At 70.7% G+C, this 56,341-nt stretch carries 55 protein-coding genes (1 of these 55 cut by a window edge); 29 read left to right on the top strand and 26 right to left on the bottom strand.

What is annotated here, in order from left to right:
- On the top strand, window positions 1-693 hold the 3' portion of the coding sequence (thrS, locus tag NIE111_RS11805) for a threonine--tRNA ligase (RefSeq protein WP_238684450.1). Its footprint begins 525 nt before the window's first position; the window shows 693 of its 1,218 coding nt (coding positions 526-1,218); its start codon lies off the left edge, out of view; it ends in the stop codon at window positions 691-693.
- 39 nt (window positions 694-732) lie between these two features.
- Here the strand turns inward: thrS and NIE111_RS11800 are convergent, their stop codons facing one another.
- Genes NIE111_RS11800 through NIE111_RS11785 form a run of 4 tightly spaced genes read right to left on the bottom strand, consistent with a single transcriptional unit; the run spans window position 733 to window position 5,516 of the window.
- Window positions 733-2,838: an ABC transporter ATP-binding protein gene (locus NIE111_RS11800; protein ID WP_372488314.1), complete on the bottom strand. Its 2,106-nt coding sequence runs from the start codon at window positions 2,836-2,838 to the stop codon at window positions 733-735.
- On the bottom strand, window positions 2,835-4,568 hold the full coding sequence (locus tag NIE111_RS11795; protein WP_210784443.1) for an ABC transporter ATP-binding protein: 1,734 nt from the start codon (window positions 4,566-4,568) through the stop codon (window positions 2,835-2,837). The genes NIE111_RS11800 and NIE111_RS11795 overlap by 4 nt, the downstream gene beginning before the upstream one ends.
- Window positions 4,562-5,044, bottom strand: a complete 483-nt coding sequence (locus NIE111_RS11790; RefSeq protein WP_238684449.1) for a MarR family winged helix-turn-helix transcriptional regulator — start codon at window positions 5,042-5,044, stop codon at window positions 4,562-4,564. The genes NIE111_RS11795 and NIE111_RS11790 overlap by 7 nt, the downstream gene beginning before the upstream one ends.
- A gap of 25 nt (window positions 5,045-5,069) precedes the next feature.
- Complete coding sequence (locus NIE111_RS11785; protein WP_238684448.1) at window positions 5,070-5,516, bottom strand: DoxX family protein; 447 nt, start codon at window positions 5,514-5,516, stop codon at window positions 5,070-5,072.
- A gap of 83 nt (window positions 5,517-5,599) precedes the next feature.
- Here NIE111_RS11785 and NIE111_RS11780 point away from each other — a divergent pair, with 83 nt between their 5' ends.
- Window positions 5,600-6,160, top strand: coding sequence for a TetR/AcrR family transcriptional regulator (locus NIE111_RS11780; RefSeq protein WP_238684447.1), 561 nt, complete (start codon window positions 5,600-5,602; stop codon window positions 6,158-6,160).
- A gap of 123 nt (window positions 6,161-6,283) precedes the next feature.
- On the opposite strand, the gene NIE111_RS11775 is transcribed toward NIE111_RS11780, so the two are convergent.
- Both NIE111_RS11775 and NIE111_RS11770 read right to left on the bottom strand, forming a co-directional pair.
- Window positions 6,284-7,723, bottom strand: coding sequence for a GuaB1 family IMP dehydrogenase-related protein (locus NIE111_RS11775; protein ID WP_238684446.1), 1,440 nt, complete (start codon window positions 7,721-7,723; stop codon window positions 6,284-6,286).
- A gap of 160 nt (window positions 7,724-7,883) precedes the next feature.
- Complete coding sequence (locus NIE111_RS11770) at window positions 7,884-8,480, bottom strand: LysE/ArgO family amino acid transporter (protein ID WP_238684445.1); 597 nt, start codon at window positions 8,478-8,480, stop codon at window positions 7,884-7,886.
- Window positions 8,481-8,550: 70 nt separating this feature from the next.
- On the opposite strand from NIE111_RS11770, the gene NIE111_RS11765 reads away from it, so the two are divergent.
- Window positions 8,551-9,444 (top strand): LysR family transcriptional regulator ArgP, encoded by an 894-nt coding sequence (locus NIE111_RS11765; protein ID WP_238684444.1) that lies wholly within the window; start codon window positions 8,551-8,553, stop codon window positions 9,442-9,444.
- 43 nt (window positions 9,445-9,487) lie between these two features.
- Here NIE111_RS11765 and NIE111_RS11760 read toward each other — a convergent pair whose 3' ends face one another.
- Window positions 9,488-11,239 carry an acetyl/propionyl/methylcrotonyl-CoA carboxylase subunit alpha gene (locus NIE111_RS11760; RefSeq protein ID WP_238684443.1) on the bottom strand — a complete coding sequence of 584 codons (1,752 nt, stop codon included), beginning with the start codon at window positions 11,237-11,239 and terminating at the stop codon, window positions 9,488-9,490.
- Between the two features lie 151 nt (window positions 11,240-11,390).
- Between NIE111_RS11760 and NIE111_RS11755 the strand changes: the two genes are divergently transcribed.
- The 3 genes from NIE111_RS11755 to NIE111_RS11745 all read left to right on the top strand — a co-directional run bounded on the left by NIE111_RS11755 (window position 11,391) and on the right by NIE111_RS11745 (window position 13,857).
- A complete protein-coding gene (locus tag NIE111_RS11755; RefSeq protein ID WP_238684478.1) occupies window positions 11,391-12,002 on the top strand; it encodes a PadR family transcriptional regulator in 612 nt (203 codons plus the stop codon).
- A gap of 121 nt (window positions 12,003-12,123) precedes the next feature.
- The gene (locus tag NIE111_RS11750; RefSeq protein ID WP_238684442.1) at window positions 12,124-13,083 is read left to right on the top strand and encodes an ATP-binding cassette domain-containing protein; all 960 of its coding nucleotides are present in this window, start codon (window positions 12,124-12,126) and stop codon (window positions 13,081-13,083) included.
- Between the two features lie 18 nt (window positions 13,084-13,101).
- Complete coding sequence (locus tag NIE111_RS11745; RefSeq protein WP_238684441.1) at window positions 13,102-13,857, top strand: ABC transporter permease; 756 nt, start codon at window positions 13,102-13,104, stop codon at window positions 13,855-13,857.
- A 71-nt stretch (window positions 13,858-13,928) separates the two neighbouring features.
- On the opposite strand, the gene NIE111_RS11740 is transcribed toward NIE111_RS11745, so the two are convergent.
- The 5 genes from NIE111_RS11740 to NIE111_RS11715 form a co-directional block, all read right to left on the bottom strand.
- Entirely contained in the window at window positions 13,929-14,582 is a 654-nt protein-coding gene (locus NIE111_RS11740) for an O-methyltransferase (RefSeq protein WP_238684440.1), read from the bottom strand.
- Window positions 14,579-15,247: a Maf family protein gene (locus NIE111_RS11735; protein WP_238684439.1), complete on the bottom strand. Its 669-nt coding sequence runs from the start codon at window positions 15,245-15,247 to the stop codon at window positions 14,579-14,581. Before NIE111_RS11735 ends, NIE111_RS11740 begins: the two co-directional genes overlap by 4 nt.
- Before the next feature lie 208 nt (window positions 15,248-15,455).
- The gene (gene mycP, locus NIE111_RS11730) at window positions 15,456-16,595 is read right to left on the bottom strand and encodes a type VII secretion-associated serine protease mycosin (protein ID WP_372488316.1); all 1,140 of its coding nucleotides are present in this window, start codon (window positions 16,593-16,595) and stop codon (window positions 15,456-15,458) included.
- 1,372 nt (window positions 16,596-17,967) lie between these two features.
- Window positions 17,968-18,426 carry a hypothetical protein gene (locus NIE111_RS11720; protein ID WP_238684438.1) on the bottom strand — a complete coding sequence of 153 codons (459 nt, stop codon included), beginning with the start codon at window positions 18,424-18,426 and terminating at the stop codon, window positions 17,968-17,970.
- Between the two features lie 91 nt (window positions 18,427-18,517).
- Complete coding sequence (locus NIE111_RS11715; protein WP_238684437.1) at window positions 18,518-18,712, bottom strand: acyl-CoA carboxylase subunit epsilon; 195 nt, start codon at window positions 18,710-18,712, stop codon at window positions 18,518-18,520.
- A 90-nt stretch (window positions 18,713-18,802) separates the two neighbouring features.
- On the opposite strand from NIE111_RS11715, the gene NIE111_RS11710 reads away from it, so the two are divergent.
- Together NIE111_RS11710 and NIE111_RS11705 are read left to right on the top strand one after the other, a co-directional pair.
- Window positions 18,803-20,824: a serine/threonine-protein kinase gene (locus tag NIE111_RS11710; protein WP_238684436.1), complete on the top strand. Its 2,022-nt coding sequence runs from the start codon at window positions 18,803-18,805 to the stop codon at window positions 20,822-20,824.
- 65 nt (window positions 20,825-20,889) lie between these two features.
- A complete protein-coding gene (locus NIE111_RS11705; RefSeq protein WP_238684435.1) occupies window positions 20,890-21,117 on the top strand; it encodes a hypothetical protein in 228 nt (75 codons plus the stop codon).
- An 83-nt stretch (window positions 21,118-21,200) separates the two neighbouring features.
- On the opposite strand, the gene NIE111_RS11700 is transcribed toward NIE111_RS11705, so the two are convergent.
- Window positions 21,201-21,953 (bottom strand): GH25 family lysozyme, encoded by a 753-nt coding sequence (locus NIE111_RS11700; RefSeq protein ID WP_091394392.1) that lies wholly within the window; start codon window positions 21,951-21,953, stop codon window positions 21,201-21,203.
- 172 nt (window positions 21,954-22,125) lie between these two features.
- On the opposite strand from NIE111_RS11700, the gene NIE111_RS11695 reads away from it, so the two are divergent.
- The 4 genes from NIE111_RS11695 (at window position 22,126) to NIE111_RS11680 (ending at window position 25,316) form a co-directional block, all read left to right on the top strand.
- A complete protein-coding gene (locus NIE111_RS11695; protein WP_238684434.1) occupies window positions 22,126-22,869 on the top strand; it encodes a M50 family metallopeptidase in 744 nt (247 codons plus the stop codon).
- Window positions 22,870-22,923: 54 nt separating this feature from the next.
- Window positions 22,924-23,907 carry a ketopantoate reductase family protein gene (locus tag NIE111_RS11690; RefSeq protein WP_238684433.1) on the top strand — a complete coding sequence of 328 codons (984 nt, stop codon included), beginning with the start codon at window positions 22,924-22,926 and terminating at the stop codon, window positions 23,905-23,907.
- Window positions 23,908-23,968: 61 nt separating this feature from the next.
- A complete protein-coding gene (locus NIE111_RS11685; RefSeq protein WP_238666717.1) occupies window positions 23,969-24,469 on the top strand; it encodes a SigE family RNA polymerase sigma factor in 501 nt (166 codons plus the stop codon).
- Window positions 24,462-25,316 carry a hypothetical protein gene (locus tag NIE111_RS11680; protein WP_238684432.1) on the top strand — a complete coding sequence of 285 codons (855 nt, stop codon included), beginning with the start codon at window positions 24,462-24,464 and terminating at the stop codon, window positions 25,314-25,316. Before NIE111_RS11685 ends, NIE111_RS11680 begins: the two co-directional genes overlap by 8 nt.
- A 28-nt stretch (window positions 25,317-25,344) precedes the next feature.
- On the opposite strand, the gene NIE111_RS11675 is transcribed toward NIE111_RS11680, so the two are convergent.
- Window positions 25,345-26,928: an acyl-CoA carboxylase subunit beta gene (locus NIE111_RS11675; protein WP_238684431.1), complete on the bottom strand. Its 1,584-nt coding sequence runs from the start codon at window positions 26,926-26,928 to the stop codon at window positions 25,345-25,347.
- Window positions 26,929-27,012: 84 nt separating this feature from the next.
- Between NIE111_RS11675 and NIE111_RS11670 the strand changes: the two genes are divergently transcribed.
- Entirely contained in the window at window positions 27,013-27,888 is an 876-nt protein-coding gene (locus NIE111_RS11670) for a biotin--[acetyl-CoA-carboxylase] ligase (RefSeq protein ID WP_238684430.1), read from the top strand.
- A 108-nt stretch (window positions 27,889-27,996) separates the two neighbouring features.
- Window positions 27,997-28,569: a PH domain-containing protein gene (locus NIE111_RS11665; RefSeq protein ID WP_238684429.1), complete on the top strand. Its 573-nt coding sequence runs from the start codon at window positions 27,997-27,999 to the stop codon at window positions 28,567-28,569.
- Between the two features lie 43 nt (window positions 28,570-28,612).
- On the opposite strand, the gene NIE111_RS11660 is transcribed toward NIE111_RS11665, so the two are convergent.
- The 3 genes from NIE111_RS11660 to NIE111_RS11650 form a co-directional block, all read right to left on the bottom strand.
- Window positions 28,613-29,305, bottom strand: a complete 693-nt coding sequence (locus NIE111_RS11660; RefSeq protein ID WP_238684428.1) for a MaoC/PaaZ C-terminal domain-containing protein — start codon at window positions 29,303-29,305, stop codon at window positions 28,613-28,615.
- Window positions 29,302-30,009, bottom strand: coding sequence for a GtrA family protein (locus NIE111_RS11655; RefSeq protein WP_238684427.1), 708 nt, complete (start codon window positions 30,007-30,009; stop codon window positions 29,302-29,304). Before NIE111_RS11655 ends, NIE111_RS11660 begins: the two co-directional genes overlap by 4 nt.
- Window positions 30,010-30,072: 63 nt before the next feature.
- Window positions 30,073-30,609 carry a GtrA family protein gene (locus tag NIE111_RS11650; protein ID WP_274525128.1) on the bottom strand — a complete coding sequence of 179 codons (537 nt, stop codon included), beginning with the start codon at window positions 30,607-30,609 and terminating at the stop codon, window positions 30,073-30,075.
- Window positions 30,610-31,048: 439 nt separating this feature from the next.
- On the opposite strand from NIE111_RS11650, the gene NIE111_RS11645 reads away from it, so the two are divergent.
- The 4 genes from NIE111_RS11645 to NIE111_RS11630 all read left to right on the top strand — a co-directional run bounded on the left by NIE111_RS11645 (window position 31,049) and on the right by NIE111_RS11630 (window position 36,082).
- A complete protein-coding gene (locus tag NIE111_RS11645; RefSeq protein WP_238684425.1) occupies window positions 31,049-32,893 on the top strand; it encodes a phosphoenolpyruvate carboxykinase (GTP) in 1,845 nt (614 codons plus the stop codon).
- A gap of 37 nt (window positions 32,894-32,930) precedes the next feature.
- A complete protein-coding gene (locus tag NIE111_RS11640) occupies window positions 32,931-33,800 on the top strand; it encodes a hypothetical protein (RefSeq protein WP_238684424.1) in 870 nt (289 codons plus the stop codon).
- Window positions 33,801-34,137: 337 nt separating this feature from the next.
- Window positions 34,138-35,289: a geranylgeranyl reductase family protein gene (locus NIE111_RS11635; RefSeq protein ID WP_238684423.1), complete on the top strand. Its 1,152-nt coding sequence runs from the start codon at window positions 34,138-34,140 to the stop codon at window positions 35,287-35,289.
- 22 nt (window positions 35,290-35,311) lie between these two features.
- Window positions 35,312-36,082, top strand: a complete 771-nt coding sequence (locus NIE111_RS11630) for an isoprenyl transferase (protein WP_091394347.1) — start codon at window positions 35,312-35,314, stop codon at window positions 36,080-36,082.
- 44 nt (window positions 36,083-36,126) lie between these two features.
- Here the strand turns inward: NIE111_RS11630 and otsB are convergent, their stop codons facing one another.
- From otsB to NIE111_RS11615, 3 genes are all read right to left on the bottom strand, one after another.
- Window positions 36,127-36,951: a trehalose-phosphatase gene (gene otsB / locus NIE111_RS11625; RefSeq protein WP_238684422.1), complete on the bottom strand. Its 825-nt coding sequence runs from the start codon at window positions 36,949-36,951 to the stop codon at window positions 36,127-36,129.
- Between the two features lie 67 nt (window positions 36,952-37,018).
- Complete coding sequence (locus tag NIE111_RS11620; RefSeq protein WP_210784414.1) at window positions 37,019-37,372, bottom strand: hypothetical protein; 354 nt, start codon at window positions 37,370-37,372, stop codon at window positions 37,019-37,021.
- A gap of 162 nt (window positions 37,373-37,534) precedes the next feature.
- Window positions 37,535-37,978: an XRE family transcriptional regulator gene (locus NIE111_RS11615; RefSeq protein ID WP_091394342.1), complete on the bottom strand. Its 444-nt coding sequence runs from the start codon at window positions 37,976-37,978 to the stop codon at window positions 37,535-37,537.
- A gap of 262 nt (window positions 37,979-38,240) precedes the next feature.
- Here NIE111_RS11615 and NIE111_RS11610 point away from each other — a divergent pair, with 262 nt between their 5' ends.
- The 6 genes from NIE111_RS11610 to NIE111_RS11585 all read left to right on the top strand — a co-directional run bounded on the left by NIE111_RS11610 (window position 38,241) and on the right by NIE111_RS11585 (window position 43,572).
- Entirely contained in the window at window positions 38,241-38,585 is a 345-nt protein-coding gene (locus NIE111_RS11610; RefSeq protein WP_030328857.1) for a hypothetical protein, read from the top strand.
- Window positions 38,586-38,616: 31 nt separating this feature from the next.
- Entirely contained in the window at window positions 38,617-38,952 is a 336-nt protein-coding gene (locus NIE111_RS11605) for a hypothetical protein (protein ID WP_124854368.1), read from the top strand.
- Between the two features lie 414 nt (window positions 38,953-39,366).
- A complete protein-coding gene (gene phoH2 / locus NIE111_RS11600) occupies window positions 39,367-40,782 on the top strand; it encodes an RNA 5'-3' helicase PhoH2 (protein WP_238684421.1) in 1,416 nt (471 codons plus the stop codon).
- A gap of 277 nt (window positions 40,783-41,059) precedes the next feature.
- Entirely contained in the window at window positions 41,060-41,737 is a 678-nt protein-coding gene (locus NIE111_RS11595) for an aggregation-promoting factor C-terminal-like domain-containing protein (protein ID WP_238684420.1), read from the top strand.
- Between the two features lie 106 nt (window positions 41,738-41,843).
- Complete coding sequence (locus NIE111_RS11590) at window positions 41,844-42,497, top strand: rhomboid family intramembrane serine protease (RefSeq protein WP_238684419.1); 654 nt, start codon at window positions 41,844-41,846, stop codon at window positions 42,495-42,497.
- A 106-nt stretch (window positions 42,498-42,603) separates the two neighbouring features.
- Window positions 42,604-43,572: an NAD(P)/FAD-dependent oxidoreductase gene (locus NIE111_RS11585; protein WP_238684475.1), complete on the top strand. Its 969-nt coding sequence runs from the start codon at window positions 42,604-42,606 to the stop codon at window positions 43,570-43,572.
- A 53-nt stretch (window positions 43,573-43,625) separates the two neighbouring features.
- Here the strand turns inward: NIE111_RS11585 and NIE111_RS11580 are convergent, their stop codons facing one another.
- Entirely contained in the window at window positions 43,626-44,612 is a 987-nt protein-coding gene (locus NIE111_RS11580) for a DMT family transporter (RefSeq protein ID WP_238684418.1), read from the bottom strand.
- A complete protein-coding gene (gene glpX, locus NIE111_RS11575; protein WP_091394313.1) occupies window positions 44,609-45,640 on the bottom strand; it encodes a class II fructose-bisphosphatase in 1,032 nt (343 codons plus the stop codon). The genes NIE111_RS11580 and glpX overlap by 4 nt, the downstream gene beginning before the upstream one ends.
- A gap of 159 nt (window positions 45,641-45,799) precedes the next feature.
- On the opposite strand from glpX, the gene NIE111_RS11570 reads away from it, so the two are divergent.
- Together NIE111_RS11570 and NIE111_RS11565 are read left to right on the top strand one after the other, a co-directional pair.
- Window positions 45,800-46,447 carry a DUF4245 domain-containing protein gene (locus NIE111_RS11570; RefSeq protein WP_238684417.1) on the top strand — a complete coding sequence of 216 codons (648 nt, stop codon included), beginning with the start codon at window positions 45,800-45,802 and terminating at the stop codon, window positions 46,445-46,447.
- 205 nt (window positions 46,448-46,652) lie between these two features.
- Window positions 46,653-47,498 carry a hypothetical protein gene (locus NIE111_RS11565; RefSeq protein ID WP_238684416.1) on the top strand — a complete coding sequence of 282 codons (846 nt, stop codon included), beginning with the start codon at window positions 46,653-46,655 and terminating at the stop codon, window positions 47,496-47,498.
- Between the two features lie 43 nt (window positions 47,499-47,541).
- Here NIE111_RS11565 and NIE111_RS11560 read toward each other — a convergent pair whose 3' ends face one another.
- On the bottom strand, window positions 47,542-47,763 hold the full coding sequence (locus tag NIE111_RS11560) for an exodeoxyribonuclease VII small subunit (protein ID WP_030328827.1): 222 nt from the start codon (window positions 47,761-47,763) through the stop codon (window positions 47,542-47,544).
- Window positions 47,764-47,808: 45 nt separating this feature from the next.
- On the bottom strand, window positions 47,809-49,053 hold the full coding sequence (gene xseA, locus NIE111_RS11555; RefSeq protein ID WP_372488312.1) for an exodeoxyribonuclease VII large subunit: 1,245 nt from the start codon (window positions 49,051-49,053) through the stop codon (window positions 47,809-47,811).
- A gap of 145 nt (window positions 49,054-49,198) precedes the next feature.
- On the opposite strand from xseA, the gene NIE111_RS11550 reads away from it, so the two are divergent.
- Together NIE111_RS11550 and NIE111_RS11545 are read left to right on the top strand one after the other, a co-directional pair.
- Window positions 49,199-50,185: a 4-hydroxy-3-methylbut-2-enyl diphosphate reductase gene (locus tag NIE111_RS11550; RefSeq protein ID WP_238684415.1), complete on the top strand. Its 987-nt coding sequence runs from the start codon at window positions 49,199-49,201 to the stop codon at window positions 50,183-50,185.
- Between the two features lie 41 nt (window positions 50,186-50,226).
- Window positions 50,227-50,661 (top strand): hypothetical protein, encoded by a 435-nt coding sequence (locus NIE111_RS11545; RefSeq protein WP_238684414.1) that lies wholly within the window; start codon window positions 50,227-50,229, stop codon window positions 50,659-50,661.
- 74 nt (window positions 50,662-50,735) lie between these two features.
- Here NIE111_RS11545 and NIE111_RS11540 read toward each other — a convergent pair whose 3' ends face one another.
- Both NIE111_RS11540 and NIE111_RS11535 read right to left on the bottom strand, forming a co-directional pair.
- Window positions 50,736-54,032: a S8 family serine peptidase gene (locus NIE111_RS11540; RefSeq protein ID WP_238684413.1), complete on the bottom strand. Its 3,297-nt coding sequence runs from the start codon at window positions 54,030-54,032 to the stop codon at window positions 50,736-50,738.
- A gap of 149 nt (window positions 54,033-54,181) precedes the next feature.
- Window positions 54,182-55,342 (bottom strand): DNA recombination protein RmuC, encoded by a 1,161-nt coding sequence (locus NIE111_RS11535; RefSeq protein WP_238684412.1) that lies wholly within the window; start codon window positions 55,340-55,342, stop codon window positions 54,182-54,184.
- A 54-nt stretch (window positions 55,343-55,396) separates the two neighbouring features.
- Here NIE111_RS11535 and NIE111_RS11530 point away from each other — a divergent pair, with 54 nt between their 5' ends.
- The gene (locus tag NIE111_RS11530; RefSeq protein ID WP_238684411.1) at window positions 55,397-56,242 is read left to right on the top strand and encodes a hypothetical protein; all 846 of its coding nucleotides are present in this window, start codon (window positions 55,397-55,399) and stop codon (window positions 56,240-56,242) included.
- Window positions 56,243-56,341: the final 99 nt, after the last annotated feature.

Here is a 56,341-nt window from a genome sequence, read left to right as displayed (position 1 = left end):
GTCCGGCCGGCCGGGTTCCGGCTGTCGCTGCGCGGGCCGGGCGAGAAGTACGTCGGCGACGACGCCCAGTGGGCCCGCGCCGAGGAGTTGCTCCGGGAGGCGCTGGCCGGGGTGGAGTACGTCGAGGCACCGGGGGAGGCCGCCTTCTACGGTCCGAAGATCGACATTCAGATCGTCGACGCCGCCGGCCGGGAGTCGACCATCTCCACCATCCAACTGGACTTCGACAAGCCGGAACGGTTCGACCTGTCGTACACCGACTCGGACGGCAGCCGGCGTCGGCCGATCATGGTGCACCGCAGCCTGGTCGGCAGCATGGAGCGGCTGTTCGCGTACCTCATCGAGGTGCACGAGGGGGCGTTCCCGGCCTGGTACGCGCCCGTCCAGTTGGTGCTGCTGCCGGTCGACGACGGTCAGGCCGACGCGGCGACCGACCTGGCCCGACGGGCGGGCGACGCCGGCCTGCGGGTCGAGGTCGACGCCGCCGGCTCGCTGGGCGCCCGGGTCCGGGACGCGGCCCGCCGCCGCGTCCCGTACCTCGGGGTGGTGGGTGCCCGGGAGGTGGCCGACGGGCACCTCGCGCTGCGCCTGCGCGGCGGCCGTGCCCTGGCGCCGATGCCCGCCGACGCGGCTCTCGCCCTGATCGGCGGGCAGGTCGCCGCCCGCGCGGCCGACCTGCTGCCGTCGGACTGACCCGCCCACCGATCGTCTCGCGCGCACGGCCGCCCGACCTCAGACCGACGCCGGTTGGGCGGCCGGTTCCTCGTCGACCACCGCGCCGGTGAACTGTGAGCGGTAGAGCCGGTGGTACGCGCCCTGGGCGGCGAGCAACTGCTCGTGGGTGCCCTGCTCGACGATCCGACCGTCCTCCATCATCAGGATCAGGTCGGCGTCGCGGATGGTGGAGAGCCGGTGCGCGATCACGAAGCTGGTCCGGTCCGAGCGCAGCGCGGCCATCGCTCGTTGCAGCAGCACCTCGGTGCGGGTGTCCACCGAGCTGGTGGCCTCGTCGAGGATCAGCAGTGACGGCTCGGCGAGGAACGCCCGCGCGATGGTGATGAGCTGCTTCTCGCCGGCGCTGACGTTGCTGCCCTCCTCGTCGATGACGGTGTCGTAACCGTCGGGCAGGCTGCGCACGAACCGGTCCACGAAGGTGGCCCGGGCGGCGGCGAGGATCTCCTCCTCGGTGGCGTCCGGCCGCCCGTAGGCGATGTTGTCCCGGATGGTGCCGCCGAACAGCCAGGTGTCCTGGAGCACCATGCCGATCCGGCCGCGCAGGTCGTCGCGGCGCATCGTCGTGATGTCCACCCCGTCGAGGGTGATCCGGCCGGCGTCCAGCTCGTAGAACCGCATCACCAGGTTGACCAGGGTGGTCTTGCCGGCGCCGGTCGGGCCGACGATGGCCACCGTGTGTCCGGGCTCGGCGACCAGCGACAGGTCGTCGATCAGCGGCTTGTCCGGCTCGTAGCGGAACGAGACGTGCTCGAACTCGACCCGACCGTGCGGGTCGGTGATCCGGGCCGGCGCGACCGGGTCGGGGGTCTGCTCGTCGGCGTCGAGCACCGCGAAGACCCGCTCGGCCGAGGCCACCCCGGACTGCAGCAGGTTGGCCATCGAGGCGAGTTGGGTGAGCGGCTGGGTGAACTGGCGGGAGTACTGGATGAACGCCTGCACGTCGCCGAGGCTCATCGTGCCGGAGGCGACCCGCAGCCCGCCGACCACGGCGATCGCCACGTAGCTCAGGTTCCCGATGAACATCATCGACGGCATGATGATCCCGGAGATGAACTGCGCCCCGAAGCTGGCCCGGAACAACTCCTCGTTCTTCGCGTGGAACGCGGCCTCGACCTCACGCTGCCGGCCAAAGACCTTCACCAGCTCATGACCGGTGTACGCCTCCTCGATCTGGCCGTTCAACTCGCCGGTGTGCGTCCACTGGGCGATGAACTGCTTCTGCGAGCGCTTGGCGATGCGCTGGGTGACCAGTACCGACAACGGCACCGCGACCAGGGCCACCAGGGCCAGCACCGGCGAGATCCAGAACATCACGGCCAGCACGCCGACGACGGTCAGCAGTGAGGTGAGCAGCTGGCTGAGGGTCTGCTGGAGGCTGGTGGAGATGTTGTCGATGTCGTTGGTGACCCGGCTGAGCAGCTCACCGCGCGGCTGCCTGTCGAAGTAGGGCAGCGGCAGCCGGTTGAGCTTCTCCTCCACCTCGGCGCGCAGCCGCAGCACGGTGCGCTGGACCACCCCGTTGAGCAGCCAACCCTGCCACCAGGACAGCAGGCTCGCCGCCAGGTAGAGCCCGAGCGCCAGCAGCAGCACCCGCTTCAGGGCGCTGAAGTCGATGCCCACCCCGGGCACCACGTCCATCCGGGCCAGCATGTCGGCGAAGCTGTCGTTGCCGCTGGCCCGGGCCGCCGCGACGGCCTGTTCGGCTGTGGTGCCGGCCGGCAGTTGCCGGCCGATCACCCCGGTGAAGATCAGGTCGGTGGCGTGGCCGAGGATCTTCGGCCCGGCCACGCTGAACCCGACGCTCACCACTGCCAACGTGATGATCGCGGCCAGGTGCAGTCGGTGCGCGCGCAGCCGGCCGAGCAGCCGTCGGGCCGACGGCCCGAAGTTCATCGACTTCTCGGCGGGCATTCCGGCGCTCATCCATCCCGGGCCGCCGCCCTGACGGCCGGGCGGCAGCCGCTTCGGCGTCGCCGCGCCGCTGCCGGTCTCGGACGCGGTTTCCCCGCCGGGTCGCCGCGCGGTCTCATCGGGCGTCCGTCCGTCGCCGGCCGGCTTCTGACTGGGTACGGCCGCGGCGCGCGACTCGTCACGCTCGCTCATGCCGCCACCTCCGAGGTCTGCTGCGAGGCCACGATCTCGGCGTACGTCGGGCAGGTGTCCAACAACTCCGCATGTCGTCCCACTCCGACGACCCCTCCGTTCTCCAGGACGATGATCTGATCGGCGTCGATGATCGTGGAGACCCGCTGGGCCACGATCACCACCGCCGCCTGCGCGGTGACCGGCCGCAGGGCCGCTCGCAGCCGCGCGTCGGTGCCCAGGTCGAGCGCGGAGAACGAGTCGTCGAAGAGGTAGATCTCCGGTTGCCGGACCAGGGCCCGGGCGATGGCCAGGCGCTGCCGCTGCCCACCGGAGACGGTGGTGCCGCCCTGCGCGATCGGGGCGTCCAGCCCACCAGGCATCTGGGCCACGAAGTCGCGGGCCTGGGCGATCTCCAGCGCCGTCCACAGCTCCTCGTCGGTGGCGTCCGGGTTGCCGTAGCGCAGGTTGCTGGCGACCGTCCCGGTGAACAGGTACGGCCGTTGCGGCACCAGGCCGATGCGTCGCCACAGCTCGTCCGGCGCCAGCTCCCGCACGTCCACCCCGTCGACCAGCACCGCGCCGTCGGTGACGTCGACCAGGCGGGGGATCAGCGACAGCAGCGTCGTCTTGCCCGCGCCGGTGCTGCCGATGATCGCCGTGGTGGTGCCCGGGGTCGCCCGGAAGGAGATGTCGCGCAGCACCGGCTCCACAGCGCCCGGGTACTGGAAGCGCACCCCGCGCAGCTCCAGCTCGGCTCGGGTGGGCAGTTCGGTGACCGGCGCGGCGGCCGGGACCACCGAGGAGTCGGTGTCCAGCACCTCGACGATCCGCTCGGCGCAGACCGCCGCCCTCGGCACCATCATCAGCATGAAGGTGGCCATCATGACCGCCATCAGAATCTGCATCAGGTACTGCAGGAACGCGGTGAGCGCGCCGACCTGGATCGCGCCGGCGTCCACCCGCTGCGCGCCGAACCAGAGCACCGCCACGCTGGAGACGTTCAGCACCAGCATGACCACCGGGAAGATCAACGCCAGCAACCGACCGGTACGCAGAGCGGTGGCGGTCAGGTCGGCGTTGGCGACGCCGAAGCGGTCCGTCTCGTACGGCTCGCGGACGAACGCGCGGACCACCCGGATGCCGGTGATCTGCTCCCGCAGCACCCGGTTCACAGTGTCGATGCGGGTCTGCATCAGCCGGAAGCCCGGCACCATCCGACGGATGATCGCGCCGAGGGCAATGGCCAGCACCGGCACGCTGACCAGCATCAGCCAGGAGAGCCCGACGTCCTCGCGCAACGCCATGAACACGCCGCCGACGCTCATGATCGGTGCGGCGACGAGCATCGTGCAGCTCATCAGCACCAGCATCTGCACCTGCTGCACGTCGTTGGTGTTGCGGGTGATCAGCGACGGCGCCCCGAACCGGGCCACCTCGCGGGCGGAGAAGCGGTTGACGTGCCCGAACAGTTCGGCGCGTACGTCGCGGCCGAAGCCCATCGCGACCCGGGCCCCCAGGTAGACGGCGGCGATCGAGCAGACGATCTGGATCAGGCTGACCAGCAGCATCCAGCCGCCGGTGCGCACGATGTAATCGGTGTCGCCCCGGGCCACACCCTGATCGATGATGTCCGCGTTGAGGCTGGGCAGGTAGAGCGAGGCCATGGTGCCCACGAACTGGAGCAGCACGACCGCCAGCAACGGTCTCTGATAGGTGCGCAGTTGGCCGCGCAGGAGTCTGATCAGCACGCCGGGTCCTTCGTTTCGGTAGGGCGTCCGGTAATCCGCGGGTCGTCTCCGCTGCCGATGACCTCAAGCAGGAACTCCCGGATCACCTGGGCCTTCGCCGGGTCGGCATCGACCGAGGTGAGGGGCCGTCCGGAGTGCATGAGCGCGCCGAGCGCGGCCACCCGTTCCCGCCCGGCCGGGGTGATGGCGAGCCGGATGCTGCGTCGGTCGTTGTCGTCGCGCTGCCGCTCGACCAGGCCGTCGCGCTCGAGTGTGTCGACGATGCCGGTCAGGGTTGCCGGGCGGACGAACCCCTTCTCGGCGACCGCCCGGTGCGGCAACTCGCCGTGTCGGGCGAGCGTCATCAGGGTGATCATGCCGGCCTGGGTGAGACCGTGCTCCTCGGCGAGGTAGCGGTTCCACCGCTGCCCGACCAGGTGCCCGGCCACCACCAGCAGCCGGCCGAGCGGCACGTCCTGGAGGGTCACGAGTTCCACGACAGGCAGGTTAGCTCCCTGATAGTCAGGGGCCAAACGAAATAACCGCAGCGGTGGCCACGAACACGATCTGCAGAACCGTTCGCTGTGCGAGCGGGGTGACGGGGCGGCCGGCGAGGGTCAGTTCGCGGCGGGCGGCCGAGACGTTGGCCGGGAACATGGCGAGCATGAGCAGGCCGAGTCCGGCCGCCGCGGCACGGGCGGTCGCTGGCACCAGGAGGCCGACCGCGCCGATCAGCTCCAGCACGCCGGTCACGGTGACCAGCAGGTCCGGCCGGGGCAGTCGAGGCGGGACCATCGCGATCAGGTCGGCGCGGCGCTGGCCGACGAAGTGCGCGGCGGCGGTGAGAGTGAACATCACGGCCAGCCCGACGCGCAGCGCGGGATGCCAGCCGTCCAGTGCGGAGATGCCGGCCAGGCCGGCGGTCCGGGCCAGTGCGGTGCCGACGATCAAGGCGATCAGGGGTGCCATCGGAATCCTCCTCTGTGAAACTTGCCAGTGACAAGATTGCGCGTCAGGCGGTCATCTTGTCAATGGCAAGATAGGATTCGAGCATGACTGGCACCCGCGCCTACCACCACGGCGATCTGCGCCGGGCCCTGCTCGCCGCGGCGCTGGAGGCCGTAGGGGAGGTCGGACCCGCCGCGCTGAGCCTGCGCGACCTGGCCCGCCGGGCCGGTGTCTCGCACGCCGCGCCCGCCCATCACTTCGGCGACAAGGCGGGCCTGCTCACCGCGATCGCCGCGCAGGGCTTCGACCTACTGGCCCAGACGTTGACCGAGGCGGACGACGACCTGTTGGAGGCCGGCGTCGCGTACGTCGACTTCGCCGTCACGCACCGGGCGTACTTCGAGGTGATGTTCCGCCCGGAGCTCTACCGGGCCGACGACGCCGAGCTGAACGCGGCGCGGGGACGGGCCGGCGCCGCGCTCCGCTCCGGGGTGGCGGCGCTGTCCAGCGGCGGCGCGCCCGCCGACACCGACCGGGACTCGCTCGCGGCCTGGTCGATCGCGCACGGCTTCGCCACCCTCTGGCTGGCCGGCGCACTGCCCGACCGGGTGGGCGACGACCCCCGCGAGGCAGCCCGCGCAGTCCTCCGCCGACTCTCGACCTAACCCGCCCGCCCCGGCCTTCCCCGGCCCCCGCCCTTCCCCGGTTGATCATGAAGTTATTGCCAAGACACGCCGATGCGGGAGGCAATAACTTCATGATCAACTAGGGTGGGCGGTGCGGTGGGGTTACCAGCTGGTGGGGAGAGGCATTCCCTCGGTGAAGCCGGCGGCGCTCTGCACGCCGACGATGGCCCGCTCGTGGAACTGGGTCAGGTCCCGTGCGCCGGCGTAGGTGAAGGCGCTGCGTACGCCCGCGATGATCTCGTCGATCAGGTCCTCGACACCGGGGCGGGCCGGGTCCAGGTGCATCCGGGCCGAGGAGATGCCCTCCTCGAACACCGCCTTGCGGGCCCGGTCGTACGGGCTGTCGTCGGCGGTTCGGGCGCTGACCGCCCGAGCCGAGGCCATTCCGAAGCTCTCCTTGTACCGCCGGCCGTCCGCGTCGGTGTAGAGGTCACCGGGGGACTCGTAGGTGCCGGCGAACCAGGAGCCGATCATCACGTTCGACGCGCCGGCGGCGAGCGCGAGCGCCACGTCCCGGGGGTGCCGCACCCCGCCGTCGGCCCACACGTGCCGGCCCAGTTGGCGGGCGGCGGCCGCGCAGTCGAGCACTGCGGAGAACTGCGGTCGACCCACGCCGGTCATCATCCGGGTGGTGCACATCGCCCCCGGGCCGACGCCGACCTTGATGATGTCCGCCCCCGCCTCCACCAGGTCGCGTACGCCCTCGGCGGTGACCACGTTGCCGGCCGCCACCGGCACCCCCGGGTCCAGTTTCCGGACCGCCTGAAGTGCGGAGAGCATCCGTGCCTGGTGGCCGTGCGCGGTGTCCACTACCAACGTGTCCACCCCCGCCTCCAGCAGCGCCGCGGCCTTGCCGGTCACGTCCCCGTTGATCCCGACGGCCGCCGCGATCCGCAGCCGACCCCTGTCGTCCACTGCCGGCGTGTAGAGGGTGGCGCGCAGCGCGCCCTGCCGGGTCAGCACCCCGACCAGCCGACCCTCGGCGTCCACCACCGGGGCGAGTCGGCGACGGCCCGCCGACAGCAGATCGAAGCCGGTACGAGGATCCGCGTCCGCCGGGACGGTGTGCAGCTCGGTGGACATCACGTGACGCAGTTGCGCGAAGCGGTCCACGCCCGTGGTGTCCGCCTCGGTGACCACGCCCATCGGCCGGCCGGCGTCGTCGACCACTATCACCGCACCGTGCGAGCGCTTGGGCAGCAGGTGGATGGCATCGCCAACGGTCTCGGTCGGGCCGAGCGTGATGGGCGTGTCGTAGACCAGGTGGCGCTGCTTGACCCAGGCGACGACGTTCGCCACCACCTCGATCGGAATGTCCTGCGGGATCACCGTGATGGCACCCCGGCGGGCGACCGTCTCCGCCATCCGCCGGCCGGCGACAGCGGTCATGTTCGACACCACCAACGGAATGGTGGTGCCGGTGCCGTCGCCGGTGGAGAGGTCGACGTCGAGCCGGGAGCCCAGATCGGAGCGGGCCGGCGCCATGAAGACGTCGGTATAGGTCAGGTCGTGCGCGGGAGCCGCGCCGTGAAGGAACCGCACCCGGCAATCATTCCCGCTCGCGGTCCGTTCCACCGCCGGTGGTCGCGGAAAACACTCGCATCGTCGTTGGTAGTGGTGCCGGCGGCCTCGTCGGTGCTCGCCGGATGAGCCGGGCAGCCCGGCGGAAGTGCCACGCCGAGCCCGGCCGGGTACGAATCGGTCAGCCCAGCAGGAGTGCCACGGCGAGCCCGGCCATCACGACGGCGATGACCGCGTCCAGCACCCGCCAGGCGACGGCGCGGGCGAGCAGCGGCGCGAGGCGCTGCGCCCCGACGCCGAGCGCGGTGAACCAGACCACGCTGGCCAGTGCGGCGCCGGCACCGAAGACCCACCGGTGCGGGTGTTGTTGGGCCACGCTGCCCAGGAGCAGCACGGTGTCCAGGTAGACGTGCGGGTTCAGGTAGGTGAAGGCGACGCAGGCGAGCAGGGTCGCCCCCAACGTGGCCGGCGGCCGATCGGTGGGCAGTAGGGCGCCGGGACGCAGAGCGCGGCGGGCGGCGAGCACCGCGTAGCAGAGCAGGAAGGCCGCACCGCCCCAGCGGATCGCCATCAGCAGGCCAGGTCGGCCGGTCACCAGCGAACCGACCCCGGCCACTCCCGCCATGATCAGCAACGCGTCCGACGCGGCGCAGGTCAGCACCACGGGCACGACGTGCTCGCGTCGCAGGCCCTGGCGCAGGACGAAGGCGTTCTGGGCGCCGATGGCGACGATGAGCGCGATGGAGACCGAGAAGCCGGCGACGGCGGAGGTGAGCACGATGTCGACGCTAGGACCGTCGGCAGCCACCAGTCCAACTAAAGATTCTGAAGCAACTTAAGCTCAGCTAATGGAAGGTCTCGACTCGGCGCAGCTACGGACACTCGCGGCGGTGGTGGCGGAGGGCAGCTTCGACGCGGCGGCCCGGCTGCTGCACGTCACGCCGTCGGCGGTGAGCCAACGGATCAAGGCGCTGGAGGAGACCGTCGGTCAGGTGCTGGTCCGCCGCGCCCGTCCGTGCGTGGCAACCGACGCCGGCCGCCCGCTGCTGCGCCTGGCCGGTCAGCTCGCGCTGCTCGAACGGGAGGCGCTGACCGATGCCCGCGGCCCGCTGGCCGGCGGCGGCCGGATCCGGGTCGCCGTGGTGGTCAACGCGGACTCGCTGGCCACCTGGTTTCCCGCCGCGCTGGCCCGGTTGCCGCAGCGGGCCGGGCTCTCGTTCGACCTGCGGCAGGACGATCAGGACCACACCACCGAGTTGCTCCGCGACGGTTCGATGACGGCGGCGGTCACCGCTCAGCGGGAGGCCGTGCAGGGCTGCCGGGTGCTGCGGCTCGGGGCCATGCGCTACCGCGCGTTGGCCGCCCCGGAATTCGCGGCGTCCCACTTCGCCGAAGGATTCACCGCGTCCGCGCTGGCGAGCACCCCGCTGGCGGTCTTCGACCGGAAGGACCGGGTGCAACACCGGTTCATCCGGGCGGTGGTCGGTCGGCCGCTCGACCCGCCCGTGCACTACGTACCGTCGGTGCCGGCGTTCAGTGCGGCGATCCGGCTCGGGTTGGGCTGGGGCCTGGTGCCGGAACAGATCGCCGAGGCCGACCTGGCCGCCGGTCACTGTGTCGACCTCGCACCGGGTCGACACCTGGACGTCCCGCTGTACTGGCAGCACTGGCGGCTGGAGTCGGACGTGCTGAACGCCCTGACCGTGGCCGTGCGCGCGGTCGCCGCCGAAACCCTGCGCTGACCGCCCGCCGGGCGGCTCAGGCGATGGTGCGGGGTCGGGCCGCTCAGGCGATGGTGCAGATGGGGGCACCGGCGGTGATCACGGCGCCGACCTCGGCGCTGAGACCGCTGACCGTACCCGCCTTGTGGGCGTGCAGCGGCTGCTCCATCTTCATCGCCTCCAGCACCACGACCAGGTCACCCTCGGCCACTGTGTCGCCGTCCGCCACCGCGATCTTGACGATGGTGCCCTGCATCGGCGAGGTGAGCGCGTCGCCGCCGACCGGGGCGCCGGCCTTGGTGCCGCCGCCGCGCCGGGTCGGCTTGCGGGCGGCGGGTGGCGCGGTGGTCGTACTCCCGCCGAAGCCGGCGGGGAGGCTGACCTCGAGGCGCTTGCCACCCACCTCGACCACGACGGTGTCGCGTTCGGCCGGCGCCTCGGCGGTGCCGGCGGCGGCGGTGAACGGCGGCACGGTGTTGTGGAACTCGGTCTCGATCCACCGGGTGTGCACTGTGAACGGCTCGGCGGTGAACGCCTCGTCCCGCACGACGAGCCGGTGGAACGGCAGCGCGGTGGCCATGCCGTCCAGGACCATCTCGTCCAGCGCGCGGCGGGCGCGCTCCAGCGCCTCGGTCCGCGTCTCGCCCGTGATGATCACCTTGGCGAGCAGTGAGTCGAAGTTGCCGCCGATCACGTCACCGGCCGAGATGCCGGTGTCGACCCGCACACCCGGCCCGCTGGGCAGGCGAAGCGCTGTGACAGTGCCGGGGGCGGGCAGGAAGTTGCGGCCCGGGTCCTCGCCGTTGATCCGGAACTCGATCGCGTGCCCCCGCGGCGTCGGGTCCTCGGTGATCCGCAGCTTCTCGCCGTCGGCGATCCGGAACTGCTCGCGGACCAGGTCGATGCCGGCGGTCTCCTCGGTGACCGGGTGCTCGACCTGGAGTCGGGTGTTGACCTCCAGGAAGGAGATGGTGCCGTCGACGCCCACCAGGTATTCCACGGTGCCGGCGCCGTGGTAGCCGGCTTCGCGGCAGATCGCCTTGGCGCTCTCGTGGATCTGCGCGCGCTGGGCGTCGGTGAGGAACGGCGCGGGCGCCTCCTCGACGAGCTTCTGGTGACGTCGCTGCAACGAGCAGTCCCGGGTGCCCACCACGATCACGTTGCCGTGCTGATCGGCGAGGACCTGCGCCTCGACGTGCCGGGGCTGGTCGAGGTACCGCTCGACGAAGCACTCGCCCCGACCGAACGCCGCGACCGCCTCCCGGGTGGCCGACTCGAACAGCTGGGGGATCTCCTCCATCGTGCGGGCGACCTTGAGGCCGCGCCCCCCGCCACCGAAGGCGGCCTTGATGGCGACCGGCAGGCCGTGGTCGACGGCGAAGGCCATCACCTCGTCCGGGCTGGCCACCGGGTCCGGGGTGCCGGGGACCAGCGGTGCGCCGGCCCGCTGGGCGATGTGCCGGGCGGTGACCTTGTCGCCCAGGTCGCGGATCGCCTGCGGGGTGGGGCCGATCCAGGTCAGCCCGGCGTCGATGACGGCCTGGGCGAAGTCGGCGTTCTCACTGAGGAAGCCGTAACCCGGGTGTACGGCGTCGGCGCCGGCCCGAGCGGCGACGTCGAGCAACTTGTCGATGCGCAGATAGGTCTCGGTCGCGCTGTCCCCGCCGAGCGCGTACGCCTCGTCCGCGAGGGTGGCGTGCAGGGCGTCGCGGTCGGAGTCCGCGTACACGGCGACGCTGCCCAGGCCGGCGTCGCGGCACGCGCGGATCACCCGGACGGCGATCTCGCCGCGGTTGGCGATGAGTACCTTGCGCACCTTCGTGGCTCCTCCCGGGCAGGTTACTGACGGGGAGTGTATCGGCCGCCCACCGGCGGCCCTAACGATCGCTCAGTGTGGGATGCCGCACTGCACCCGCCACGGTTTAGTCAAACTTGGCTATTACGCTTATCGGGTGTCTTCGACTCGGATGATGATTCTCGGTCTGGTGCGGTGGATGCAGCCAGTGCACGGCTACGACGTGCGCCGTGAGCTGCTGAGCTGGAGCGCCGACAAGTGGGCGAACGTACAGCCCGGATCGATCTATCACGCCCTGCGCAAGCTCACCGAGGAAGGGCTGCTCCGCGCCGTCGCGACCGAGCAGGTGGGGGCCCGTCCGGCGCGGACCACGTACGAGGTGACTGTCAAGGGGGAGGACGAGTTCGAGACGCTGCTGCGCAACTCCTGGTGGACCATCAGCGAGCCCGCCGACCCGTTCGTGGCGGCCTTCTCCTTCCTGCCGGCGATGCCGCGCGCCGAGGCGGCCGCGGCCCTGCGTAACCGGGCCAACCTGCTGCGCGCCGGCGTCGAGTCCATGCGCGCCTCGCTGGAGTCGGACTGGGTGCGCAATCGCAAGCCGGCGCACGTGGGCTGGATGTTCGAGCTGTGGTCGGCGCGAGCGGAGGCGGAGATGACCTGGTGCGAGCGGATTGCCGAGCGGATCGATTCCGGTGTGTCGTACCTGCCTGCTGAGCTGGATGAAGCGCAGGGTTGGTCGGGGTGGAGGGACGGTGTGGAGCCGTCCGACACCGACGCGGAATAATCAACGTTGACTAAAAAAGCTATATCGCGTTAGCCTGCTGGCGGCACAGCGGGGGAGTGCGCCGTCCGGCGTCCGCCCACTCGACGGCCGGCCCGACCGGCCCGAACGACCAGGAGCAGAAATGATCGAGACCAGGGGGCTGCGGAAGTCGTTCCGCTCCCGCGCGGGTCGAGAGACGAAGACGGTGGACGCCGTGCGGGGCGTCGACCTTGACGTTGCCAAGGGCGAGATCTTCGGCTTCCTCGGCCCGAACGGCGCCGGCAAGACCACCACGCTGCGGATGCTCGCCACGCTGATCGAGCCGGACGGCGGCGAGGCCACCATCGCGGGCGCCGACCTGCGCACGGACCCGGCCGAGGTGCGCCGCCGCATCGGATACGTCCCGCAGGGCGGCAGCACCTGGGACGAGTCCACCGCCCGCGAGGAGCTGGTGCTGCACGCCCGGATGTACGGCATCAGCAAGGCCGACGCGCAACGGCGCGCCGCCCGCGCCCTGGACGCCTTCCAGCTCACCGAGTACGCCGACCGCAAGTGCAAGACCTACTCCGGCGGCCAGCGTCGCCGGGTGGAGATCGCCCTCGGCATCATCCACGAGCCGAAGATCGTCTTCCTGGACGAGCCGACCACCGGCCTCGACCCGCAGAGCCGCGCCCACATGTGGGACGAGATCCGGCGGCTGCGCGCCGACGGGATGACCGTCTTCATCACCACGCACTACCTGGACGAGGCCGACGCGCTCTGCGACCGGATCGCGATCATGGACAACGGCGAGGTCGTTGCCGAGGGCACGCCAACCGAGCTCAAGCGGGAGATCTCCGGCGACGTGGTGCTGGTCGGTCTCGACCTGGCCGCCACCCCACAGGCCGCCCAGACGCTCGACGGCGAGCCGTACGTCAACAAGCTGGAGACGGTCGACGAGGGTGGTCTGCGCCTCTACGTCGACGAGGGCGCCACCGCCATCCCGCAGGTGCTGCGCCGACTCGACCACGCCGGGCTTGAGCTGCGCTCGATCGAGCTGCACCGACCCAGCCTGGACGACGTCTTCCTCACCAAGACCGGCCGCTCGCTGCGCGAGTCCTGACCACCGGAGACGACTCTCATGAAATTCGCCCGTGACACGTGGCTGATCTTCCAACGCCAGATTCAACTCCTGCTACGCAACCCGGTCTGGGTCTTCGTCGGCGTGTTCCAGCCGGTCATGTACCTGCTGCTCTTCGCCCCGCTGCTCAAGCCCGCACTGAACGCGCCCACCCAGGCCGCCGCCTACAAGATCTTCGTACCGGGTCTGCTGGTGCTGCTGGCCATCTTCGGTGGCCTGTTCCAGGGCTTCGGCCTGATCGCCGAGCTGCGAGCCGGTGTGATTGAACGCTCCCGGGTCACCCCGATCAGCCGGCTCGCCCTGCTGCTCGGCCGATCGCTGCGCGACGTGGTCTCGCTCCTGGTGCAGGCCGTCATCATCACGCTCTTGGCGCTCATCTTCGACCTGCGGGTGTTCATCGGGGACCTGCTGCTGGCGTACCTGATGCTCGCCCTGATCGCCCTCATGACCTCGGCCGTCTCCTACGGCGTCGCCCTCAAGGTCAAGAGCGAGGACGCGCTGGCCCCGCTGATGAACACCGTGGCGCAGCCGGTGCTGCTGCTCTCCGGCATCCTGCTGCCGCTGACCTTCGCACCCGGCTGGTTGCAGGGCGTCGCCAACTGGAACCCGTTCTCCTGGGCGGTCGACGGCACCCGGGCACTGTTCGCCGGTGACCTGGGCAGCGACAAGGTCTGGCAGGGCCTCAGCATCACAGCGGTCCTCGCCGTGCTGGGCGTCTACTGGGCCGCCCGCCAGTTCGCCCGCAGCGTCCGCTGACGCTGCCTTTGAGATTTGGGGTGTCCCCTGGTGGGGACACCCCAACATCAGTGTCAGGCGGTTGCTGACGGTCAGTGGACCCGGGCGAGGGTGAGGCCGTCCGCGATCGGCAGCATCACCGGGTCCACCCGTACGTCCGCGAGAACCTCGTCGTTGAACGCGGCGATGGCCCGGTCATTGGCGTCCTGCGGGGCGATGACCCGCCCGCCCCGCAACACGTTGTCGACGGCGATCACCCCACCCGGACGCATCCGGGGCACCAGCTCCGCCCAGTAGATCGGGTAGCCGGTCTTGTCCGCGTCGATGAACGCGAAGTCCAGGTGCCGCTCGTGCGGCAACTCCCGCAGTCCGTCCGCGGCCGGGCCGATGCGCAGGTCGATCGAATCCTGCACGCCGGCCCGTGCCCAGTAGCGCCGGGCGATGCCGGTGAACTCCTCGGAGATGTCGAAGCACGTCAGTCGCCCACCCTCGGGCAACCCGCGGGCGATCGCCAGCGACGAGAGCCCGGTGAACGTGCCGACCTCGACGGCCTGCCGCACGCCGAGCAGCCGGGTGAGGAACGTCAGGAACGCGGCCTGCTCCGGAGCCACCTGCATGGTGGCGTGCTCCGGCAGCACCGACCGGGTCTCCTCGGCCAGGTCCTGGATGATCTCGTCCGGCGGGGAGCCGTGTGCGACCAGATAGGCGTGCAGCTCGTTGGTGAGCGGGATCGACTTGGTGGTCATGACCGGACGTTACCGAGCGGCTCGACCGTTTGGCCGCCCGGCGCGACAGTCGTCCACAGGTCGGTGATCCGCAGATCCAGCTCGGCGAGGAGCCGGCGCAGCAGCGGCGTCGACAATCCGACCACCGTCCCCGGGTCACCCTCGATCCGCTCCACGAACGGCCCACCCAGCCCGTCGATCGTGAACGCACCGGCCACCGCCAGCGGCTCACCAGTGGCCACGTACGCGGCGATCTCGTCATCGCTGATGTCAGCGAAGTGGACAGTGGTCGATGCGACCGCCTCCGCGCGCCGGCCCGCAGTAACGTCGACCAGGCAGTGCCCGCTGTGGAGAACGCCGCTGAGCCCCCGCATCCGCAGCCACCGCCGGGTCGCGTCAGCCGCATCCGCCGGCTTGCCGAGGATCTCCCCGTCGAAGGCGAGCACCGAGTCGCAGCCGATCACCAACGTGCGCTGACCGGCGGTCGCGTTCAGCCGGGTCAACACCGCCTGCGCCTTCAGGCGAGCCAACTCCAGGCACAACTCCTCGGCCCGCTCGGTCACCACCAGGGACTCGTCCACCCCACTGACCAGCACCTCGGGCTCGACGCCGGCAGCCTGGAGCAACTTACGACGGGCAGGGCTCGCCGATGCGAGCACGAGGCGGAGCGGCAAAGTCTCAGACACCACCCCGACGTTACCGCCCAACTCCCCACCAAGACCGACACCCCGCCCAGCACGGTCGGCGGTCGGCGGTCGGGGTGGTCGGGCGGCCGGGTGGCCCGGTGGGTCCGGGCGCCCTTGATCCACTCGACTTTCAGGAAAACGCGCTATCCGGTCGCCTCGGACACCGCGATTTCCTGAAAGTCGAGTGGATCAGCGCTTCGTTGATCGATCAGCGACTGATTCTGGGCGGCGGATCATCACCATGCCGACGTCGCCGCGCTATCACGGCCCACCCGACCCCGGCGGCCACGAGCACCCCGAGAGTGGCTAGGCCGCGCGCGGTCGCGCTATCGCTCTCGTCACCCGGCTGAGCACCAGCCGTCGTGGTCGGGCCAGCACCGGCCGGAGCGCTCACCGATTCAAACCCCAGCGGCGGTACGTCTGCCGTCAGCGCCGCCACAAGATCGATCACCCCGTAGCCGTACTCGTCGTCACGCCCAGGAGGGCCCTTGTCGACGGCGGTGGCCGTGAGCCGGTGCGCCACCTCTCGGGCCGGTAGGTATGGGTACTTGGACCTGATCAACGCAGCCGCACCCGCCACGATCGCCGTCGCGCTCGAGGTGCCGGTCCCCTTCGAGTATTTCCCGCCGTAGCTGGTGCTATAGATGTCAACCGCAGGAGCGACCACATCGATATTCGGTCCGGTGACCGAGATGGCAGCATGTTGTCCAGCGCGATCGACACCCCCAACCGCGATAACACCCTCTTCGCTGGCCGGATAGCGCACGTCCGTGTCGGAAGGTGCATTACCTGCTGCGGCAACCACTACGATGTCAGCATCCTGGGCCGCCCTGATCGCTCGCTGAAGTCGTATGCTGGCACCGGCGACCGCTGAGATATTGATAATGTCGGCACCGCCAGCGATGGCGAATTCAATGCCGGAAGCTAATGCGTCGGGATTACCCACGCCATTGGGTGGGGTATCCAGGATGGGAAGGACCTTTGCTTTCGGGGCAATACCGAGGGCGCCTTGGTCGTTCGTCGTTCCGTGCGCGACGATCAAGCCGGCCATTGCTGTCCCGTGACTATCCTGGTCCCGGTGCCCGTCACCACCCCCTCCAGGAATGACGTCGGTCCCTGGAAGCAAATTCTCGCGCAGGTCGGGGTGGGGGTCGACTCCAGTGTCTGGCACTGCCACGATCACGCCGGATCCTTGACTGAATTTATGTACTTGCTCGATTCGCAGAAACGGCAGGTGCCATTGATCACCTCGTATTAGGTCCGCATCTTGAGGCGGAGCGGCAAGGCTAGCGGGTAGCAGGGCTCCGACTAGAGCTAGTCTGGAAAATCCCACTAGGGTTGACTCAATCACCCGCCGAAACCAATTGCCGGACCTGGGTCGATCGGATTGTCCCTGTCCGGTGGACGAACCACCGGTGGGACGCCCTGGTCGGTTTCCCATGGGTTATCCGGGTCCCAGTAGCGAGACCTCTCCTCGCCTTCTCCTCCAAGCCTTTGGCGGCCCCCATTTCCATTCAAGCCGGGCGCGCCGCCAATCGGGAAACCGTTCACACCTCCGTTAAGGCTCCGTCCCCCGCCCGGCCGACTTCCAGCCGAACCGGTGGGTGCTGTCCCAGCGCCGCCGCCGCCGATTACCCCGCCTACCGGATTGACCCTTCTAGGGGCGCCAGAGTTGTTGATGGGCTGGCCTAGGGCTGATCCTGGGACGCCTCCGATCAATCCTCCCGTGGAAGGGGCCGGGCGGGCGGGCGTTGCGGGATGTGCGGTGCTCCCCTCGGGCCCCCCGCTGACTGGTTTGGACAGGTTCCCAGGTTGGGGTGTTCGCGTGGGGAGTGTTGGAGGTGAGCCAATGGAAGCAGGGGGCATCCTTGGCGTAATGCCAGGACCAATGGCAGTTGGTGGGCCTCCCGCTCCCGGTGTTTGGACGCTTGGCGGCGTCGTCCCAGTGGGCGGCGATGAGACTCCAGCGGCCGCACCCCCGAGGACTGGACCGATCCCCGACATGGCGGGGGCGGCGGCACTCACCCGCTCAACACGTGCGCCACGAGGGTGAGTGGTGGAGGTGGGCATGGGTACTGGAACTATCGGCGGAATAGCAGGTGCCAGATAATCGCCATACACATCGGGGTTGTCCGGCTGCCGCACATTCCTGGGCGCCACGGGCGGCTTTTGGAGGGTCGCTTGGGCTTGTTGGAGTTCGCCGCTTAGGTTGAACATCATGGATCGGGCCTGCACGTTCAGTCGTTCCAAGTCCCCATCAGCAACAGGCGGCGTGGCAGCTCGGTTGCCCATCACCGCTTTCGGGTCGGCGACCATCGACTCGTACGCCTGCTTCTGCTGGAACTTGGTCGCGTACTCCTCGTAGATCTTGCGGAGTGCGGCGCGGGTGGTGCCGATGGCCTGGGTTGCGGCGGAGAGCGCGGTGTAGTTCGCGGCTGCGGCGTCGTGGGTGCGCTGCACCTTGTCGACGAGTTCGTCGAGTTCGGCGAGGTAGGTGCGGGAGGCGGCGCTGGTTTCGGGGGGCCATGCCTCGGCGAGTCCGCGTCGGTACTGCTGGAGGCGGCCGAGGTGGATTTGCGCCAGGTCGCAGACCTTGCGCCAACCGGCGACCTGTTTCCAGTGGTTGGCGGTGTCGTGGTCCTGGAGGCAGGCCCACATGCTGTTGACGTCCATGAGGTGCCAGTCGGTGAGGCCGGAGGTGCGGCCGGTGCCCCGTTCGATCACGGCAGCACCACCGGCCCTGCGGCGTCGGGGCTGGTCGGGTCGGTCAGGGTTGGCGTCGGGCCGCCGGGGAGAACGCTGGCCGGGTTGGCGAGGGCACGTTGCACGTCGACCACTCGGGCGGCGGTGAAGGCGTCGCTGTCGGCGTAGTGGGTGGCGACCTGATCGGCGGCGGCGGCCAGGTGGCCGGTGGCGCCTCGGACGGCGTACACCATGTCGGCGGTGGCCTGCTGCGTCTCGTGGTGTGCGTGCAGGAACGTGACCAGCTCGATGAAAGCGTCGCACGGGTTGGGCAGCTTCGCGGACATGTCTTCGGCGATGTACGACAGGTGCGGCGCGTAGTTGCTCTCGACCTCGGCGGCGAGCCGTTCGGCGAACTCTCTGAGCTGGCTGATGTCGGCTTCGATGCCGCCGTAACCGCGTAGCCAGGGTGCTGGCCGGTCCTCTTCGGGGATCATGGATCCTCCCTACCCGTAACGGCACCGTTTCCCTGAGTGAGGTTAACGGCTCAACGCCACCCTGACAGCCCCCGTACCGGTAGGTCTCGGGTTAGCGGGGCAGGCCGACGGCGCGCCACCCGCTGGAGCCGCCGGGTCGACCGCTGCGCGCCCAGGCGGATTCCGTCGCCGGCGTGGGAGCGGCGGCTGGACGGGTTCGGACGATGATCGCCCCCACCAGAGCGGCCAACTCCTCGGCGGTGGGCACGCCGCGGACGACCCGGAACAGCGGCTCTTCGGCAGACATGCCGCCAGGGTACGCGGCGCGAAGTTACCCGAAGCGCACAGTGGCGTGCCGGCGGTGTGAGCGTCGGCGGGTCCGGGTACCGTCTCACCGATGTCGAACGCGCTTCCCCAACTCGTCGCTGACCGATACCGGCTCCTGTCGCCGCTCGGCCAGGGCGGCATGGGCCGGGTGTGGAAGGCGCGCGACGAGGTGCTGCATCGGGACGTCGCCATCAAGGAGTTGGTGCCGCCGCCCGGCCTCACCGATGAGGAGCGCCGCGAGATGCGCGAGCGCTCGTTGCGGGAGGCGCGGGCCATCGCCCGGCTCAACCACGCCAACGTCGTCCGCATCTTCGACGTGCTGCGCACCGATGGCGATCCGTGGATCGTCATGGAGTACGTGGCGTCGAAGTCGTTGCAGGACACTCTCGCCGAGGACGGCCCGGTGTCGGTGGCCCGCACTGTGGAGATCGGCCTCGGCGTGCTGGGTGCGCTGAGCGCCGCGCACAAGGCGGGTGTCATGCACCGCGACGTGAAGCCCGGCAACGTGTTGCTCGGCGACGACGGTCGGGTGGTGCTGACCGATTTCGGTCTCGCCACGATCCCCGGCGACCCCAACGTGACTCGCACCGGCATGGTGCTCGGCTCGCCCGCGTACATCTCGCCGGAGCGGGCTCGGGACGGCACTGCCGGGCCGGAGGCCGACCTGTGGTCGCTGGGCGCGACGCTCTACGCGGCGGTCGAGGGCAAGTCGCCGTACGCCCGGCCGTCGGCGATCGGCACCCTGGCCGCGTTGGCCACCGAGCCGATTCCGCCGCCGAAGAACGCTGGTCCGCTCAAGGCCGTCCTCAACGGGCTGCTGCGCAAGGACCCGAACGAGCGCATCACGGCCGAGGTGGCGGAGCGGTTGCTGCGCCGCGCCGGGGGTAAGCGGTCGCGCGGCATCTCACTGCTTGATGGCGTACGCCGGCCTGGGCCGAACGGTCCGCGCGAGCCGCGCCCGCCGCACGTGCCGGCGCCGCGACCGGCCGAGAGTGTCGACCGGCCGGTGTCACCTCCGCCGGCCGCCGCCGCGACCACCTCAGCCGCCACCTCTGCCGCCGCCGCGACCCCTGCCGCCGATGCCACTCCGACGGCCGTCGTCTCCTCCGACGCGGCCGCCGACCCGACCGCGCTGGTGCCCACCGAGCCGGCCGCAGCCGCACCGGCGGAGCCGACCGCCACGATCGACCGCCCGTCCGAGGTCGAGCCGGTAGATGCCGAGCCGACCGCGAAGGTCACGGCCGCGCCCGACACGAGCGGCGACGGTACGACGAACGTCGACGACGAGCCGACTGTTGTCGACGGTCCGCCGGTGGCTCCGGAGCAGCGCAAGCCGACCACCCCGACGTCGCTCATGCCGCCGGTGAGTCCGGCCGGGCGCGCGGCGGTGCCGCTGTCGGATGGCACGAAGCCGAACAACACCCGACGCAACCTGCTGATCGGTGCAGTGGTGGCGCTGCTGCTGATCGGTCTCGTGGTGGTCGTGCCGTTGCTGACGAAGGACGACGACAAGACCCCGCAGGCCAATCCGACCAGCGCTGCCGCGACCTCCGCGCCCGCGCCGACCTCCGCTGCGGCGCCTCCGCCGCCCACCAGCGGTGCCCCGAGTCCGTCCGCCTCGGCCACTCCCTCGGTCGACCCGAACGCGTTGCCTGCGGGTTGGAAGCTGCACCGGGACCCGTTCGGCTTCGCCCTGCCGATCCCCGATGGTTGGGTGCGTAGCACGCCCCCCGACAAAACTGTCGTCTTCGAGGATCCCAACGGACCGGGCGAACTGCTGGTGCAGTGGACTGACAGACCGGCGAAGGATGCAGTCGCGGACTGGCGGGAGCAGGAGCCGCGGCGCGCTAGCCGCGTCAACAACTACCAAAAGCTCAGCATCGTGGGCTGCGACTTCTGGAAGACCTGCGGCGACTGGGAGTGGCTGGAAACCCGGGACGGGCAGCGGATCCACGTCCGCAACCGGGGGTTCGTGACGGCCAAGAACCGCGGTTACGCCCTGCGGTGGGAGATCGCGGAGAAGGACTGGCAGGCCAACCTGCCGAACTTCGACCGGATCGCCAAGGGTTTCGTGCCCGACCGTCAGGACTGAAACTCATTCGCATGACCTTGCGTCGTCGTGGGTACTTGACCTTCGACGACGGAAGGAGGCACGACATGGGTTACCGACGGAGGGACGCTCGGCCCCGGCTGGCACTGTGGATGCTCGTGGCGCTCGGCGACGCGATCCTGCTGCTGGTCAGCGCAGGGGTTTCGGTGCTCATCGCACTGCTCGGCGTCGCGATCGTTGCTGGCTTTGGCGTGGCTGCCTGGCGGTTGACCCGCAGGGGCGCGCTGGCTCGTGAGGATGCTGTGGTGCCGGCCCTGAGCCGGCGGCGGGCTTGACCCGTACCCGGTGGTGTGGCGGCAGCCGGACCGATTGTCGACCGTGCTGGTGACCGTCGATCCCGCTGCCGCCAACGGCCCGGTCAGGTGTTGTTGGCCAACGCGATCAGGCGGCTCCGGTCACCGTTCCAGTAGTTGCGGTCCACATTGCCGCTGATCCCGGAGACCGCGCCGGTGCTGGTGTACTGCCAGAAGCTCCACACCGACGCGCCGGCCGGCAGGGCGCCGGGGGTGCTCGACCAGCGGGCCAGCCAGAGCGGGTGGTTCGCCCACGGGCCGGTCCAGCTGCCGGTGCACTGGTTCCACCAGCTCGTGGTGGTGTAGATGACCGCGTACCGGCCGGTGCGGGAGCGGTAGGTGTTCAGGAAGTCCTGCACCCAGTTGCGCATTCCGGTCGTGCTGAGCCCGTAGCAGTAGCCACCGGCGTACGGGTTGCCCTCGATGTCCAGCGCGGCCGGCAGGGTGCGGCTGTCCGCGGACCAGGCGCCGCCGTTGGAGGCCAGGTAGTTGGCCTGGGTCGAGCCGGCGGAGATGTTCGGGCGGGCGAAGTGGTACGCCCCGCGGATCACCCCGGCGTTGTACGAGTTGACGTAGTTGGCGTTGAAGTTCGGGTCCTTGTAGCTGGTGCCCTCGGTCGCCTTGATGAACGCGAACTGGATGCCCGCGTTGCGGACGCTGGTCCAGTTGATGGTGCCCTGGTAGCGGGAGACGTCGACACCGGGTGTGGTGGCGGCGGCCGCCGGTCCGGCGGTCGCGACCAGGGCCGCCGCCGCGGTGGCGAGGACGGTGAGGCCGGCCGCGAGCGCGCGGCGCAGCGATGATCGGGTACGGGCCATGAATGCCTCCAAGGACGTCGCTCTATCGACATTCATCTTTGGAGGTAAGTGCCCTAGATCACAAGTGCAGCCGGAAAAAAGCTTCATCGGCGGGCGTCAGTAGCCCCAGTGACCGATGTATGAACCGGTGCCTCGGGAGCGACACGGAACGCCGCCGGTAGGCTCGCGCCCCATGATGTCGATCGACGGGCTGAGCGACCTGTGGGACACGCTGTTCGGCGCGCAGCCGGACCCGCCCGCACTGCTGGTGTTGATCACCGGGGCCGTGGCGCTGGTGGTGGTCTCCACCCGGCTGCCGTGGCGGATCGCCCGTAACGCCGTCACCATCGCGCACGAGGGCGGGCACGCCCTGGTCGCCCTGCTCACCGGCCGCAAGCTGCACGGCATCCGGCTGCACTCGGACACGTCCGGTCTGACGCTCTCCGCCGGCCGCCCCACCGGGCCGGGCATGATCCTCACTCTGCTCGCCGGATACGTCGCGCCGCCGCTGGTGGGGCTGGCCGGCGCCTGGCTCCTCGGCGGTAACCGGATCACCCTGCTGCTCTGGGTCGCAGTGGCGCTGCTGCTGGCCATGCTCGTCATGATCCGCAACGTCTTCGGCGTGGTGTCGTTGCTGATCACCGGCGCGCTGGTGTTCGCCGTCTCGTGGTACGCGACGCCGCAGGTCCAGGCCGCGTTCGCGTACACCGGGGTGTGGTTTCTGCTGCTCGGTGGGGTGCGTCCGGTGGTCGAGCTGCAACGGATGCGCTCGCGGGGTCGGATGCCCGCCTCCGACGCCGACCAACTCGCCGGGCTCACCCCGTTTCCGCCGCTCTTCTGGGTTGGCGTCTTCGCCCTGGTGAACCTGGCCGCCCTGCTAGCCGGTGCGCTCCTGCTCGCCGGCCCGATCCTCACCGACGCCGGCCTGACCGGCTGACCGACGGGCGGAAGCCGCACGGGTGGGAGGGGCGCGGGCGGGCAGAATGAGGCCATGCGATACGTGATCATCGGGGCGGGTGCGGTCGGCGGGACCATCGGCGTACGGCTGGCCCAGGCCGACCGGGACGTGACACTCGTGGCCCGCGGCGCCCACCTGGACGCGATCCGCGCACGGGGTCTGACAGTGCGACAGCCCGACGGTGAGGTCACCGCCCGGCTCGCGGCGGTGGACCGGCCCACCGACCAGCCGCTGCCGGCGGACACCGTGCTGATCCTCACCGTGAAGTCGCAGGACACCGCCGACGCGTTGGCCGCCTGGGTGGACGCGCCGGTGGTCGGCGGCGGCACGGCGGGCGAACGTCTGCCGCTGGTGACAGCGCAGAACGGGGTGGCCAACGAGCGGGCCGCGCTGCGCCTCTTCGCCGACGTGCACCCGGTCTGCGTCTGGCTGCCGGCCACCCACCTGGAACCGGGTGTGGTGGTCGCCAACGGGTACCCGCATCCCGGGATGCTCCACATCGGGCGGTACCCCGGGGGCGCCGACGACACCGACCGGGCGATCGCCGCCGACCTGACCGCCGCCGGCTTCGTCGCTCCGGTCCGCGCCGACGTGCTGCGCTGGAAGTACGGCAAGCTGCTCAGCAACCTCGGTAACGGCCTACAGGCGTTGCTCGGCGGGGACATCCCGGACGCGCTGGTCGAGCGGGTACGCGCCGAGGGCGTCGCCGCGCTCGCCGCCGCCGGCATCGCGCACACCTCGCCCGAGGAGGAGAAGGCCGAACGCGGCGACCTGGTCGGGCAGCGCCCGGTCGACGGCGAGGCCCGCTCCGGCGGCTCCACCTGGCAGAGCCTGGCCCGGGGCACCGGCTCGACCGAGGTCGACCACCTCAACGGCGAGATCGCGCTGCTCGGCCGGTTGCACGGCGTACCGACGCCGGTCAACGTCGCCGTGCAGCGGGCCGTACGCCGGGCGGTCCGGGAGCGGATCGGGGCCGGCGCGTTCCCGCTCAGCGAGTTGGAAAAGTCGATCGCCTGACCGGGCAACCAACGGCCCTTGCCGGTGCGTGTTCCCAGCGACCGACACGGGGAGGTAGCGGGTGCCGGACGTCGACGGGTTCGACGAGTTCTACCGGGGGAGTCGGCAACGACTCCTCGGGTTCGTCTACGCCCTCACCGGCGATCGGGGCGAGGCGCAGGACGCCGTGCAGGAGGCGTACGTCCGGGCGTGGCAGCGTTGGTCGACAATCAGCGCGTACGACGACCCGGAGGCGTGGGTGCGGGTCGTGGCCAGCCGGATCGCCGTCAGCCGGTGGCGCAGCCTGCGGAGCCGCGCCCGCGCCTACCTGCGACACGGGGCCACCGAGACCGTTCCCGGGCCGGGCACCGACACCGTCGCGGTGGTCGCCGCCCTGCGTCGACTGCCCGAGGAGCAACGCGTCGCCATCGCCCTGTACTACCTGGTGGGCATGCCGGTCGCCGAGGTCGCGCGGGAGACCGCGGCCCCGGTGGGCACCGTCAAGGCCCGTCTCTCCCGGGGGCGTACCGCGCTCGCCGGCCTGCTCGCCGTCTCTGATCTGGAGGAGGCCACCGATGCGTGACGACCCGACGTTCGTCGAACAGATCCAGCGGGACCTGCAGGACGTGCGGTGGCTCGGCCCGGAGGAGATCCGCTCCCGGGGCCGCCGCCGCAGCCAGCGCAAGATCGTGGTGGCCACCGTCGTGCTGGCCCTCGCCGGGGTCTCCGCCGTGGCGGTCGCCGCCCCGAGGAAGTCCCCACCACCGGCCCAGCCAGCCGCCTCGGCCTCGCCGACCCGACACGAGATCGCCACCGACGCCCTGTTGCAGCCAGCCGACCTGTCGCAACAGGTCGATGTGCAGCTCAGCCAATCGGGGCTGGGCGAGCCGGTCCTGCTGGACCACCTGCTCGGCTACTGCCGGACGAGCCAGGGACGGTCGAACGGTTGGCAGATGTCGATCCTGTCCCGTTCACAGACGTTTGTGCCGAAAGACGCTGCGCCGATCCGCACCCGGTCGGCTGGTCTGGTGACGCAGGATCTCTTCCGGTTGGTACCCGAGGCGGCCCGACAGCTCTTCACCGACTTGGACGACCTGGTCGCCCCGTGTGCCGCGTGGCTGAGCGTGGGGCCGGTCATGACGGCGGGAGGGACCCGCACGGGGGAAGCACTGCACCGGTGGTCGGTGGTGCGGCGGGGCTTCGCCGGGGACGACGCCGCCATCCTGCGGGACTCGCTCACCGTCACCCGGGACCTGGAGACCGGCCAGCCGCTCGGCGACGCGCCGTCGCCGATCCTGCTGGCGGTCGTCCGGGTCGGCGACACCGTCTCGGTGCTCCGCCTCGGTGACGACGGCACCGAGGCCGAACTCGTGCGGCTCGCAGTGGCGGCGGCAGCGCGGATGTGTGCAGCCGCCAACCCGCCCTGCTAACGCGGCCGGGGCGATCAGGGCGGCGAGATCAGAGCGGGATGTTGCCGTGCTTCTTCGGCGGCAGGGTTTCCCGCTTGGTCCGCAGGACGCGCAGCGCCCGGACGATCTGGGTGCGCGTCTCGTGCGGAGCGATCACCGAGTCGATGTACCCACGCTCGGCGGCCACGTACGGGTTGGCCAGGGTGTCCTCGTACTCGGCGATCTTCTCGGCCCGGACCGCCGCCGGGTCCTCGGCGGCGGCCAGCTCGGAGCGGTAGAGGATGTTCACAGCGCCCTGCGCGCCCATCACCGCGATCTGCGCGGTCGGCCAGGCGAAGTTCAGGTCCGCGCCGAGGTGCTTGGAGCCCATCACGTCGTACGCCCCGCCGTACGCCTTGCGGGTGATCACGGTGACCTTCGGGACGGTCGCCTCGGCGTACGCGTAGATGAGCTTCGCGCCCCGGCGGATGATGCCGTCCCACTCCTGACCGGTGCCGGGCAGGAAGCCGGGCACGTCCACGAAGGTCAGTACCGGGATGTTGAACGCGTCGCAGGTGCGAACGAAGCGGGCGGCCTTCTCCGAGGCGGCGATGTCCAGGGTGCCGGCGAAGTGCATCGGCTGGTTGGCCACCACACCGACCGGTCGCCCCTCGACCCGGCCGTACCCGACCACGATGTTCTGCGCGTAGAGCGGCTGGACCTCGAGGAACTCCCCGTCGTCGAGGACGTGCTCGATCACCGTGTGGATGTCGTACGGCTGGTTGGCCGAGTCCGGGATCAGGGTGTCCAACTCCCGGTCCTCGTCCGTGACCTCAAGCGAAGCGGGGGCGTCGACGACGACCGGCTCGTCGAGGTTGTTCGACGGCAGGTACGACAGCAGCGCCTTGACGTAGTCGACGGCGTCCTCCTCGTCGCTGGCGAGGTAGTGCGCGTTGCCGCTGCGAGTGTTGTGCGTACGCGCGCCGCCCAACTCCTCCATGCCGACGTCCTCGCCCGTCACCGTCTTGATCACGTCGGGGCCGGTGATGAACATGTGCGAGGTCTGGTCGACCATCACAGTGAAGTCGGTGACCGCCGGGGAGTAGACCGCGCCGCCGGCACAGGGGCCCATCACCAGTGAGATCTGCGGGATGACGCCGGAGGCCCGCACGTTGCGGAAGAAGATCTCGCCGTAGAGGCCGAGCGAGACGACGCCCTCCTGGATGCGCGCGCCGCCGGAGTCGTTGATGCCGACCACCGGGCAGCCGATCTTCATGGCCAGGTCCATCACCTTGACGATCTTCTCGCCGAAGACCTCGCCGAGCGAGCCGCCGAAGACAGTGAAGTCCTGAGCGAAGACGCACACCTGCCGGCCGTCCACCGTGCCGTAGCCGGTGACCACACCGTCGCCGTACGGGCGGTTCCGCTCCAGCCCGAAGGCCGTGGACCGGTGCCGGGCCAACTCGTCGAGTTCGACGAAGGAGCCCTCGTCGAGCAGCATCTCGATCCGCTCGCGGGCGGTCTTCTTGCCGCGCGCGTGCTGCTTCTCCACGGCGCGGGCCGACCCGGCGTGCACCGCCTCGTCGACCCGGCGCTCCAGGTCCGCCAGCTTGCCCGCGGTGCTGTGCATGTTGGTCCCGGTCTCGGTAGTCACCCAGGGAATATAACGATGGTTCAGGTGGGTGCCGCTGTGCAGTACGCCTCAGTGTCGACCGGAGCACCGCCGTAGGCTGGCGGAATGTCGGGCTCCCCGTACACCGATCTGGACCGGCCGCCGCTGTCGGCGGCCCGGCTGCGCCGCGCGTTGACAGCGCCGAACGGGCCGTGGGCCCGGCTGGAGCTGCGTGCCGAGACCGGCTCCACGAACGCCGACGTGGCCGAGGCCGCCCGGGCCGGCGAGCCCGAGGGCCTGGTAGTGGTCGCCGAGCGGCAGACCGAAGGGCGCGGCCGACGCGGTCGGGTCTGGCAGTCGCCGGCGCGGGCCGGCATCGCGACGAGCGTCCTGCTGCGGCCCGGCGAGGCCGTGCCGGACCGCGGCTGGCTGCCGGCGACACCCACTGGGTACGGGTGGCTGCCGTTGCTGGCCGGCGTGGCGCTGGTCGAGGCGGTGGCCCGGCTGGCCGAGCTGGAAGCCAGCCTCAAATGGCCGAACGACCTGCTGATCGACGACGCGAAGTGCGCGGGCGTGCTGGCCGAGGCGGTGCCCGGACGGGCGCCGGACCAACCGCCGGCCATCGTGCTGGGCATCGGGCTCAACGTGACGTTGCGCGCCGACGAGCTGCCGGTGAATCCGACCGGGCTGCCGGCCACCTCGCTCCAGTTGGCCGGCGCTGTGGCCACCGATCGGGATCCGCTGCTGCGGGCGCTGCTGCGCGCGGTCGCCGACTGGTACGACCGTTGGCGTTCGGCGGGCGGCGACGCGGTGGCCAGCGGCCTGCGCGACGCCTACCTGGCGGCCTGCGCGACGATCGGACGCGAGGTACGCGTCCTGCTCCCCAACGGCGAGTCCCTGACCGGCACCGCCACCGGAGTGGACCCGGACGGCCAACTGATGGTCACCACGTCGACCGGCGCCCGGACCCTGGCCGCCGGCGACGTCCTGCACCTCCGCTGAGGACGGGCAAGATCACGAAGAGCCCGAGTGGGCCCGCGCGGCGGATGTCGTGGCGGGGCTTGGGGGGTTTACCGTCTGCGCGTCTAGAAAATCGCGTTGGAGGTTCCCGTGGCGTTTCCTGAAGACGTGCTCACCGAGGACGAGCACGTCGTGCTGCACCTGCATCCGCACTGGAAGGCGTTGATCCGGCCGATCGCGGTGCTGGTGCTGGCCATCGCCGCGGTGGTGGTCGGCGTGCTCCTGTTGCCCGAGAGTGGCGGCGGTTCGATCGCGCTGGCCGTGATCGGGGCGATCGCCCTGGTCGCGGTGCTCTGGCTCGGCCTGTGGCCGTTCCTGGTCTGGCGCACCACCCACTACCTGTTCACGAACGAGCGAGTCCTGCTTCAGCAGGGTGTGTTCTCCCGGGACCGGCGGGACCTCCCGCTCGCCCGGGTCAACGACCACTCGATGAACCAGCGTTTCGTCGAGCGTCTGCTCGGCTGCGGGACGCTCACCATCGAGTCGGCAGGTGAGCGCGGCCAGTCGGTGCTCGCCGACGTGCCGGACGTCGGGAGGGTGCAGACCACCCTGTACGAGCTGGTCGAGGCACAGCACGACAAGCACTCGCTGGGCGACGGCGAGATGCGCGACATGCTCGCCGACATGCAGGACGGCAAGCCGCTGCGCGACACCACTACCTGAACCGGACGGTGGAGACCCGCCCCTGCCGCGCGGTCGGGGCGGGTCAGTCGGGTCGTTGGGCCTCGGGTGAGCCGCTGCTGGCCGTCGAGCCGCTGTCGGACGACCCGACGGTGGACGGGTCCCCTGCGGTCGGGCCGGGGTCGGGCTGGTCCACCTCGGGCTGGTCAGCGTCGGTGGCTTCGGCCTCGGCCTCAACCTCGGCCTCGGCTTGGACCTCGACCTCGGCGGGGTCGGCCTCGACCGGTCGCACGGCGAACCAGCCACGGAAGCGGGTCCGCAGCACCTCCTGCTCGGGCCGGTCGTCCGGGCCGAGGCGCAGCATGGTGCCGGTGAGGCTGACGGTGCCGAGCCCGGGGCGGGCAGTCGACGGTCGGGCGCCCATCACGTCGACCCGGACCGCGAGCCGGTCGCCGGCCCGCACCGGGGCGAGCCAACGCAGCTCCTCCAGGCCGGGGGATGCGTCAGCGGCGGCCCGGGACAGCAGGTGGTCGACGTACGCGCGCATGAACAGGCTGACCGTGTAGAAGCCGCTGGCGATCAGACCGCCGTGCCGGCTCGCGGCGGCCAGGTCGCTGTCGACGTGGTACCACTGCGGGTCGAAGCGGCGGGCGAAGGCGACCATCTCGTCGGCGTCCACGGTGACCACGCCGAGGTCGACGGTGAGCCCCGGGACGAGATCCTCGAAGAACAGCTCGGCCGGTCGCCCCGTGCCGGAGCGGGCGTCGGGTGTCGTCACCGTCGGGGCGCGCGACGGGTGCTGACGTGCAGCTCCGCAGCGAGTTCCGCGTCCAGGTCGACGGCGGGGCTGACGCTCAGCCGCGGGAGCCGGCTCTGAGCCGGTGCGCCGGCTGGGGAGTCGAGGCGTTGCGCAGATTCCGCCTCCTCCAGCTCGGACACCGATTCCGCCAACTCGGCGACCGGGTCCATCTCCGCCATGGTGTCCCACTCGTCGCGCGGAATGTCGTGCCAGGTGGAGTCGGGCTTCGCGGCCTCGTCCTCGGCCGGTGCGACGGGTTGGAAGACGAAGGTGCGGTACGACCAGAATCGGAACAGCGTGGCCAGCATGACACCGACGGTCTTGGCCAGATTCAGCGCCAGAAGGCCGTGTACGCCGAGACCGTACTTGGCTGCCGCCACGGCCCCCAGCTCAATGAGCAGACCAGCACCGTTGAATAGGAAGAAAAGCAGATATTCTCGGCGAAGCGCCGATTTCGGGCGATCGCGGTACGTCCAGTGCCGATTCATGAGGTACGACGTGATGGTGGCGACGATCGTCGCGATCACTGTCGCCTTCAACTGACCGTTGACGAAAACGGTCAGTGCAAGGGCATTGAACACCGCGTAATTGATGACGGTGTTGATGCCGCCGACGATGCCGAACTTGAGCGCCTCGTGGATGAACTTCTGCCAGCGCTCAGGCAGCAGGCGGACAAGACGCATGCGAAACACCTTAGGGCAGTCGGTGCGGCCGGCGATCACCGGCCGAACGAGGTGGGCGGCAGGTCACGCCCCGTGGTCTCGATCGGGATTCACCTGCGGAAGGGTCGGGGTTCCCGCTTCGACGAAGACGAACCGCCGGTATGACCAGAATCGAAACAGCGTGGCGAACCCGGTGCCGACGATGTAGCTGGCGAGATTGTCCGCCAGGCGCGTCTGGAACACGGCCGGCCAGATGGCTCCAAGCCCGTAGCGGCTGAGTGCGAGGCAGGCCACGGTGATGCCGAGACCGACAGCGTTGAAGAAGAAGAAGAGCGCGTACTCGCGGGCCGCGTTGTTGCGCTGGCGGTGCCGCCACGTCCAGAACCGGTTGCCCACGAAGGCGACGGACGCCGCGATCACCGTGGAGATCGTTTTCGCCGTCAGCTCTTCGACGCCGTGCTTGCTCGTCAGGTAGTTGAAGAGCGCGAAGTCGACGAGGAAGGCGAAGCCGCCCACCGTGGCGAACTTGCCCATCTCGCGGATGAGGTGACCGAAGCGGTCGAGGAGTAAGCCGACGAGACCCCGTCGGGTCTGCCGGGGACCCGGTTGTTCCCCGGTCATCGTGGCGGCCACGGAGGGAGCCTACCGGCTGCCGGCCAGTCAGAGGGGTAGCAACGGCAAGCGGGCGTGGTCTCCCGAAGGGGTCCAGCGCCGCGTACGTGACCACTGCACAGAGCGTAGCCAATTGGGAGGACTGAGCCGCCGCGGAACGGGAATCCCCGCACCGGTCGGCGGGGCAGGTCCACGGCCCGACCGCAACAAGCGTCCGCCGGGGTGCACAACAAGATTTGCGTGAAACTGCGCGGGAAAGCGGGTATCAGCTCGTGATGCCGCAGCGAGGCCGTAGCTTGTGCAGTTCTTCACAACCTGTCCCACTGACTCGGAAGGCTGCCCGGTTTACGCTGAGGCCAATCCCAGGTTTCCACGAAGGCGACGCATCGCGCCGCTGAGTCTCGTGCATCCCATAGATCGGTCAGCGTCGACCACAAGGAGATGTGTCATGGTTGCTCCGGCTGTTGTGCGGGGTATTGATCAGGCCCCGACGTCCCATCCGAAACTGCTCGCCTGGGTCCGTGAGGTCGCGGAACTGACCACCCCCGACCGTGTCGTCTGGGTGGACGGGTCCGACGAGGAGTGGCGCCGCCTCACCGATGAGCTGGTCGAGGCCGGCACACTGATCCGGCTCAACCCGGAGAAGAAGCCCAACTCGTTCTACGCGCGCACCGACCCGACGGACGTCGCCCGGGTCGAGGAGCGCACCTACATCTGTTCCGTCGACGAGGCGGACGCTGGCCCCACCAACAACTGGATGGCGCCGGCCGAGATGAAGCGGACGATGACGGAGCTGTACCGGGGCTCCATGCGCGGTCGCACCATGTACGTCATCCCGTTCGTCATGGGGCCGGTCGAGGCCGAGTCCCCGATGTTCGGTGTCGAGATCACCGACAGCCCCTACGTGGTCGCCTCGATGCGCATCATGACGCGGATGGGCACCCGGGTCCTCGAGGCCATGGGCGACGACGCCGACTTCGTGCACGCGCTGCACTCGATCGGCGCCCCGCTCGCCCCCGGCCAGCAGGATGTCGCGTGGCCGTGCAACGACACCAAGTACATCTCGCACTTCCCGGAGAGCCGGGAGATCTGGTCGTACGGCTCGGGTTACGGCGGCAACTCGCTGCTGGGCAAGAAGTGCTACTCGCTGCGGATTGCCAGTGTGATGGGCCGGGACGAGGGCTGGCTCGCCGAGCACATGCTGATCCTCAAGATCACCTCGCCTGAGGGCAAGACCTACCACATCGCCGGCGCGTTCCCGTCTGCCTGCGGCAAGACCAACCTCGCCATGGTGGAGCCGACGATTCCCGGCTGGAAGGTCGAGACCATCGGCGACGACATCGCCTGGATGCGATTCGGCCCGGACGGCCGCCTCTACGCCGTCAACCCCGAGTACGGCCTGTTCGGCGTCGCGCCCGGCACCGACTGGAAGACCAACGCCAACGCCATGCGCACGCTGGACCGGGGCAACTCCGTCTTCACCAACGTCGGCCTCACCGATGACGGCGACGTCTGGTGGGAAGGCATGGGCGAGCCGCCGGCACACCTGATCGACTGGAAGGGCAACGACTGGACGCCGGAGAGCGACAGCCTGTCCTCCCACGCGAACAGCCGGTTCTGCACCCCGATCACCCAGTGCCCGATCCTCGCCGACGAGTACTTCGACCCCAACGGGGTGCCGATCGACGCGATCCTCTTCGGCGGACGCCGCAAGGACACCATCCCGCTGGTGACCGAGGCCCGCGACTGGGTGCACGGCGTCTACATGGGCGCCACGCTCTCCTCGGAGACCACCGCCGCCGCGTCCGGCGCCGTCGGCGTGGTCCGGCGGGATCCGATGGCGATGCTGCCGTTCATCGGCTACCACGCCGGTGACTACTTCCGGCACTGGATCGAGATGGGCAAGGGCGCCGACGGCGACGAGGCGAAGCTGCCCAAGATCTACTACGTCAACTGGTTCCGCAAGGACCCGGACGGCTCGTTCCTCTGGCCGGGCTTCGGGGAGAACTCCCGGGTGCTCAAGTGGGTCGTCGAGCGGATCGAGGGCACTGCCGGCGCGGTCGAGACGCCGGTCGGCATGGTCCCCGCTCCGGACGCCCTCGACGTCGAGGGCCTGGACATGACCCCGGAGGATGTTCGGATCGCGCTGAAGGTCGACCCGGACGAGTGGCGCAACGAGCTGCCGATGATCACCGAGTGGTTCGAGAAGTTCGGTGACAAGCTGCCCGGCGTGCTCTGGGCCGAGTTGGACGCGCTGCGCGCCCGCCTGGACGCCGCGCAGCCGCAGCGATAGGTGTGAACGAGACCCTTCGCGGGCAACATCGGATTTCATGAGGACGGCCGCCGAGACCCAGGTCCGGCGGCCGTCCGCCGTCCGGGTGCTGACCACCCTGCTGGCGACGACGGCGGCGGCCACCGTCGTGGTCGAGCTGCTCAACTGGTGGTACGCCCCGGAGCAGGGATTCGGGCTGGCCGTACGGACCGGCTGGGCCATGCTGCGCTCGTTCGGCTTCCTGCTGCTGATCGGGCACGTGCGGCGGGGTCGTACGGTGGCCCGCCCGTTCGGCCTGATCCTCGCGGTCACCACGATCTTCGCGGTCGGCCGGCTCGTCGTGCCCCGGCAGGGAGTGCCGCCGCTGCCCGGCCTGCTCGGCTTCGCCATTCTCACGGCGCTCTGTGTCGCGGTGGTCTGGCTGCTCTACCGCTCGTCGGCGTTGGCCGGGCATCTGGTCCGGCACCGTCCACGCCTCGTCATCGACCGGGACGGCATCTCCTGGCGGGAAACCCCTCCACGCCGGCCACAGGCCAGTGCCTGGTTGTTGACCAGCCGGGTGGCGGCCTTCACCTACAGCCCGCTGATGCTGGTGCCGGCGCTGGTGGCCGGAGGTTCCATCCTGGATGGTCGACTGACAGCGGTGCCGGCCGTGCTGTTCTGGTTCGGTGCTGGCATCACGGCCAGCTACGCGGTGCTGTTCTGCACGGCGTTCCTGATGCGGGGCAAGGACTGGGCGCGTGGCCTGCTGGTCGTCGTCACGGTGGCCGTACTCGCCGTGGATCTGCCGCTGTGCTGGTGGCTGCTGGGCGTGGACGGCCTGGTCCGCGACGGCGCACCCCTGCTCGCCGCCGCCGGGCTGGCCCTCTACGGCCTGCGCCGCGCCGCCCGCACCACCGACGCGGCCCAACCTGAACCCCAACCCTGACCGCTGATGGGCCGCACCGACGCCGCTGGGGCCGACCCGGCAGGCCGACCGCGACCCAGTCCATCCATCCCCTCCTTTGCTCTGCACCCCGATAGGCGACAGTCGCGGACGGTAACCGTCGCGTCCGCGGGTGCAGAGCAAAGGAGGGGGCTGAGACCGGTCGGCCCAGTGCGGGAGCGGTCTTCGAGGGCGGGCAGGGGGCAGGATGGCGGGTGGCGTCGGTCACAGCGGTCGGCGTCGGGGTGGTTGCGGAGATCGTCGGGGCGGCCGGCCGCAAGGCCGACCGGGTCGCCCGGCGGGAACGGCCGCGCCGCGTCGGACTGGAGGGAGGCGCGCGGTGGGTGACGAGTTCGACGTGGTGGTGGTGGGGGCGGGGCCGGCCGGGTCGGCAGCCGCGCTGACGGCGCGCCGGGCCGGTGCCAGCGTGCTGCTGCTGGACCGGGCCGATTTTCCCCGGGACAAGGCGTGTGGTGACGGGATCGCCGCGCATTCGGTGGATGTGCTCGCCGAGCTGGGGGTGACCGAGGCGGTGGCGGGCTACGCGCCGCTGCCGGCGTTACGCATGATCTCGCCGGGTGGCGGTGCGGTGGCTCGGGCTCTGCCCCGACCCGCGTACACGGTGCCCCGGGAGGTTTTCGACGCGCGGCTGGTGGCGGCCGCTGTGGCCGCCGGCGCGCAGTTGCGACGGCACACGGTGCGCCAGGTCGAGCCGCGCGCGGACCGGGTGGTGCTCGACGGGCAGGTGTCCGGCCGGGTGGTGATCGGCGCGGACGGCGCTGGCTCGGTGGTACGTCGGGCGCTCGGCCATCCGCAGAACCCCGACCGGCACCTCGCGCTGGCCATCCGGGGGTACGCCCCGGCTCTGCCCGGCCCGTCCGAGCAGCTCATCGTCACGTCGAAGGCGCGTTGGCCGGCGTACGCCTGGTCGTTTCCGATCGGTGACGGGCGGGCGAACGTCGGGTACGGGGAGGTCCTGCGTGGCGAGCCGCTGAGCCGCGCGTACCTGCTGGACCGGCTGGCCGCGCTGCTGCCCGGCACCGATCTGGCGACAGTTACCGCGTTGCGCGCGCATCACCTGCCGCTCTCCACCCACCGGCCGGCGCCGGGGCGTGGGCGCACGCTGCTGGCCGGGGACGCGCTGTCACTGATCAATCCGTTCACCGGGGAGGGCATCTTCTACGCGTTGCTCTCCGGCGCGCTCGCCGGTTCGGCGGCGGCCCGGTCGCCCGAGGGCGCGGCTGGCCGCTACGCCGACGGGTTGCGTCGGCGCCTCGGCACCCACCTGCGGCACAGTTCGGTAGCGGCCTGGTTGGCCCGGCGACGCCGGGTGGTGGACGCGGCGGTCCGAGCCGCCCGTCGGGACGACCGGGTGTTCTACGACGTGGTCGAGTTGGGACTGGGTGACGGACGCCTCACCGCTCGTACGCTCGCACTGATCGGCGCCGGTCTGGGTGGCGGGGATGGGGCTCCGAGGCAGTGGACCGGCTGAAGGGTCGCTACGCTGCTAGGTGATGACGCTGCGGAACCTTATCTACTCCGTGTACGAGCGCCGGCTCACGGCGAAGCTCGCCGGTAAGCCGGTGCCCCGGCACGTCGGGGTGATGTGCGACGGCAACCGCCGATGGGCGAGGGAGATGGGCTTCGTCGACCCGAACGACGGGCACCGGGTCGGCGCGGCGAAGATCAAGCACGTCCTCGGCTGGTGTGACCAGGCCGGGGTCGGGCACGTGACCCTCTACCTGCTGGCCACCGACAACCTGCGCCGTCCGGCCGCCGAGCTGGACCCGCTCCTCAAGATCATTGAGGACCTGGTGGTGGAGCTCTCCGAGGAGGGCAACCCCTGGCGACTGCGCATCGTCGGGGCGCTCGACCTGCTGCCGGCGCAGACCGCGGCGGCGCTCAAGGGCGCCGAGGAGCGCACCCGCGAGCGCACCGGCGGCGCGGAGGTCAACATCGCGGTGGGCTACGGCGGCCGCCGGGAGATCACCGACGCGGTCCGTTCGCTGCTGCTGGAGCACGCCGCCACCGGGGGCACGATCGAGGAGTTGGCCGAGGTGCTGGACGTCGAGCACATCGCCGAGCACCTCTACACCCGGGGCCAGCCCGACCCGGACCTGGTCATCCGCACCAGCGGCGAGCAGCGGCTGTCCGGTTTCATGCTCTGGCAGTCCGCGCACTCGGAGTTCTACTTCTGCGAACTCAACTGGCCGGACTTCCGGCACATCGACTTCCTGCGGGCCCTGCGCTCGTACGCCACCAGACAACGCCGTTACGGCGCCTGACCCCCGGCGGCGACACCGTCGGTCGCCGTCGGAGTCAGGTCGGTTCAGGGCAGATGGGTCAGCGCCCGGGTGAGGAAGTCGCCCAGGGCGGCCGGCGACTCGATGGTCAGGTCGGCGGCGTTGGCCACCTCGTGGCCGGTCTCCGGGTTGGCCACCGCCACACAGACACCGAGGAAGTCCGGGTCGGCGGCGGCGCGAGCGCGCAGCGCGGCGAAGGCCTTGATGTCGGAGACATCGTCGCCGAAGTACCAGGCGCCGGTGGCACCCTTGATCGCCTCGCCGATCACCATGCCCTTGTCCCGGTCGACAGGTGGCTTGAGCTCCAGCACCATCCGCCCGGCCTGCGAGCGCAACCCCAGACGGTCGGCCTGCGCCTGCCCCCACTGCTGCACTGTCGCGCCGAGCTGCGGGGCGGTACGCCAGTGCAGCGCGACCGAGAGCCGCTTGTACTCCACGAGCGTGCCGGGCGGCAGTTCCGCCCGGGCCAGATCGGCCAGTTCCTCCATGGTCGGCACCCAGGGCAGCGCGGCCGGTTCGGTGACCGTCTCGCCGCCGGAGTGGCTGTGCTCCAGCCCGTAGAGGCCGTAGAGGTCCACGCCAGCGAGCCCGCCGAGCTGATCCCGAAGGAACTCGACGGGTCGGGCGGAAACGATCGCGACCCGCTGCACGACCGGGGCGAGCGCCTCGATCGCGGCTAACGCCTTGGGTGCCGGGCGTACCGCTGTCGGATCGTCGTCGACGGGCGCGAGCGTGCCGTCGAAGTCGAAGAAGAGCACGGTCCCGGCCGCCCGGCTGGCGGTTATCCGCCAGGCCTGGTCGGCGTTCAACGGGGTTCTCGGCTGCTGATTGCCCAGATTCAACGGCGGCACGCGCGTCAGCGTACCCCGGCGATCCAGGCTCATTCCTGGCCGAGCGGACCCATTGAGCGGTACGGGATCAGCGTTCGGCGGCTCCTCGTCCGCGCCGGCCGAACGGCACCACTGCCGCCTCCTGGCCATGGCTCAACAGATAGCCCTCCACGAACCCGGTGTTGCGATCGCCGGTGTGGTTGTCGATCTCGTTGAGCCGTGCCACCAGGAACTCGGTGAGCGCGCTGATTCGGTTGTTCAGACGCTCGTGCAGCTCGGCGACGACGGCCAGGACGACCGCGGTGCCGGCGGTGATGAGCGCAAAGAGGTTGACGAGCAGCGGCAGCTGCCCGCCGTCGACCGCGAGGGTCACCGTGTTGCCGGTCGCCCACAGTGTCACCGACACCGTTGCGACCACGACTGCCAACCACTTCAGGGTCATGGACAGACCCCTCCTTCTGTCCCGCAGGGCTAGGTTCGGCCTTGTCCCGTCCCCCCGCCGATGACGAGCCCAAGCAGTACGAATAGGGACGCTAGCGTGCCCGTTCCAGCCCCGGAGGCAAACGAATGAACCTGACCAGGCGTTCTTTCGCTATCTGAGGAACTAGCCTGCCTGATTGCCCCTTTTTCGGACATCGACCGGCAACGTTGGGCGGTATGCGAGGTATCTGATGGTTTCCCGGATGTGGAACTTCTCCGCGTCCGACACCTGCGGATCGACCAGACGGCGCAGCAGCGCCTCCACGTCGGGGTCCATCGGAGGGGCGGCCTGGCCGGTGCGGGGGCCGGCCGCGGCGCGGTCCCAGCCGAGTGCGGCGAAGGCCGCGGCCGGGTTCAACCCCAGGCCCTCGCAGAAGGCGACCACCCGCTCGGCCTCCGGGTCGCTGGCCCAGTCGCCTCGGACCCAGCGGTTGATGGTCTGCCGGGAGACGCCGGTGCGCCGGGACACCTCGGTGCCGCTCCAGGCTCGGGTCGCCCGTGCCTCGTCCAGAGCCCGCCGGACGAAGGTGGCGAAGGCGATCTTCCGCGCATTGGCCGTCTCGGTCACTCCGTGACGGTACGGCCAGCCGGCAGCGGGCGCGCGCCCCGGCTCGCCACTGTCACGCAGACGTGACGAGAGGTTCGGGTTTCCGGTAAACGAGTCAGTGCCACTGTTGAGGGGTGTCACGCGGGCAGAATAGATGAACGTAGTGGCAAACGTAAGCGGACGAAAAGCTGATACTGTCACGCCCATGGGACATTCTACGGTGTGTCACGTGCATGAGACGATTGGTGCTCACATGCGTCACGCCCCCGGTGAGGTGGTCGTGGTGACCGAGCTCGCCACCCGCGCCCAGGCCTTCGGGCTGATCGCCGAGGGGGTCGCCGCGGGGCTGACCGCCCCCTGGCGCCTCTACCTGGCCCGAGGCTGCCGCTACCTGTCGCTGAGCGTCGGCGATCGTGCCGAGTGGAACGCCTGGCGTACCCATCTCGGCTGCCCGGAGCTGAGCGTCCGGGTCTACGACGCCGGCGGCGAGATCCGCCGGTCCTCGGTGGCCGAAGTCGTGCTGGACGGCTGCCGGATCAGCGTCGAGCTGGTCGAGGAGGTCAGCACCGACGACCTGGACCGGCTGCTCGTCGCCGACCCCACCACCATCGAGCCGGAGGAGCGATGACCTGGCGTCCCGGCTGGGCCGGAGCTGCCCGATGAGCCCGTTCCTCGCGGTGTTCCTCGTCCTGGTGCTCGGTGCCACCAGTTACGCGGCCGGTCGGCTGCACGGGCAGCTCAGCTACCGCATCGGCTACCGCTTCGGTTATCGGCAGGGCTACTTCGACGGTGACCGGGGCGCCTGGAACCGGCGTCGTCGGGACGCCCAGGCGGCGATCGCCTCGGCCCTGTCGGTCTCACCAGCGGGCGTGGTCCGCTCCGCCGGCGCTGTCGAGCGCCCCGGCACCACGTACACCGGCTCGTCGTTCAGCGCGCCGGCCGCCCCGATCACCGGGCGGCACCCGACCGGCACGCTCGTCCGACGTAGCGGTTGAGGTCGGTCGGCGGGACTGCCCCGCCGACCGGCGCCACAGGCGCGGTGCGTCGTCCGCGGCGGACACGCACCGTCGGGGTCACGTCAGACCGGTGACGGTGGCCCCACCCGGCCGGGATGCGCGCAGGGGGCATGCATCCCGGCCGGTTCCGCCGCGTCCGCGACAATGCCTTTCGGCTGGTGCGGACGTCGACGGAGCCCTGTTCACGAGCGCGTCTTGGGAGATCCACGTTCGGCCCCTAGCCGGGAAGGTCCGGCGGGGCTAGCGTCTAGGCATGGCGCGGGGTTCTCCCGAGCCAGCCGGTCCGCCCGGATCTGCGACCTCGCGCATGGGGTTCCGCATCCGACCCCGTGTCCCCGGGCACCGGAGGAGGCGGAACACGGGTGGCGGGTGCCCATCCGTCGGAGCAGGCCTGTGACGACTCGCCGTACCATCGCCGGTGCCGACCAGACCCCGGCCGCGACTGCCACGCCCCGCCGAGCCACCAGGAGCCGCCGTTCGGCGGCCGCCGCGCCGGCCGACCCCAAGGAGCCACGACCAGCCGGCCAGGCCTTTGTCCTGGACACGTCGGTGCTGCTCTCCGATCCGGCGGCTTTCCACCGGTTCGCGGAGCACGAAGTGGTGCTACCTCTGGTGGTCATCACCGAGCTGGAAGGCAAGCGGCACCATCCGGAGCTGGGCTGGTTCGCCCGGCAGTCGCTGCGGATGCTCGACGACCTGCGGGTTCGGCACGGCCGACTCGACCGTCCGGTGCCCGCCAACGACGTCGGCGGCACCCTGCGGGTGGAGCTCAACCACACCGACGACGGCGTCCTGCCGCCCGGTTTCCGCACCGAGAGCAATGACGCCCGGATCCTCTCCGTCGCGCTCAACCTCGCCGCCGAGGGGCGGGAGGTGACCCTGGTCAGCAAGGACATGCCGTTGCGGGTCAAGGCCGCCTCGGTGGGTCTGCGTGCCGACGAGTACCGCCACGGTCAGGCCAGCGACCCGACCTGGACCGGCATGTCGGAGATGGAGCTGAGCGAGGAGCAGATCGGCCAGCTGTACGGCGGCGAGACGCTCGACCTCGACGAGGCGGCCGGACTGCCCTGCCACACCGGTCTGGTGCTGCACTCCGGGCGCGGCTCCGCGCTCGGTCGCGTGCTGCCGGACAAGTCGGTGCGTCTGGTCCGGGGCGACCGGGAGGCGTTCGGCCTGCACGGCCGCTCGGCCGAGCAGCGGATCGCTCTCGACCTGCTGTTGGACGAGTCGATCGGGATCGTCTCGCTGGGTGGCCGGGCCGGCACCGGAAAGTCGGCACTGGCGCTCTGCGCCGGGCTGGAGGCGGTGATGGAGCGCCGCCGGCACAAGAAGGTGATCGTGTTCCGCCCGCTGTACGCCGTCGGTGGCCAGGAGCTGGGCTACCTGCCGGGCTCGGAGTCGGAGAAGATGTCGCCGTGGGCCCAGGCGGTCTTCGACACGCTCGGCGCGGTGGTGCACGAGAACGTGCTGGAGGAGGTCACCTCGCGGGGCATCCTGGAGGTGCTGCCGTTGACCCACATCAGAGGACGCAGCCTGCACGACGCCTACGTGATCGTGGACGAGGCCCAGTCGCTGGAGCGCGGGGTGCTGCTGACCGTGCTGTCCCGGATCGGGCAGGGTTCCCGGGTGGTGCTCACCCACGACGTGGCCCAGCGGGACAATCTGCGGGTCGGCCGGCACGACGGGGTGACGGCTGTCATCGAAGCGCTCAAGGGTCATCCACTCTTCGCGCACGTCACCCTCAGCCGTTCGGAGCGGTCGCCGATCGCCGCGATGGTCACGGACCTCCTGGAGGACATCCCAATCTAACGGGTATTTTGTGGGCTTTTGTCCGCATTTTTTGTGTGGCGCAGATCACAAACGGCCTGGTTGGTTTCCCATCAGCCTCACTGTGCGCAATCGTGTCCCACGAGCGTCCACGCACCACCGGAATCGTCGGCGATCGTTCGTCGCGAGACGGACGACATCGGTGAAGGTCGGTGCGTCGGCGCGACCGGCAACCGGTCGGGGCGCTCGTGGCACGGCTGACGGCCCACCTGTGGTCTGCGCCGCGCCACGTCCTTGCTCCCGACGAAGGGACCACTTCGTGAGTCGGCTGTGGAGCCGGTTGGGCGCCCGTACGGCTGCTGTAGCGCTGCTCTCCGTGGGCGTTGCCGGTGGCTTCTACCTGGGCGAAGACCGGGAAACCCAGCAACAGGGTCTGACCGAGCAGGTCAGTCTCGAGGTCGACCGGGCCGACCTCGCGTACCAGCGCGAGCGGCAGGCCGCCCACCAGGTGCAGTTCTCCAAGCAGCGGGCCGCCGAGTACCAGGCCAAACTGCGGGCGAAGCAGGCCGCCAAGGAGGCCGCCGAGCGGGCCCGCCGGGCCGAGGCCGCCGCCGCGTCCCGCAAGCGCGAGCGCGCCGCCGCGAACGCGCCCGCCAAGCCGTACGACGGGCCGATCCCGGCGTCCTGCGCCGAGTACAGCGGCAACCGCAAGACTGGCTGCGCCCTGATGATCAGCGCGGGTTTCGGCATCGCCGAGTTCCCCTGCCTGGAGAAGCTCTGGACCAAGGAGAGCGGCTGGAACCACAAGGCCAACAACTCCTCGTCCGGTGCGTACGGCATCCCGCAGTCTCTGCCGGGCAGCAAGATGGGCTCCGTCGCGTCCGACTGGCGGACCAACCCGGCCACGCAGATCAAGTGGGGGTTGGGCTACATCAAGGGCAGGTACAAGACGCCCTGCGGCGCCTGGACCTACTTCCAGAACAACAACCACTACTGACGGCTCTCGAAGGCGGGGCAGGTGGCTCTCCACTCGCCCCGCCTTCGCGCGTACCCGGACGGGACATGAGTGGCGGTCGGCCGCTTTTGCTGATAGCAGTTGTGGAGTGACCCTGCACCCGTCAAGCGGCGACCCCTACCGGTTCGGCACCGAGGCGTTCTACGCCGCGCTCGGCCGGGCGTTCGTCGCCATGTGCGCGGTGGTCCCGTTCCTCTTTCTCATCGAGGCCGTCGACCAGGGGCTCGCGTTCGGCCTGGACGCCACCGCCGGCATCATCCCGCAGCGCATCGACGGGCTGGACGGGGTCTTCTTCTCCCCGTTCCTGCACCACGGCTTCGACCACCTCTACAGCAACAGCATCCCGCTGATCCTGCTGGGCACCTTCGTCCTCGCCGCCGGCGCCCGCCGGTTCCTCTGGTCGACCCTGGTCATCATCGTGGTCAGCGGGCTCGGCGTGTGGTTCACCGGCTCGCCCAACTCGGTGGTGGTCGGCGCCAGCGGTGTCATCTTCGGCTACCTGGGCATCCTGCTCACCCGGGGCATCGTCGAGCGCAGCTGGTGGAACTTCGCGGTCTTCCTGCTTGTCGGTCTGCTCTACGGCTGGCAACTGGTCGGCATCCTCCCCACCGACGAGCGGATCTCCTGGCAGGGGCACCTGTTCGGCCTGCTCGGCGGGGTGGTGGCGGCGATTCTGTTCCGTCGGCGGCGACCCGCCGTGGGCGGCCCGGACTACTCAGGCTCCACGCTCAGCCTGCCCTGAGCCGATTCTCCGGCGCGCCTCTGGGACGTGCTTGCCGGACCGTCGCCGCCCGCTTACGGTCGAGATCAGCACGCGTTGATCCGTGAGCGGAAAGCGACGGTACGCCATGCGCGAGGTCGATGTCGCCGTGATCGGGGCCGGTCCGGCCGGTCTCTTCGCCGCGTACTACGCCGGGTTCCGGGGGCTGTCGGTGGCGGTGATCGACGCGTTGCCCGAGCCAGGCGGTCAGGTCACCGCCATGTACCCGGAGAAGCTGATCCTCGACGTCGCCGGTTTCCCCGCGGTCAAGGGCCGCGACCTGGTGGCCAACCTGGTGGCCCAGGCGGCACCGTTCGGCCCGCAGTACCTGCTCGGCACCCGGGCGGAGAAGCTCGCGTACGCCGACGGGCGCCCGGTGCTCGGCCTGGCCGGTGGCGAGCAGCTCGCCTGCGGCGCGGTAGTGGTCACCGGCGGGCTCGGCAGCTTCAGCCCTCGGCCGTTGCCGTGCGCCGACGGCGCCCCCGGCTCGGGGATCGTCTACTTCGTGACCGAGCCGACCGAGCTGACCGACCGGGACGTGCTGATCGTCGGTGGCGGCGACTCCGCGTTCGACTGGGCGCTGGCGCTGCAACCACTGGCCCGGTCGGTGACCCTGGTGCACCGCCGGGAGAAGTTCCGGGCCCACGCCTCGACTGTCGCCCGGGTGCTCTCCCTGCCAGTGCGGGTGGTGGTCAACGCCGAGGTCACCAGGCTGCTCGGGGACGGCGCGGTGACCGGTGCCGAGGTGACAGTGCGCGGCGGTGCGACCGAGACGCTGCCGGTGGACACCGTGGTGGCCGCCCTCGGCTTCACCGCCGACCTGGGCCCGCTCGCCGAGTGGGGGCTACGGCTGGACCGCCGGCACATCCTGGTCGACAGCGCGATGGCCACCAACCTGCCCCGAGTCTTCGCTGCGGGCGACATCACCGAGTACCCGGGCAAGGTCCGGCTGATCGCCACCGGCTTCGGTGAGGCGGCGACAGCGGTCAACAACGCGGCAGTGGCCATCGACCCGAGCGCCCACCTCTTCCCCGGGCACTCCTCCGACGCCGGCTGACATTCGTCGTCGAGGGCGGAGCTGCGGTCACTGACAGGGTCGGCGGTCGGTCGTCACACGCGGGCATCACGTCGACCAGCGGGTGGCGCCAGCGCGGCGACCAGCACCGCCACCATTGTCAGCGCCGCCCCGAGCAGGGTGTTCACACCCGGGTGCGAGGCCGCCGTGGGGAGGACCAGGTCCAGCAGGACGGCGCCCACGATCTGCCCGGCGATGGTGGCCAGGCCGAGCAGCAGCACACCGGTGAAGCGGACGATCGCGGCGGCGATCGCGATGAACACGATGCCGATCGGGCCGCCCAGGTAGAGCCACGGCTCGGTCGGCAGGTGGCCGCCGGGCCAGCCGCGTACGGCGATGTCGATCGCGAACGCGACGAGCAGGGTGACGGTGCCGACGGCGAAGTTGACGAGCGTGGCGGTCAACGCGCTGTCGGCCGCCGCGCGGACCCGGCCGTTGACGGCCTGCTGCCAGGCGATGCCCACCCCGGCGAGCAGCGGTAGCAGCGCCAGCGCCAGCGCGCCCGGGTCGCCGAGACGGTCGCCGACCGCCAGGCCGACCGCCAGCACTGTGAGCACCGCGCCGGCCAGCCGCTGCCTGGTGATCGGCTGCCGGCCGGTCGGCCCGATCCCGGCCCGGTCCACGGCGAGGCTGCTGCCGGTCTGGCCGGCGACAACCGCCACTGTGAAGACCGCCACGCCCAACGTGCCGATGGTGAGACCCTGGGTGGCCACCAGGAAGGCTCCGCACATTCCGCCGAGGCACTGCCAAGGCCGCAGCGTGCCGGTCCGCAGGGCCCGCCGCGTCGCGACCAGCCCTCGCCGACCACCGGGGGTCGCGGGCACCAGCACCAGCAGCACCAGCAGGCCGATGCCGAACGAGACGACAGCGGCGGCGAAGCCGTCGTCGAGGCGTACCCCGAGTTCGCCGTTGATGCGCGACTGCACCGCCACAGCGACCCCGGAGGCCGACGCCAGCGCGACGCCGGTGATCCGGCGGGCGGCCGACAGGGTCTGCGGGGTCGCCGTGTCGGCGGCTGTCACTCCTGCTCGGCCAGCGGACGACCGTCGAAGTCGACAGCGGAGTAGAGCGCCAACTTCTCCAACCGGTGGTACGAGTCGATCACCCGGATCGTGCCGCTCTTCGAGCGCATCACGATCGACTGGGTGTACGCGCCGCCCGCCCGGTACCGCACCCCGCGCAGCAGGTCACCCGAGGTGACCCCGGTCGCCACGAAGAAGCAGTTGTCGCCGGTGACCAGATCGTCGGTGCCCAGCACCCGGTCCAGGTCGTGCCCGGCGGCGATCGCCTTCTCCCGCTCTTGCTCGTCGCGCGGCCACAGCTTGGCCTGCATCGCGCCGCCCATGCACTTCAGCGCGCACGCGGAGATGATGCCCTCCGGGGTGCCGCCGATGCCCATCAGGACGTCGACGTCCGACTCGCCCCGGGCCGCCGCGATGGAGCCCGCGATGTCGCCGTCGGAGATGAACCGGATCCCCGCCCCGGTCCGGCGGATCTGCGCGACCAGGTCGTCGTGACGGCTCCGGTCCAGCACGCAGACCGTCACCTCGGAAACGTCGGTGCCCTTGACCTTGGCGATCCGGCGCAGGTTCTCCGCCACACCGGCGTTGATGTCGATCACGTCGGCGTACGCCGGCCCGACGGCGAGCTTCTCCATGTAGAACACGGCGCTCGGGTCGAACATCGCACCCCGCTCGGAGACGGCGAGCACCGCCACCGCGTTCGGCATTCCCTTGCTCATCAGTGTGGTGCCGTCCACCGGGTCGACGGCGACGTCCACCTCCGGGCCCGTGCCGTCACCGACGTGTTCGCCGTTGAACAGCATCGGGGCGTTGTCCTTCTCGCCCTCGCCGATCACCACCACACCGCGCATCTGAATCGAGTTGATCAGCTTGCGCATCGCGTCGACAGCGGCCCCGTCGCCGCCCTCCTTGTCGCCCCGACCGACCCACCGGCCGGCGGCCATCGCCGCGGCCTCGGTGACCCGGACCAGGTCGAGGGCAAGGTTTCGGTCGAGATCCTGTGGGATCCGCGTCCTGGTGTTCGTCATGACGGCTACTCCTCCTCGCGACGGTGCGGGGACGACCGGCGGCGGGGAGGCCCCCACTGCCGGCTTTGTCGCTGATCCTCACACGATGGCCGACCGGGCGTCGGCGCGGGGCGGTGATGGCCCGGATACCGCCGGTCGGGCGGCTGCGAAGATAGCGGGGTGGAACCCGCACAGCCAGCCGACCGCGTACCCGCCGACCGCACGCCGCCCGACGGTCAGCCGCCGGCCGACGTCCCCGCCGGCCGCGGTGGTGAGCCCGCCGCGACCGACCCGACCCCACCGCCGCCGGCGGTGTCCGGCAAGTCCGAGCGGTCGCCGAAGGACATGGCGATCTCGCTGCTGGTGCTGCTCGTCCCGATCGCGCTGCTGCTGGCGTTCTACCGGGGCTTCCTCGGCGGCGACCAGGCCACCACGGTCGATCCGGCGCCCGCCTTCGAGCAGGCACGTGCGGCGAACGTCTTTCCGGTGAGCCAGCCGCAGGGGCTCGACGCCGACTGGAAGACGGTCAGCGCCCGCTACCAGACCGTCGAGGGCGGTGCGAACCTGCGAATCGGCTACCTGACACCGGAGGGGCGGGGCGTCCAACTGCTGCAGAGCAGCGTCCCGGCGGACCGTTTGCTCCCCGCCGAGCTGACCAGTCAGGGCCAGCCGCAGGGCCCCACCGAGCTGGCCGGGCGCACCTGGCAGCTCTACACGGCCCGGGGAAACCAGCAGGCGCTGGTCCTGCTGGAGCCGACCCGCACGGTGATCGTCGTCGGCGACGCCCGGGACAACGAACTCCGCGAACTGGCCGGCTCGCTGCGCTGACCGGACCCGGTGGGGTGGCCCCGCAGGCGCCGAATCTGGGCAACAGGCCCGAAGGGTGATTGTCCGACGCGTCGACAGGGAACAAGGAGGGGGTGACCCTGGCGCGTTGCTCGGCCCGGGTCGCGCGACGCAGCCGACGGTGCTGCTGCGTCGCCCGGTTTCCGGCGGCGTCCAGGTCGTCGGGTGACCCCCTTGGGAGACACGTATGACTGTTCGACGACTCGGCGCCGGCCTGGTAGCCGCCGCTCTGATCACGCCCGCACTGGCCGCCTGCGCCAGCGGAACCGGCACCACCGGATCGACGCCGTCCCCGACGGTGAGCGCCTCCGGCACGGCGAGCCCGTCCGGTTCCCCGGTGGCGGGTGACGCCAAGCAGGCCCTGCTCGACTCCACCAAGGAGATCAGCAACGGGAACTTCCGGTTCACCCTGGCCGGCGCCGGCTCGACGGCGGAGGGGCTGGTGCACCAGCCGAGCCAGAGCGCGGCGATGAAGATCGCGATCGGTGGCCCCTCGGCCGACCTGGCGATGAAGCTCGACGTGATCCACTTCAAGCCGGACAGCTGGGTCAAGCTGGAGCTGAGCGGCCCCACCGCCGATAGCCTGCCCGCCATCAAGCAGCTCAACCTCGGCAAGTACCAGCACCTGGACCAGAACCGGATCAAGGGCAACCGCAACCTCGGCTTCGACTTCGAGAAGGTCGACCCGGCTGGCAGCGCGGTGCTCACCCAGGGCATCACCGAGGTCCGCAGCACCGGCACCGGCGCGTACGCCGGGACCCTCGACGTCACCAAGGCCGCTGAGGCGGGTTCGTTGAACGCGGCCACGATCGCCGCGCTGGGCACCCAGGCGAAGACCGTCCCGTTCACCGCGAAGGTGGATCCGCAGGGCCGGCTCAGCGAGCTGGTGCTGCAGTTGCCGGCCGCCGGGCAGACCGCCGCCCAGGAGGTCAAGATGACCTACTCGGACTACGGTGCCGCCACCGCCGCGCAGAAGCCGCCGGCGGACCAGGTCGTCGAGGCGCCGGCCGAGCTGTACAGCCTGTTCAACTGACGTACCGAGGTGGGGCGGCTCCGGCCGCCCCACCGGCGGTCGGTCAGGAAGCGGGCTCCTGCCGGGCGGCGTCGATCCGCGCCCGCGCACCGTCCAGCCAGCGTTGACAGATCACCGCCAGCGCCTCGCCGCGCTCCCAGAGCGCCAGCGACTCCTCCAGGGACGTGCCGCCGGCTTCCAGCCGCTCCACCACCGAGGCCAGCTCGGCGCGGGCCTGCTCGTAACTGAGCCGCTCGTCCGGCCCGGCCTTCGTGTCATCAGTCATCGCGTTCATCTCAGCACACCACTCCCCACCGCGCCGCGTCGCCACTCAGCCATCGACGGTGGCGGCCAGCTCGCCGTCTGCCAGTCGTACCCGCAGCGGGTCGCCCTTGCCGACCTCCGCCGCCGCGCGGACCACGTGGCCGTCCGCGCGCTGCACTATCGCGTACCCCCGGTCGAGGGTGGCGGCGGGGGAGAGGGCGCGCAGCCGCGCGAGGGTGTGCCGCAGGTCATCCTCGGCGGCCCCGAGCCGGTGCTCCAGACAGCGGCCGGCCCGCTGACGCAACGCGGCCAGCTCGGTGGCCCGATGCTCCACCATCACCTGGGGGCGGGCCAGCACCGGCCGGGAACGCAGCCCGTCGAGCCGGTGCGTCTCCCGGTCGACCAGGTTGCGTACCGCCCGTTCGAGGCGGTGCCGGGCCTGACCGATGAGGCGTACCTCCTCGGTGAGGTCGGGGACGACCCGCTTCGCCGCGTCGGTCGGAGTGGAGGCGCGGACGTCGGCGACGTAGTCGATCAGGGGGGCGTCCGTCTCGTGGCCGATCGCGCTGACCACCGGCGTACGACAGCCGAACACCGCGCGGCAGAGCGCCTCGTCGGAGAAGGGCAGCAGGTCCTCGATGCCGCCGCCACCCCGGGCGATGATGATCACGTCGATGCTCGGGTCGGCGTCCAGGACCTTGAGCGCGTCGACGATCTGTGGCACCGCGGAGGGGCCCTGCACTGCCACGTTGACAGTCCGGAACTCCACCGCCGGCCAGCGCCGCCGGGCATTTGTCAGCACGTCCCGCTCCGCCGCCGACGCGCGGCCGGTGATGAGGCCGATCCGGCCGGGCAGGAACGGCAGTCGACGCTTGCGGGCGCGGTCGAAGAGCCCTTCGGCGGCGAGCAGCTTCTTGAGCTTCTCCAGTCGGGCCAGCAGCTCCCCGAGCCCCACCTGACGAATCTCGTCGGCCCGCAGGCTCAGCGTGCCCCGGGCGGCGTAGAACTCGGGCTTGGCGTGCAGCACCACACGTGCGCCCTCGCGTAGCTCCGGCGCGCCGGAGTCCAGGACGTCCCGGTTGGTGGTGACGGTCAGGCTCAGGTCGGCCGATGGGTCACGCAGGGTGAGGAAGACAGTGCTGGCTCCCGGGCGGCGGCTGATCTGCGCGACCTGCCCGTCCACCCACACCCAGCCCAGCTTGGCGATCCAGGCGCCCACCTTCTGGCTGACCACCCGTACCGGCCAAGGCTCCTCAGCGCTGCTCGCGCCGCCGCCGCTTCCGCCGCTTCCCACCCGCCCACCCTCGCTCACCCGCCCACCCTACGGACCTCCCCGGTGATCAAGAGGTTTGCGTCGGCGCTGGGCGCGTTTCTGACGTAAACCTCTTGATCACCGAGGGCTGGGGGGTGGGTTGCGGGCCGCTGCCGCGCTGCGGGGTGGCACGTACGATGGGGTGGTGACTGAGGCTCAGGCGACTCACCGGACCGGCAAGCGCGTGCTCCTGGCCAAGCCCCGCGGCTACTGCGCGGGTGTCGACCGCGCGGTGCAGACAGTGGAGGAGGCGCTGAAGCTCTACGGCGCCCCGATCTACGTGCGCAAGCAGATCGTGCACAACAAGCACGTGGTGCAGACCCTGGAAGCCCAGGGCGCGATCTTCGTGGAGGAGAACGAGGAGGTGCCGGAGGGCGCCACAGTCGTCTTCTCCGCGCACGGTGTGGCGCCGGAGGTCCACGAGCAGGCCAAGGCGCGGTCGCTCAAGGCGATCGACGCGACCTGTCCGCTGGTCACCAAGGTGCACCACGAGGCGCGGCGCTTCGCGGCCGAGGACTACGACATCCTGCTCATCGGCCACGAGGGGCACGAGGAGGTCATCGGCACCGCCGGTGAGGCTCCCGCGCACATCCAGCTGGTGGACGGCCCGGACGGCGCCGACAAGATCACCGTACGTGATCCGGAGAAGGTGGTCTGGCTCTCCCAGACCACGCTCTCGGTCGACGAGACGCTGGAGACGGTGGCCCGCCTCAAGCAGCGGCTGCCGCTGTTGCAGTCCCCGCCCAGCGACGACATCTGCTACGCCACCTCGAACCGGCAGCACGTGGTCAAGGAGATCGCCGCCGACTGTGACGTGGTGATCGTGGTCGGCTCGACGAACTCCTCCAACTCGGTCCGCCTGGTCGAGGTCGCCCTTGACTCCGGCGCCCGCGCCGGTCACCTGGTCGACTTCGCGCACGAGATCGACGACGCCTGGCTGGAGGGGGCCACCACGGTCGGCCTGACCTCGGGAGCGAGCGTCCCGGACGACCTGGTCCAGGAGGTGCTGGTCCACCTCGCCGCCCGCGGCTTCGCCGACGTCGAGGAGATCACCACCGCCAATGAGCGGCTCACGTTCTCGCTTCCGCAGGAGCTGAGGCGGGACATGAAGGCCGCAGCGGCGCGCGGCTGAAGCGCGGGAACGAACTCGGGTCGGCGTACGTCAGATTCGGCATGAGGACTCTTCGGCTCGCCGTCCCCGCGCTGGCCGTCTGCGTGGCGCTGAGCGCCTGCGGCGGCCAGGGTGTCGGGGGCGGCACACCCACCCCGACACCGACGGGAGCGCAGCCGGTGACCAGCCAGCCCACGCCCGACCCGACGCCCTCGCCAGAGACCGTCACCCGGTCCGTGCCGCCCGGCCTGAAGACTCCGAAACCGGGCGGCCCGAGCACGCCGCCGGGCGTCGGGGCCACCACACTGAGCGGCACCGTGCAGGGCGGTGTGGAGCCCGGCTGCGTACTGCTCGACGGTTACCTGCTGCTCGGCGGCCCGCGTGAGGTGCTGACGCCGGGCGCCCGGGTCGAGGTCACCGGTCGGGTGGAGCCCGGCATGATGACCACCTGCCAGCAGGGCACCCCGTTCGTCGTGACGGCCGCCCACCGGTCCTGACCCTTCGGCCCCCCTCACGCGCGGAAGCCCGCCCCCGGACCTGGGGACGGGCTTCCGCTGGCGTTACGGACGGATCAGTTCACGGCACCGATGGACACGTTGCCGCGACCCACGATCGCACCCTCGCTGGTGACGATCGCCAGTTCACCGGAGAGCTGACGCCCGTCGGCCGGAACGGCCACCGCGGTCACAGTGCCGGTGATGGTGGCCGACTCGCCGTGCATCAGCGGCACCGCGACGGCCGGAGCGGTGATCGTGCCCAGCGACGCGGACGCGAACGCGTCGTAGTAGTCGTAGGCGGTGCTGGTGCCCGGCCCGTCAACCCCGTACGGCTCCACCACGACGCGGTAGGTGCCGGCGGCCGGGTTGGTCAGCGTGACCGCCTCCTCCGAGTCGCCGTCCGCGGCCCGACCGACCTCGGTGGTACCCCGGTAGACGAACAGGTCCAGGTCGGCGCCCGCGTTTGCGGGGTTGCCGATCCGGGCGGTGAACGTCGACGTACCGGCCGGGATCTCGACTGTCCACTCCTGGTTGGGACCGCCCTCGGTGATGGTCGGACGCTCGGTCCGCACACCGGTCAGCGCGCCACTGCGGCCGCTGACCGAGACCGGACCGAAGGCGTTGGTGACCTTCCAGGTCACCGGGGTCGGCTCGCCGGCCTCGACACTGGGCAGCTCGACCAGCGCAGGCTCGACAGTGAGGCCCTGCACCCGCGCCTGGAGCGTGAACGGGTTGTTCAGCGCCGGGGACGTCCGCCGCGACTCCACCTCGATCTCCCAGACCCCGGGCAGCGGGTTCTGGTAGTCACGCTCCTGCGGCTTGCAGACGTTGACGTCGGAGAAGTTGGTGTAGCAGACGGTGCTGGTGGTGGCCTCCACCGGCACACCCAACGGGTTGATGGCGATGAACCGGGTCTGCGAACCGGTGGCGATCCCGGAGAGGTTCACCTGGAGGGCCTTGGCGCCCTCCGGCACCGTGACGAAGTACGACGTGAAGCCGTTCCGGTCGACCGAGCCCTCGTTGGCGTACGAGAAGGTGGGCTTCTTCACGTCGTTCGAGGCGACCACCACCGTGGACACCTCGAAGTCGACAACGTTGGTGGCCGGGTCGTCGATCCGCGCGATCGCGCCGTGCGCGCCCTCGGTGGCCGGCTTGGCGGTGACGCTGATGGTGACGGCCTTGTTGAGCGGCAACGCGACGGTCTTCGGTGCCTTGAAGGTGCCGTCGTTGCCCTGGAGCGTGATGTTGTGCTTGATGGTGCCGGCCGGGCCGCTGGTGCGGGTGAGCTTGACCGGGTACGTCTTGCTCTGGCCGACCTTGTGGCCGCCCTCGGACGAGGTGCAGCGGTTGTAGACGCCGGTGCCCCGACCCGGGTTCGGCACGAACTTCACACCGTTCCAGATGGTCAGCTGCTCCGCCAGCGGGCTGCAGACCGGCGCGTCGGAGACGTACGACCGGGTTTCGACGCCCTGACGCAGCAGCTGCCAGGCGCCCGGAACGTTGACCATGCCGTAGCCCTGCGCGTACGTCGGCACGTCAGCGATCGGCTTGGCGGAGCTGAACAGCGCCCGCCGCAGAGCCGCCGGGCTGACGCCCCGGTCGGTGGCCTTGGCGGCCGACAGCAACAACGCGCCGGCGCCGGCGGTCTGCGGAGACGCCATCGAGGTGCCGTTCAGCATCGCGTAGCCCGGGGGCAGCGCGTATCCGGCCTCGGCGACCGGGGCGCCGAGCTGCCAGGTCGGCGCGGTGGAGATGGCCGAGCCGGGGGCGGCGATGTTCGGCTTGAAGCCGCCGTCCTCGCGCGGGCCACGGGAGGAGAAGTTGAACAGGGCGTTCTTCTTCTTGACGACCGAGCCGTAGTTGGCCAGCCAGGTGTCCTTGCTGATGTTGGCGGCAACGCTGATCACGTTGCTGGCCACCGACGGGTCGCCGATGGTGTTGAGACCCGGGCCGGAGTTGCCGGCCGAGATGACCAACTGCACGCCGTACGTCTCGATCAGTTCGTTGTAGAGGTTCGTCCGCGCGTTGTTGCCGTCGTTCAGGCCCGGAAGGCCACCGATCGACATGTTGACGATGTCGACGCCACGGTTGGCCATTAGGTCGATCATGCCGGTGGTAAGGGCCGCCGCGCTGCAGCCGCCGCCCCAGGAGCAGGCGCGGGCGGAGACCAGCTTGGCGCCGGGCGCGGCGCCGTCGAAGGCCCCGTTGCCGAGCATGTCGTTGGCGGCGGTGATGCCGGCGACGTGGGTGCCGTGGGTGCTTTCGACGATGCCGATGCTGACGTAGTCGTAGGTGCCCGGCAGCCCGATCGGCGTGGTGTTGACGTTCTTGCGGAACTCGACGACGAACGGCTGCCGTTCGGCGACCGGGGTCGCCGGGTTGTCGGTACCGAAGTAACCGATGTCGTACTTCTCCTTGTACGGCCGCATGACCGGGTCGTCGGTGAAGTTGAGGTTCTGGTTGGCGTCCACCCGGATGTTGTTGGTGGCCGGGTCGAAGAGCACACCCCAGGTGTCGGTCGTGTCGCCGTCGCGGTTGACGTCACCCCGGGCGTCGCTCGCGGCGGTGACCGACTCGCTGAACAGGTTGAACCGGTACGTGCCGGCCGGTGCCGTCCAGGTGCCGCCGGCGATGGTGAACGACGGGCCGGCGACCTCGGCCTGCATCCGCCGCCACGAGCCGTCCTCCAGCGGATCGGTAGCCGTGACCCAGTCGACGATCTTGCGCTCGCCGGTGGTGGTCTGCTGCAGCGCCGGGTGGGCAAGGTCCACACCGGAGTCCATGATGCCGATCGTGACGCCCCGGCCGTCCCACTCGGGGTGGGCCGCGGTGAACGCCACAGCGCCGGTCTCGTTCGTCGGCATGTAGGGGTTGTCGGCCGGGGTGCTCTCTCCCGGCGCCTCGACGGCGGCCTGCCGCGCGCCGGCGGTGCCGGTGGCGGTGCGCTCCGGGGCCGGGTCCGGCAGTTGGATGACCTCGTCCAGGTCGACGGCCGAGACTCCGGGCAGTCGCGCCGCCTTGAGGACCCGGTCGGTCGGGACCTTCGCCAGCACGAAGCCGACCCGGTCCTGCCGCTGGCTGACAGTGCCGCCGAGCTTGGTGAGGCTGTCGGCGACGTCCCCCGCCTCACCCTTCTCGGTGGCGACGATCAACGTGACGGTCGGGGCCTTCTTGGCGCGGGCCTCGCTGAGCAGTTTGGCGTCGTGGGCGCCCAGCGTCTCGGCGGCGGTGGCCGGGGAAGCGTCCGGTGTGGTGGCGGGAGCGGCGGCCGCGGTGGCGGCACCAGCCATGGTCGTCATGGCGCTCGCCGCCAGGACCGACGCGAAGAGCGCGGCTGAGGTGCGCCGGCTCATATTTCGGAGTCTGCTCACGTTCTCTTTACCTCCAGAGAACAGGGCCCTTCAGAGAAGGGCGCTCGGGTGAGCAGAATCTTTCGCGGTATCGACAAGCACTGTCACTACTGGTCAGTCCCTTGTGACCAGTTCGTGATGCGCGGGCATACGCACTGTCACATGAATGGCTAACGGGTCGAGACCTCGTCGGCCGGATCGGCCAGCTCGGGTGCCTGCGGCTGCCGGGGCGTCAACTCGACCTGGGCCGGCGTCGCCAACTCGTCGTCCGAGACGCCCAACTCGGCGAGCTTGCGGGCGCTGACCAGGACCCGGGCCTCCAGCGAGCCGACCGCCCTGTTGTACGCGGTCACCGCACCGGCCAGCGAGGACCCGAGCTTGCCCACGTGGTCGCCCAGTGTGGAGAGCCGGCCGTACAGCTCCCGGGCGAGGGTGTGCACCGCGAGCGCGTTGCGGGCCAGTGCCTCCTGCCGCCAGGAGTAGGCGACAGTGCGGAGCAGGGCGACCAGCGTGGCCGGCGTGGCGAGCACCACGTTGCGGGTGAAGGCGTGCTCCAGCAGCGTCGGGTCCCGCTGGAGCGCGACGTCGAGGAAGGGGTCGGCCGGGACGAACAGCACCACGAACTCGGGGGAGTTGTCGAACGCCGACCAGTACGACTTGGCGGCCAGGGCGTCGACGTGCCCGCGCAGGTGCCGCGCGTGCGCGTCGAGGTGGGTGTCCCGGCCGCGCTCGTCGCGGGCCTCCATGGCTGTCAGGTACGCGTCGAACGGGGCCTTGGCGTCCACCACCACGGAGCGACCACCGTGCAGGCGGACCACCAGATCCGGTCGGACGACCTGCTGGTCGGTGGCGGCGGTGACCTGCTCGGAGAAGTCGCAGTGCTCCAGCATGCCGGCAGCCTCGACGATCCGGCGCAACTGGTGCTCGCCCCAGCGGCCCCGCACCTGCGGTGCGCGCAGCGCCGCCACCAACTGCTTGGTCTCGGTGCGCAGCTCACCGGAGACCGCGTTCATCGAGCGGACCTGCTCGCGCAGCTCGGCGTACGCGTCGACGCGGTCGTGCTCCAGCTCGGCCACCCGCTGCTCGTATCGGCGCAGGGTGTCGTGCAGCGGCGCGACCGCCCGGGCCACCGCCTCCTGGGACTGGGCGGTGGCCTCGTAGCTCAACGCCCGCATGGACTGCTCCAGCCGACCCTCGCCCTCCCGGGTGGCGGCCAGGGTGGCATCCAGGCGGGCGATGTCGGCGGCCGACCGGGACCGGGCCGCGAGCCAGCCCACCGCCCCGCCGGCGCCGAGGCACACGATCACCAGGAGCAGCGTCGAGACGTCCATCACCGGAGCTTGCCAGACGGATACGACGTGCGACCCGGGGGTACGTTCGATGACATGGAACTTGTGCTCTGCCTCGTCGTTGTGCTGGTCGGCGCGCTGGGCGCCGCCGCGCTGGTCCGCGCTCAGGCCGGTGCCCGTCGGCGCACCGAGCTCGGCGACGCCCGCGCGGAGGCGCAGCGGTGGTACGAGCGCCTCGGCGGCCAGTTGATGAACCTGCAGGGCGACGACCCAGCGGTACGACAGGCGCTGGCCGACGCCGGTGAGCGGTACAACGCGGCGGGCTCCCAGCTGGAGCAGGCGTCCACGCCGCACCAGTTCGGGCTGGCCCGGGAGACCGCGCTGGAGGGTTTGGCGTACATCCGGGCGGCGCGTACGGCGCTGGGCATCGATCCGGGCCCCGAGGTGCCGACACTGGCCGCCGCCCGCGGCGTGGGGCAGCTCACCAAGGAGCGCGAGGTCGATGTGCAGGGGCAGACCTTCCGGGCCGGGCCACAACCCGGCCGGGAAACGCCCTACTACTACCCCGGTGGGCGTTATCAGGGTCGCCCGGTGCCCGCCGGTTGGTATTCGACGCCCTGGTGGAAGACGGCGCTGGGTGCCGGCGCTGGTGTGCTCGGCGGCATCCTGATCGCCGACGCGCTGTTCTCGCCAGCCTTCGCCGACCCGGGGTACGGCTACGACGCCGGCTACCAGGAGGGCTTCGGTGACGGTGTCGACCAGGGCGGCGACGGCGGCGACCAGGGCGGCGACTTCGGCGGCGGTGACCAGGGCGGCGACTTCGGCGGCGGCGACCAGGGTGGGGACTTCGGCGGCGGCGACTACGCCGGTGGGGACTTCGGCGGTGGCGGCTTCGGGGGCGGAGATTTCGGCGGCGGGGATTTCGGCGGCGGCGACTTCTGACAGTCGTCCAGACCTACGGAAACGGGCCCCGGTCACTGTGACCGGGGCCCGTTTCCGTACCTGCCGATCAGCCGGTGTTGCGCAGCGTTGCTGCCGGAC

Origin of the sequence: Micromonospora hortensis, from assembly GCF_022230935.1 — a bacterium.
Classification (GTDB): domain Bacteria; phylum Actinomycetota; class Actinomycetes; order Mycobacteriales; family Micromonosporaceae; genus Micromonospora; species Micromonospora hortensis.
The sequence above is the reverse complement of the archived record's forward strand: the minus strand, read 5'-3'. Positions and strand labels throughout refer to the sequence as shown.

Bases quoted from the DNA above. Each gene is read 5' to 3' on its own strand.
- NIE111_RS11800 (WP_372488314.1), bottom strand. From the start codon at position 2,838: ATGAGCGAGCGTGACGAGTCGCGCGCCGCGGCCGTACCCAGTCAGAAG.
- NIE111_RS11785 (WP_238684448.1), bottom strand. From the start codon at position 5,516: ATGGCACCCCTGATCGCCTTGATCGTCGGCACCGCACTGGCCCGGACC.
- NIE111_RS11780 (WP_238684447.1), top strand. From the start codon at position 5,600: ATGACTGGCACCCGCGCCTACCACCACGGCGATCTGCGCCGGGCCCTG.
- NIE111_RS11765 (WP_238684444.1), top strand. From the start codon at position 8,551: ATGGAAGGTCTCGACTCGGCGCAGCTACGGACACTCGCGGCGGTGGTG.
- NIE111_RS11755 (WP_238684478.1), top strand. From the start codon at position 11,391: ATGATGATTCTCGGTCTGGTGCGGTGGATGCAGCCAGTGCACGGCTAC.
- NIE111_RS11750 (WP_238684442.1), top strand. From the start codon at position 12,124: ATGATCGAGACCAGGGGGCTGCGGAAGTCGTTCCGCTCCCGCGCGGGT.
- NIE111_RS11745 (WP_238684441.1), top strand. From the start codon at position 13,102: ATGAAATTCGCCCGTGACACGTGGCTGATCTTCCAACGCCAGATTCAA.
- NIE111_RS11740 (WP_238684440.1), bottom strand. From the start codon at position 14,582: ATGACCACCAAGTCGATCCCGCTCACCAACGAGCTGCACGCCTATCTG.
- NIE111_RS11720 (WP_238684438.1), bottom strand. From the start codon at position 18,426: ATGATCCCCGAAGAGGACCGGCCAGCACCCTGGCTACGCGGTTACGGC.
- NIE111_RS11715 (WP_238684437.1), bottom strand. From the start codon at position 18,712: ATGTCTGCCGAAGAGCCGCTGTTCCGGGTCGTCCGCGGCGTGCCCACC.
- NIE111_RS11710 (WP_238684436.1), top strand. From the start codon at position 18,803: ATGTCGAACGCGCTTCCCCAACTCGTCGCTGACCGATACCGGCTCCTG.
- NIE111_RS11705 (WP_238684435.1), top strand. From the start codon at position 20,890: ATGGGTTACCGACGGAGGGACGCTCGGCCCCGGCTGGCACTGTGGATG.
- NIE111_RS11700 (WP_091394392.1), bottom strand. From the start codon at position 21,953: ATGGCCCGTACCCGATCATCGCTGCGCCGCGCGCTCGCGGCCGGCCTC.
- NIE111_RS11695 (WP_238684434.1), top strand. From the start codon at position 22,126: ATGATGTCGATCGACGGGCTGAGCGACCTGTGGGACACGCTGTTCGGC.
- NIE111_RS11690 (WP_238684433.1), top strand. From the start codon at position 22,924: ATGCGATACGTGATCATCGGGGCGGGTGCGGTCGGCGGGACCATCGGC.
- NIE111_RS11680 (WP_238684432.1), top strand. From the start codon at position 24,462: ATGCGTGACGACCCGACGTTCGTCGAACAGATCCAGCGGGACCTGCAG.
- NIE111_RS11670 (WP_238684430.1), top strand. From the start codon at position 27,013: ATGTCGGGCTCCCCGTACACCGATCTGGACCGGCCGCCGCTGTCGGCG.
- NIE111_RS11655 (WP_238684427.1), bottom strand. From the start codon at position 30,009: ATGCGTCTTGTCCGCCTGCTGCCTGAGCGCTGGCAGAAGTTCATCCAC.
- NIE111_RS11650 (WP_274525128.1), bottom strand. From the start codon at position 30,609: ATGACCGGGGAACAACCGGGTCCCCGGCAGACCCGACGGGGTCTCGTC.
- NIE111_RS11645 (WP_238684425.1), top strand. From the start codon at position 31,049: ATGGTTGCTCCGGCTGTTGTGCGGGGTATTGATCAGGCCCCGACGTCC.
- NIE111_RS11640 (WP_238684424.1), top strand. From the start codon at position 32,931: ATGAGGACGGCCGCCGAGACCCAGGTCCGGCGGCCGTCCGCCGTCCGG.
- NIE111_RS11630 (WP_091394347.1), top strand. From the start codon at position 35,312: ATGACGCTGCGGAACCTTATCTACTCCGTGTACGAGCGCCGGCTCACG.
- NIE111_RS11620 (WP_210784414.1), bottom strand. From the start codon at position 37,372: ATGACCCTGAAGTGGTTGGCAGTCGTGGTCGCAACGGTGTCGGTGACA.
- NIE111_RS11605 (WP_124854368.1), top strand. From the start codon at position 38,617: ATGAGCCCGTTCCTCGCGGTGTTCCTCGTCCTGGTGCTCGGTGCCACC.
- NIE111_RS11585 (WP_238684475.1), top strand. From the start codon at position 42,604: ATGCGCGAGGTCGATGTCGCCGTGATCGGGGCCGGTCCGGCCGGTCTC.
- glpX (WP_091394313.1), bottom strand. From the start codon at position 45,640: ATGACGAACACCAGGACGCGGATCCCACAGGATCTCGACCGAAACCTT.
- NIE111_RS11565 (WP_238684416.1), top strand. From the start codon at position 46,653: ATGACTGTTCGACGACTCGGCGCCGGCCTGGTAGCCGCCGCTCTGATC.
- NIE111_RS11560 (WP_030328827.1), bottom strand. From the start codon at position 47,763: ATGACTGATGACACGAAGGCCGGGCCGGACGAGCGGCTCAGTTACGAG.
- NIE111_RS11545 (WP_238684414.1), top strand. From the start codon at position 50,227: ATGAGGACTCTTCGGCTCGCCGTCCCCGCGCTGGCCGTCTGCGTGGCG.
- NIE111_RS11535 (WP_238684412.1), bottom strand. From the start codon at position 55,342: ATGGACGTCTCGACGCTGCTCCTGGTGATCGTGTGCCTCGGCGCCGGC.
- NIE111_RS11530 (WP_238684411.1), top strand. From the start codon at position 55,397: ATGGAACTTGTGCTCTGCCTCGTCGTTGTGCTGGTCGGCGCGCTGGGC.